53 protein-coding genes, 1 other RNA gene, 2 pseudogenes and 1 riboswitch (2 of these 57 cut by a window edge) are annotated in these 55965 nt (G+C 65.2%); of the genes and pseudogenes, 24 read left to right on the forward strand and 32 right to left on the reverse strand.

Going from position 1 to position 55965, the window contains the following annotated elements; all coding sequences use genetic code 11:
- The 3 genes from glpD to OKW43_RS30335 form a co-directional block, all read left to right on the forward strand.
- On the forward strand, window positions 1-72 hold the end of the coding sequence (glpD, locus tag OKW43_RS30325; RefSeq protein ID WP_429451821.1) for a glycerol-3-phosphate dehydrogenase. It extends 1458 nt beyond the left edge of the window; the window shows 72 of its 1530 coding nt (coding positions 1459-1530); its start codon lies beyond the left edge, outside the window; it ends in the stop codon at window positions 70-72.
- A 160-nt stretch (window positions 73-232) separates the two neighbouring features.
- The gene (gene glpK / locus OKW43_RS30330; RefSeq protein ID WP_429451480.1) at window positions 233-1732 is read left to right on the forward strand and encodes a glycerol kinase GlpK; all 1500 of its coding nucleotides are present in this window, start codon (window positions 233-235) and stop codon (window positions 1730-1732) included.
- 120 nt (window positions 1733-1852) lie between these two features.
- Complete coding sequence (locus OKW43_RS30335; RefSeq protein ID WP_187635898.1) at window positions 1853-2539, forward strand: HAD family hydrolase; 687 nt, start codon at window positions 1853-1855, stop codon at window positions 2537-2539.
- A 93-nt stretch (window positions 2540-2632) separates the two neighbouring features.
- On the opposite strand, the gene ribB is transcribed toward OKW43_RS30335, so the two are convergent.
- Window positions 2633-3352, reverse strand: a complete 720-nt coding sequence (ribB, locus tag OKW43_RS30340; RefSeq protein WP_429451483.1) for a 3,4-dihydroxy-2-butanone-4-phosphate synthase — start codon at window positions 3350-3352, stop codon at window positions 2633-2635.
- 149 nt (window positions 3353-3501) lie between these two features.
- A riboswitch (FMN riboswitch) is annotated at window positions 3502-3685 on the reverse strand.
- Window positions 3686-3823: 138 nt separating this feature from the next.
- Window positions 3824-4537 (reverse strand): helix-turn-helix domain-containing protein, encoded by a 714-nt coding sequence (locus OKW43_RS30345; RefSeq protein WP_429451485.1) that lies wholly within the window; start codon window positions 4535-4537, stop codon window positions 3824-3826.
- Window positions 4538-4767: 230 nt separating this feature from the next.
- On the opposite strand from OKW43_RS30345, the pseudogene OKW43_RS30350 reads away from it, so the two are divergent.
- The 7 genes and pseudogenes from OKW43_RS30350 to lnt form a co-directional block, all read left to right on the forward strand.
- Window positions 4768-5010 (forward strand): annotated as a pseudogene (locus OKW43_RS30350) (LysR substrate-binding domain-containing protein); the annotation flags it as partial.
- A 173-nt stretch (window positions 5011-5183) separates the two neighbouring features.
- Window positions 5184-6569 carry a tRNA (N6-isopentenyl adenosine(37)-C2)-methylthiotransferase MiaB gene (gene miaB / locus OKW43_RS30355; protein WP_429451487.1) on the forward strand — a complete coding sequence of 462 codons (1386 nt, stop codon included), beginning with the start codon at window positions 5184-5186 and terminating at the stop codon, window positions 6567-6569.
- Between the two features lie 43 nt (window positions 6570-6612).
- The gene (locus tag OKW43_RS30360; protein ID WP_187635894.1) at window positions 6613-7698 is read left to right on the forward strand and encodes a PhoH family protein; all 1086 of its coding nucleotides are present in this window, start codon (window positions 6613-6615) and stop codon (window positions 7696-7698) included.
- A gap of 83 nt (window positions 7699-7781) precedes the next feature.
- On the forward strand, window positions 7782-8243 hold the full coding sequence (gene ybeY, locus OKW43_RS30365) for an rRNA maturation RNase YbeY (protein ID WP_187635893.1): 462 nt from the start codon (window positions 7782-7784) through the stop codon (window positions 8241-8243).
- Window positions 8244-8297: 54 nt separating this feature from the next.
- A complete protein-coding gene (locus tag OKW43_RS30370; protein ID WP_187635892.1) occupies window positions 8298-8957 on the forward strand; it encodes a gamma-glutamylcyclotransferase in 660 nt (219 codons plus the stop codon).
- Between the two features lie 219 nt (window positions 8958-9176).
- Window positions 9177-10082: an HlyC/CorC family transporter gene (locus OKW43_RS30375; protein ID WP_429451492.1), complete on the forward strand. Its 906-nt coding sequence runs from the start codon at window positions 9177-9179 to the stop codon at window positions 10080-10082.
- 107 nt (window positions 10083-10189) lie between these two features.
- The gene (lnt, locus tag OKW43_RS30380; protein ID WP_429451494.1) at window positions 10190-11956 is read left to right on the forward strand and encodes an apolipoprotein N-acyltransferase; all 1767 of its coding nucleotides are present in this window, start codon (window positions 10190-10192) and stop codon (window positions 11954-11956) included.
- A gap of 93 nt (window positions 11957-12049) precedes the next feature.
- Here the strand turns inward: lnt and OKW43_RS30385 are convergent, their stop codons facing one another.
- Window positions 12050-12664, reverse strand: a complete 615-nt coding sequence (locus tag OKW43_RS30385; RefSeq protein ID WP_187635889.1) for a glutathione S-transferase C-terminal domain-containing protein — start codon at window positions 12662-12664, stop codon at window positions 12050-12052.
- Between the two features lie 212 nt (window positions 12665-12876).
- On the opposite strand from OKW43_RS30385, the gene OKW43_RS30390 reads away from it, so the two are divergent.
- The 5 genes from OKW43_RS30390 (at window position 12877) to purH (ending at window position 18688) form a co-directional block, all read left to right on the forward strand.
- On the forward strand, window positions 12877-14295 hold the full coding sequence (locus tag OKW43_RS30390) for an aminopeptidase P N-terminal domain-containing protein (protein WP_429451497.1): 1419 nt from the start codon (window positions 12877-12879) through the stop codon (window positions 14293-14295).
- A 6-nt stretch (window positions 14296-14301) separates the two neighbouring features.
- Window positions 14302-15573 (forward strand): UbiH/UbiF/VisC/COQ6 family ubiquinone biosynthesis hydroxylase, encoded by a 1272-nt coding sequence (locus tag OKW43_RS30395; RefSeq protein ID WP_187635887.1) that lies wholly within the window; start codon window positions 14302-14304, stop codon window positions 15571-15573.
- A gap of 187 nt (window positions 15574-15760) precedes the next feature.
- Window positions 15761-16837 (forward strand): tRNA dihydrouridine synthase DusB, encoded by a 1077-nt coding sequence (gene dusB, locus OKW43_RS30400; protein WP_187635886.1) that lies wholly within the window; start codon window positions 15761-15763, stop codon window positions 16835-16837.
- Window positions 16834-17067, forward strand: a complete 234-nt coding sequence (locus OKW43_RS30405; RefSeq protein ID WP_013090496.1) for a Fis family transcriptional regulator — start codon at window positions 16834-16836, stop codon at window positions 17065-17067. The genes dusB and OKW43_RS30405 overlap by 4 nt, the downstream gene beginning before the upstream one ends.
- A 55-nt stretch (window positions 17068-17122) precedes the next feature.
- Window positions 17123-18688, forward strand: coding sequence for a bifunctional phosphoribosylaminoimidazolecarboxamide formyltransferase/IMP cyclohydrolase (purH, locus tag OKW43_RS30410; RefSeq protein WP_429451500.1), 1566 nt, complete (start codon window positions 17123-17125; stop codon window positions 18686-18688).
- Window positions 18689-18761: 73 nt separating this feature from the next.
- Here the strand turns inward: purH and OKW43_RS30415 are convergent, their stop codons facing one another.
- The gene (locus OKW43_RS30415; protein ID WP_429451503.1) at window positions 18762-19001 is read right to left on the reverse strand and encodes a hypothetical protein; all 240 of its coding nucleotides are present in this window, start codon (window positions 18999-19001) and stop codon (window positions 18762-18764) included.
- 129 nt (window positions 19002-19130) lie between these two features.
- On the opposite strand from OKW43_RS30415, the gene ruvC reads away from it, so the two are divergent.
- From ruvC to OKW43_RS30435, 4 genes are all read left to right on the forward strand, one after another.
- Window positions 19131-19673, forward strand: a complete 543-nt coding sequence (ruvC, locus tag OKW43_RS30420; RefSeq protein ID WP_187635883.1) for a crossover junction endodeoxyribonuclease RuvC — start codon at window positions 19131-19133, stop codon at window positions 19671-19673.
- Window positions 19674-19748: 75 nt separating this feature from the next.
- Window positions 19749-20330: a Holliday junction branch migration protein RuvA gene (gene ruvA, locus OKW43_RS30425; RefSeq protein ID WP_187635882.1), complete on the forward strand. Its 582-nt coding sequence runs from the start codon at window positions 19749-19751 to the stop codon at window positions 20328-20330.
- Between the two features lie 30 nt (window positions 20331-20360).
- A complete protein-coding gene (gene ruvB / locus OKW43_RS30430) occupies window positions 20361-21422 on the forward strand; it encodes a Holliday junction branch migration DNA helicase RuvB (protein WP_187635881.1) in 1062 nt (353 codons plus the stop codon).
- A gap of 23 nt (window positions 21423-21445) precedes the next feature.
- The gene (locus tag OKW43_RS30435; RefSeq protein ID WP_187635880.1) at window positions 21446-22420 is read left to right on the forward strand and encodes an oxygenase MpaB family protein; all 975 of its coding nucleotides are present in this window, start codon (window positions 21446-21448) and stop codon (window positions 22418-22420) included.
- A 35-nt stretch (window positions 22421-22455) separates the two neighbouring features.
- Here the strand turns inward: OKW43_RS30435 and OKW43_RS30440 are convergent, their stop codons facing one another.
- From OKW43_RS30440 to tyrS, 3 genes are all read right to left on the reverse strand, one after another.
- Window positions 22456-23148 carry a histidine phosphatase family protein gene (locus tag OKW43_RS30440; protein WP_429451508.1) on the reverse strand — a complete coding sequence of 231 codons (693 nt, stop codon included), beginning with the start codon at window positions 23146-23148 and terminating at the stop codon, window positions 22456-22458.
- 96 nt (window positions 23149-23244) lie between these two features.
- Window positions 23245-23703 carry a D-aminoacyl-tRNA deacylase gene (dtd, locus tag OKW43_RS30445; RefSeq protein WP_187635878.1) on the reverse strand — a complete coding sequence of 153 codons (459 nt, stop codon included), beginning with the start codon at window positions 23701-23703 and terminating at the stop codon, window positions 23245-23247.
- Window positions 23700-24950, reverse strand: a complete 1251-nt coding sequence (tyrS, locus tag OKW43_RS30450; protein ID WP_187635877.1) for a tyrosine--tRNA ligase — start codon at window positions 24948-24950, stop codon at window positions 23700-23702. Before tyrS ends, dtd begins: the two co-directional genes overlap by 4 nt.
- A 247-nt stretch (window positions 24951-25197) precedes the next feature.
- On the opposite strand from tyrS, the gene OKW43_RS30455 reads away from it, so the two are divergent.
- The gene (locus tag OKW43_RS30455; RefSeq protein WP_429451823.1) at window positions 25198-26328 is read left to right on the forward strand and encodes an anhydro-N-acetylmuramic acid kinase; all 1131 of its coding nucleotides are present in this window, start codon (window positions 25198-25200) and stop codon (window positions 26326-26328) included.
- Between the two features lie 121 nt (window positions 26329-26449).
- Here OKW43_RS30455 and erpA read toward each other — a convergent pair whose 3' ends face one another.
- The 3 genes from erpA to rplM form a co-directional block, all read right to left on the reverse strand.
- Entirely contained in the window at window positions 26450-26815 is a 366-nt protein-coding gene (erpA, locus tag OKW43_RS30460; protein ID WP_027198818.1) for an iron-sulfur cluster insertion protein ErpA, read from the reverse strand.
- A 234-nt stretch (window positions 26816-27049) separates the two neighbouring features.
- Window positions 27050-27442, reverse strand: a complete 393-nt coding sequence (gene rpsI / locus OKW43_RS30465) for a 30S ribosomal protein S9 (RefSeq protein WP_011489810.1) — start codon at window positions 27440-27442, stop codon at window positions 27050-27052.
- A gap of 11 nt (window positions 27443-27453) precedes the next feature.
- Complete coding sequence (gene rplM / locus OKW43_RS30470) at window positions 27454-27882, reverse strand: 50S ribosomal protein L13 (RefSeq protein WP_027198819.1); 429 nt, start codon at window positions 27880-27882, stop codon at window positions 27454-27456.
- Between the two features lie 637 nt (window positions 27883-28519).
- Between rplM and OKW43_RS30475 the strand changes: the two genes are divergently transcribed.
- On the forward strand, window positions 28520-28942 hold the full coding sequence (locus OKW43_RS30475) for an OsmC family protein (protein ID WP_187635876.1): 423 nt from the start codon (window positions 28520-28522) through the stop codon (window positions 28940-28942).
- Window positions 28943-29023: 81 nt separating this feature from the next.
- Here the strand turns inward: OKW43_RS30475 and rnpB are convergent.
- From rnpB to pyrC, 3 genes and pseudogenes are all read right to left on the reverse strand, one after another.
- Window positions 29024-29437: RNase P RNA component class A (gene rnpB, locus OKW43_RS30480), an RNA gene on the reverse strand.
- A gap of 35 nt (window positions 29438-29472) precedes the next feature.
- Window positions 29473-30365 (reverse strand): annotated as a pseudogene (locus tag OKW43_RS30485) (DUF3025 domain-containing protein).
- 11 nt (window positions 30366-30376) lie between these two features.
- Window positions 30377-31438 (reverse strand): dihydroorotase, encoded by a 1062-nt coding sequence (gene pyrC, locus OKW43_RS30490; protein WP_429451512.1) that lies wholly within the window; start codon window positions 31436-31438, stop codon window positions 30377-30379.
- A gap of 163 nt (window positions 31439-31601) precedes the next feature.
- Here pyrC and OKW43_RS30495 point away from each other — a divergent pair, with 163 nt between their 5' ends.
- The gene (locus OKW43_RS30495) at window positions 31602-32561 is read left to right on the forward strand and encodes a class II glutamine amidotransferase (protein ID WP_187635873.1); all 960 of its coding nucleotides are present in this window, start codon (window positions 31602-31604) and stop codon (window positions 32559-32561) included.
- 101 nt (window positions 32562-32662) lie between these two features.
- On the opposite strand, the gene OKW43_RS30500 is transcribed toward OKW43_RS30495, so the two are convergent.
- The 6 genes from OKW43_RS30500 to OKW43_RS30525 form a co-directional block, all read right to left on the reverse strand.
- Window positions 32663-33388, reverse strand: coding sequence for an amino acid ABC transporter ATP-binding protein (locus OKW43_RS30500; protein ID WP_187635872.1), 726 nt, complete (start codon window positions 33386-33388; stop codon window positions 32663-32665).
- Window positions 33385-34062, reverse strand: coding sequence for a glutamate/aspartate ABC transporter permease GltK (gene gltK / locus OKW43_RS30505; protein ID WP_187635871.1), 678 nt, complete (start codon window positions 34060-34062; stop codon window positions 33385-33387). Before gltK ends, OKW43_RS30500 begins: the two co-directional genes overlap by 4 nt.
- A complete protein-coding gene (locus OKW43_RS30510) occupies window positions 34062-34802 on the reverse strand; it encodes an amino acid ABC transporter permease (RefSeq protein ID WP_187635870.1) in 741 nt (246 codons plus the stop codon). The genes gltK and OKW43_RS30510 overlap by 1 nt, the downstream gene beginning before the upstream one ends.
- 91 nt (window positions 34803-34893) lie before the next feature.
- Window positions 34894-35787 (reverse strand): glutamate/aspartate ABC transporter substrate-binding protein, encoded by an 894-nt coding sequence (locus OKW43_RS30515; protein WP_187635869.1) that lies wholly within the window; start codon window positions 35785-35787, stop codon window positions 34894-34896.
- A gap of 282 nt (window positions 35788-36069) precedes the next feature.
- A complete protein-coding gene (locus tag OKW43_RS30520; protein ID WP_187635868.1) occupies window positions 36070-37392 on the reverse strand; it encodes a Glu/Leu/Phe/Val family dehydrogenase in 1323 nt (440 codons plus the stop codon).
- Window positions 37393-37554: 162 nt separating this feature from the next.
- On the reverse strand, window positions 37555-38511 hold the full coding sequence (locus tag OKW43_RS30525) for a LysR family transcriptional regulator (RefSeq protein ID WP_187635867.1): 957 nt from the start codon (window positions 38509-38511) through the stop codon (window positions 37555-37557).
- Between the two features lie 163 nt (window positions 38512-38674).
- Between OKW43_RS30525 and purB the strand changes: the two genes are divergently transcribed.
- The gene (gene purB, locus OKW43_RS30530; protein ID WP_187635866.1) at window positions 38675-40063 is read left to right on the forward strand and encodes an adenylosuccinate lyase; all 1389 of its coding nucleotides are present in this window, start codon (window positions 38675-38677) and stop codon (window positions 40061-40063) included.
- Between the two features lie 98 nt (window positions 40064-40161).
- Here the strand turns inward: purB and OKW43_RS30535 are convergent, their stop codons facing one another.
- From OKW43_RS30535 to edd, 4 genes are all read right to left on the reverse strand, one after another.
- Complete coding sequence (locus tag OKW43_RS30535) at window positions 40162-40656, reverse strand: gluconokinase (protein ID WP_187635865.1); 495 nt, start codon at window positions 40654-40656, stop codon at window positions 40162-40164.
- A 10-nt stretch (window positions 40657-40666) separates the two neighbouring features.
- Complete coding sequence (locus tag OKW43_RS30540) at window positions 40667-42070, reverse strand: GntP family permease (protein WP_429451519.1); 1404 nt, start codon at window positions 42068-42070, stop codon at window positions 40667-40669.
- 250 nt (window positions 42071-42320) lie between these two features.
- Entirely contained in the window at window positions 42321-42962 is a 642-nt protein-coding gene (eda, locus tag OKW43_RS30545; RefSeq protein ID WP_429451521.1) for a bifunctional 4-hydroxy-2-oxoglutarate aldolase/2-dehydro-3-deoxy-phosphogluconate aldolase, read from the reverse strand.
- A gap of 2 nt (window positions 42963-42964) precedes the next feature.
- Entirely contained in the window at window positions 42965-44929 is a 1965-nt protein-coding gene (edd, locus tag OKW43_RS30550; protein WP_429451523.1) for a phosphogluconate dehydratase, read from the reverse strand.
- Window positions 44930-45226: 297 nt separating this feature from the next.
- On the opposite strand from edd, the gene OKW43_RS30555 reads away from it, so the two are divergent.
- Window positions 45227-46072, forward strand: coding sequence for a MurR/RpiR family transcriptional regulator (locus OKW43_RS30555; RefSeq protein WP_187635861.1), 846 nt, complete (start codon window positions 45227-45229; stop codon window positions 46070-46072).
- Window positions 46073-46104: 32 nt separating this feature from the next.
- Here the strand turns inward: OKW43_RS30555 and OKW43_RS30560 are convergent, their stop codons facing one another.
- From OKW43_RS30560 to bamE, 9 genes are all read right to left on the reverse strand, one after another.
- Window positions 46105-46521, reverse strand: coding sequence for a CopD family protein (locus OKW43_RS30560; RefSeq protein ID WP_429451525.1), 417 nt, complete (start codon window positions 46519-46521; stop codon window positions 46105-46107).
- A gap of 70 nt (window positions 46522-46591) precedes the next feature.
- Entirely contained in the window at window positions 46592-47863 is a 1272-nt protein-coding gene (locus OKW43_RS30565; protein WP_429451528.1) for a glutamate-5-semialdehyde dehydrogenase, read from the reverse strand.
- Window positions 47864-48127: 264 nt separating this feature from the next.
- The gene (gene holA, locus OKW43_RS30570) at window positions 48128-49255 is read right to left on the reverse strand and encodes a DNA polymerase III subunit delta (RefSeq protein WP_429451530.1); all 1128 of its coding nucleotides are present in this window, start codon (window positions 49253-49255) and stop codon (window positions 48128-48130) included.
- Window positions 49256-49309: 54 nt separating this feature from the next.
- On the reverse strand, window positions 49310-49861 hold the full coding sequence (gene lptE / locus OKW43_RS30575) for an LPS assembly lipoprotein LptE (protein WP_187635858.1): 552 nt from the start codon (window positions 49859-49861) through the stop codon (window positions 49310-49312).
- 88 nt (window positions 49862-49949) lie between these two features.
- Complete coding sequence (gene leuS / locus OKW43_RS30580) at window positions 49950-52541, reverse strand: leucine--tRNA ligase (protein ID WP_187635857.1); 2592 nt, start codon at window positions 52539-52541, stop codon at window positions 49950-49952.
- A gap of 184 nt (window positions 52542-52725) precedes the next feature.
- Window positions 52726-53157, reverse strand: coding sequence for an ExbD/TolR family protein (locus OKW43_RS30585; protein ID WP_429451534.1), 432 nt, complete (start codon window positions 53155-53157; stop codon window positions 52726-52728).
- A gap of 94 nt (window positions 53158-53251) precedes the next feature.
- Complete coding sequence (locus OKW43_RS30590; RefSeq protein ID WP_187635855.1) at window positions 53252-53971, reverse strand: MotA/TolQ/ExbB proton channel family protein; 720 nt, start codon at window positions 53969-53971, stop codon at window positions 53252-53254.
- Between the two features lie 78 nt (window positions 53972-54049).
- Window positions 54050-54847: a 4-hydroxy-tetrahydrodipicolinate reductase gene (gene dapB / locus OKW43_RS30595; protein WP_187635854.1), complete on the reverse strand. Its 798-nt coding sequence runs from the start codon at window positions 54845-54847 to the stop codon at window positions 54050-54052.
- Between the two features lie 349 nt (window positions 54848-55196).
- On the reverse strand, window positions 55197-55965 hold the 3' portion of the coding sequence (gene bamE / locus OKW43_RS30600) for an outer membrane protein assembly factor BamE domain-containing protein (RefSeq protein WP_429451825.1). The gene runs 83 nt beyond the window's last position; only the last 769 of its 852 coding nucleotides appear in the window; its start codon lies off the right edge, out of view; its stop codon occupies window positions 55197-55199.

Genomic DNA, 55965 nt, shown 5'->3' on the forward strand with positions numbered 1-55965 from the left:
GGCACGCTCGAGCAGGTCACGCGCGACATCGACGCGTGGTTCGCGCGCGAACCGGCGCGGCAAAGCGCGTAAGCGGCGCGCGCCGCCCACGACCCGAAGCCAGTCCGCCACAGCAGCTTCGGCTGGACGACGCCGGCACGCGCCCTCACACTATGGCGGCCCGCTCACAACAACACGCCGCTACGATCGCCGGCCTGCAATCCGGCGATCCGTAACATGCATGGAGAAGACAATGCAGGATCAGTACGTCCTCGCGCTTGACCAAGGCACCACCAGCTCGCGCGCGATGCTGTTCGACCGGCGCGGTAACGTCGTGTCCACCGCGCAAAAGGAATTCCAGCAGATCTACCCGCACCCGGGCTGGGTCGAGCACGACCCGCAGGAAATCTGGTCGACGCAGGCCGGCGTCGCCGCCGAGGCGGTCACGCGAGCCGGCATCAACGGCACGTCGATCGCGGCGATCGGCATCACGAACCAGCGCGAAACCACCATCGTGTGGGATCGCGAAACCGGCCACCCGATCTACAACGCGATCGTCTGGCAGGACCGCCGTACCGCCGACTTCTGCGACCAGCTGAAGACGCAGGGGCTCGAAGCGAGCGTGCGCGCGAAGACCGGTCTACCGATCGACTCGTACTTCTCGGCGACCAAAATCCGCTGGATTCTCGACAACGTCGAAGGCGCGCGTGAAAAAGCGCGTCAGGGCCGGCTCGCGTTCGGCACCGTCGACAGCTGGCTCATGTGGAACTTCACGAAGGGCGCGCTGCACGTCACCGACGTGACCAACGCGTCGCGCACGATGCTGTTCAACATCCACACGCTGAAGTGGGACGACGAACTGCTCGCCGCGCTCGACATTCCGCGCAGCATGCTGCCGGAAGTGCGACCGTCCTCGGAGGTGTATGGACCGACGGTGACTACCGTGTTCGCGTCGAAGATTCCGCTTGCGGGCATCGCCGGCGATCAACACGCCGCGCTGTTCGGCCAGATGTGCACCGAGTCCGGCATGGTGAAGAACACCTACGGCACTGGCTGCTTCCTCGTGATGAACACGGGCGACAAACCGATCGAATCGAACAACAATCTGGTTACGACGATCGCCTGGCAGATAGGCGCGCGTATCGACTACGCGCTCGAAGGCAGCATCTTCATCGGCGGCGCGGTCGTACAGTGGCTGCGCGACGGCCTCGGCATCATCAAGAACGCGGCGGAAATCGAAACGCTCGCGCGCGGCGTGCCCCATTGCGACGGCGTATATCTCGTGCCTGCGTTCGCTGGCCTCGGCGCGCCGCACTGGAACGCGCATGCGCGCGGCACGCTGTTCGGCGTCACGCGCGGCACGACGTCCGCGCATATCGCGCGCGCGGCGCTCGATTCGATCGCGTATCAATCGCTCGATGTACTGAAGGCGATGGAGGCCGACTCGGGCATTCGCATCGGCGAGCTACGCGTGGATGGCGGCGCCTGCGCGAACAATCTGCTGATGCAGTTCCAGGCCGACATCCTCGGCGTCGACACGGTGCGCCCCAAGGTGTCGGAGACGACCGCACTCGGCGCCGCCTATCTGGCCGGTCTCGCGGTCGGTTACTGGACGGACATCGACGAGTTGAAAAGCCAGTGGAAGCTTGAGCATCGCTTCACCCCGGCGCTTCCGCACGCGGAGCTCAGGACTTGCCTCGCAGGCTGGCAGCGCGCGATCCGCGCGGCGAAGGCCTGGGCCGATACGCCGTGACGCTGCGGCCGCGCGGAACCCCAGAGGACGGGGTCCGAAAGCACGTATGATGACACTTCTCATCCCGGCGCGGGCCCGCAACCCGCCGCCCGCGCGCTTTGCGCTTATCGTATTTCAGGCATGATCGACCACCTCATCTGTGACTGCGACGGCGTGCTCGTCGACAGTGAAGTCATCGCCGATCGCGTGATGTTCGACACGCTGACGGCCACCTTCCCCAGCCTCGATTTCGCCCCTGTCGTCAAAACCGCGTTCGGCCAGCAAACCTCGCGCTTTCTCGCCGGCCTCGAAAAGCAGTTCGACATCACGCTGCCCGCTAACTTCCTCGACACGATCGAGCACAACGTCGAGCTCGCGCTCGCCGCGTCGCTCGGTCCTATCCACGGCGTGCGCGACGCGCTGCGACGCGTGACGCTGCCGGCCGCGGTCGTGTCGAACAGCCGCATCACGCGCGTCGCCGCATCGGTACGGCGCGCCGGTTTGCAGCAGATTTTCGGCGAGCGCGTGTTCAGCGCCGAGCAGGTCGCGCGGCCGAAGCCGTATCCCGACGTCTATCTGTTTGCGGCCACGACGCTCGGCGTCGAGCCGGCGCGCTGCCTCGTCGTCGAGGACAGCGTCGCGGGTCTGAACGCGGCGCGCGCGGCCGGCATGAAGACGATCGCGTTCGTCGGCGCGAGCCATATTCCGGACGGCTATGCCGACGCGCTGCGCGCGATGGGCATCACGCGAATCATCAAGCACATGGATGAGCTGCCGGCGCTCATCGAGGCGGGCGTGCGCGGCGAGTTTGGCGACGTGCAGTCGTAGCGGTTTTTGCAAGGCCAATCAAAAGCCGGTTCTTCTTCCGCAGAACCGGCTTTTTGCGTAATGGCGTCGCGTGCCGCGCCAGGGGGACGGCCGTCAAGCCTCGACCATCGCGCCCTCGCGCGCCCGCGCGAGCGCCTCGCGAAACTCGACCAGCTCGGCGATGGTCAGCATCGGCAGATCGTGTTGCGCGGCGAAGCGCTCCACGTCCGCGCCGCGCGTCATCGTGCCGTCGGCGTTCATCAGCTCGCACAGCACGCCGGCCGGCCTCAGGCCCGCGAGGATCGCGAGATCGACGGTGCCTTCAGTGTGGCCGCGTCGCGCGAGAACCCCGCCCGGCATCGCGCGCAGCGGGAACACGTGACCGGGGCGCACGATGTCGGCGGGTTTGGCCGTATCGGCGATCGCCGCGCGGATCGTCGTCACGCGATCCTGCGCGGACACGCCGGTGCTAACGCCTTCGCGCGCTTCGATCGACACCGTGAACGCAGTGCCGTGACGGCTTTCGTTGTTGATGGCCATCGGCGGCAGTTCGAGCGCGCGGATCTTGTCGTCGGGCAGACACAGACACACGATGCCGCTGCATTCGCGGATCAGCAGCGCCATCGTTTCGATCGACAGACGCTCGGCCGCAACGATCAGATCGGCTTCGTTCTCGCGGTCGTGGTCGTCCTGCAGCACCACGGCGCGACCGTCGCGCAGCGCCTGCAAGGCAGCGGCGATACGCGGCGGAACGGCTTCGGTGGCGAGCAGCGGGAGATCGGCGAAGGCATCGTCTGCCATCGTCGACGGAGTGGGAAAAGTTGCAAAGGACATGGTGTTGAAACGCTCATCGCAAAGGTTGGGCGAGAAACGTTTCAGGGCATTGCAAATAGACAAGGACGCGCCGCCGGGCACCGCGCGAAAGCGGGCGCTCATCCGCCGCCTCAGTGACAGGCGGCGCCGCGGAACGCAGATGACCATCTGCACATCTTCTTCCATCCGGACTATGACCGTCGGCTCTGGCTTCTGACCAGATCTGCTGACCCCGCCGCTGCCTCCGATATGCCGAAGACCGCTCGATGCGGGCGCTCGCGGGCTTGCCGGCTCACGCTGTCGCGCTGCCGGCCTACCGCCGGTGGGGAATTTCACCCCGCCCTGAAGACGCACTGATTGCCGGTTCGACCGGCCGGCGAAGCATACAACAGCCGCGCCGGAGCTGCAGCGCGGCAAACAAAGACCCTACTCGCGGCGTTGGACCTGCATCAACGCGCTGAGCGGCGCCGGGACCTCGCGCGCCGTCGATCCTCAACCCGGCACGCCTTCGCGCGCGGCTTCATCGCGTGCGGCGCCGGCGGCCGGCACATCCCAGCGCGGCGGCGTCTCCGCTCGCAGCGTCACGCGAAACGCGCGCGCCTCGGTGTCGCCGGGATTGCGCAGGCTGTGCGGCTGGTCGGCGTCGAACACGATCGCGTCGCCGGTCGCGAGCAACTGGCGCTGGTCGTGCACGCTGACTTCGAGCGTGCCGTCGCTGACCACCAGATTCACCGTCGTGCCAGGCGCGCGGCGAATGCCCGCCTCCGTATGCAGCGGCGCGATGCGCAGCTCGTGAAACTCGGCGGCGATCGACTCGTCGTCGGGATACAGCGGCCGCACCGAGTAGCGTCCGTTCGCGCTGACGACGCGTGCCGAGCGCTCGGCCGGCAGATGCTCGAAACCGTTGGTCGCGTGACGCCGCAGAAAAGCCGCCACCGACACCTTCAGCGCCGCCGCCACCTTGCACAGCACCTTGATCGACGGCACGCTGCGCGCCGACTCGATCTGCGCGAGCATCGCGCGCGACACGCCGGACGCACGCGCCAGCGCATCGAGCGAAAGCTGCCGTTCGGCGCGCAGTCGCGCCAGATTCACGCCGACCAGCTGTTCGAGCGCATCGAAGGGTTCGGCGGAGCGCGGCGCCGCATCGGTATCGACATCGGCATCGGCGGAGGGATCGCGGACCAGCGCGAGCGGGGAATGCATATTGGCCTCCAGAGCGCCGCCGGGCGGCGCAAGAGCAGTGAGTGGAAGCAAGATAGCATCGGCTTTGGCCGCGCCCAACGAAGTTATCTTCACACTGTTATCAGCATGGCGGAGGCAAGCAACTGACAACTCGCGCGCGCTGCGCGAGGGCCGACGCCCGCACCCACGGCAAGAGCGCCCGGCGATGTCGACAGAAGATTGCCGGGCGGTATCAGGCTCGGCGGTGACGATTGCACTGGCTCGACGAATTCAACGCGCGATACCCGCAAGTGACGTTCGCGTTGACGCTGACGGATGCGCTGGCGAACCTCGTGCAGGAGGATATCGATCTGGCGATCCGCTTCGGTGTACCGCAAGACAGCTCGCTGGTCGCGCGCCGGCTCGCGCCGAACCGGCGGGTGCGGTGCGCATCGCCGGAATACATCGCGCGTCGCGGCGAGCCGAAGGAGAGCTGGAAAGCTTGCTGGGACTGCCGCCGGACCGACCGATGAGCACCAAAACCCCCGCAGCATGAAGGGCTATAATATGCAGTTCCGCTGCGAAGACATGCGCAAACCGGGCTCCACGCGCCGCGCTGCCCCGCACCGCGGCCTCCTTCACCTTTTTGCGACGCCCCCAGATTAATCACTGCGACCGGCGAAATTCGATGACCAAGAAAGTTTATGTAAAGACCTTTGGCTGCCAGATGAACGAGTACGACTCCGACAAGATGGTCGACGTGCTCGGTGCCGCTGAAGGACTCGTCAAGACCGACACGCCGGAAGACGCCGACGTGATCCTGTTCAACACCTGTTCGGTGCGCGAAAAAGCACAGGAAAAAGTCTTCTCCGACCTCGGCCGCGTGCGCGAGCTGAAGGACGCGAATCCGGATCTGATCATTGGCGTCGGCGGCTGCGTGGCGAGCCAGGAAGGTGCATCGATCGTCGCGCGCGCGCCGTACGTGGATATCGTGTTCGGTCCGCAAACGCTGCACCGCCTGCCCCAAATGATCGACGAGCGCCGCGCGAGCGGCCGCGCGCAAGTGGATATTTCGTTCCCCGAAATCGAGAAGTTCGATCACCTGCCGCCCGCGCGCGTCGAAGGTCCGAGCGCATTCGTGTCGATCATGGAAGGCTGCAGCAAGTACTGCAGCTATTGCGTCGTACCGTACACGCGCGGCGAGGAAGTGTCGCGTCCGCTCGACGACGTGCTGACCGAAATCGCCGGTCTCGCCGACCAGGGCGTGCGCGAAGTCACGCTGCTCGGCCAGAACGTGAACGCTTATCGGGGAAAATTCGGCGGCGCGCCGACACTCGGCTCGACCGAGATCGCCGACTTCGCGACGCTGATCGAATACGTCGCCGACATCCCCGGCATCGAACGGATCCGCTATACGACGTCGCACCCGAAGGAATTCACGCAGCGCCTGATCGACACCTACGCGAAGGTGCCCAAGCTCGTCAGCCACCTTCACCTGCCGGTGCAACACGGCTCCGATCGCATCCTGATGGCGATGAAGCGCGGCTACACCGTGCTCGAATACAAGTCCGTGATCCGCAAGCTGCGCGCGATCCGCCCGGACCTGTCGCTGTCGACGGATATGATCGTCGGCTTCCCCGGCGAGACCGAGGAAGACTTCGCGAAGTTGATGGCGCTCGTGGATGAGATGAAGTACGACACGAGCTTCTCGTTCGTCTACAGCCCGCGTCCCGGCACGCCGGCCGCGAACCTGCACGACGACACGCCGCGCGAGGTGAAGCTGAAGCGTCTGCAGCATCTGCAGGCCACGATCGAAGAGAACGTGCGGCGCATCAGCGACGCGATGGTCGGCAAGGTCGAGCGCATTCTGGTCGAGCGCCCGGCGCGCAAAGATCCGAACGAGCTCGCCGGCCGCACCGAAAACAACCGCGTCGTCAATTTCCCGGTGCCGGTCGCGTCGCATGCACGGCTGATCGGCCAGATGGTCGACGTGAAGATCGTGCGCGCGTATCCGCACTCGCTGCGTGGCGAACTCGTGATGATTCACGACGACAGCGCCGCCACGACGCACTGAACGACATTCCGAGTACCGCAACCGACAGGATCGACTCACCGCCTTGAAGACCGCTCAGCAGCATCTGGAATTCACCGCACCGCGCGAAGACAACGCGCGGCTCGCCAACCTCTGCGGACCGCTCGATGAAAATCTGCGGCAGATCGAGCAGGCGCTCGACGTGATCCTGCAGCGTCGCGGCCATCGCATCACGATCCGCGGGCGCGGCGCGAAACTCGCGCTCACCGCGCTCGAAAACTTCTACAACAGCGCGCGCGAGCCTTTGTCGGTCGACGACATCCAGCTCGCGCTCGTCGAAGTGCGCCATCCGGCGCGCCATCGGCCGAACGGCAACGGCAACGCCAGTGGCGACGACGCCGTCGAGCCGCGCTTGAACGGCAACCCCGATCATCCGTTCGACCAGCCCGCCGATACCAACGCGAGCGAAGACGACTTCGAGGAATACGGCCCGAAGCTGTACACGCGGCGCGCGGATCTGCGCGGCCGCACGCCGGCGCAGCGCGAGTACCTGAAGCAGATCGTGTCGTACGACGTCACGTTCGGCGTCGGCCCGGCCGGCACCGGCAAGACCTACCTCGCGGTGGCCTGCGCGGTCGACGCGCTCGAGCGCGACCAGGTCAAGCGCATCGTGCTGACGCGCCCGGCCGTCGAAGCGGGCGAGCGGCTCGGCTTTTTGCCGGGCGATCTCGCGCAGAAGGTCGATCCGTATCTGCGCCCGCTCTACGACGCGCTGTACGACCTGCTCGGTTTCGACAAGACCGCGAAGATGTTCGAGCGGCAGATGATCGAAATCGCGCCGCTCGCGTACATGCGCGGCCGCACGCTGAATCACGCGTTCATCATCCTCGACGAGGCGCAGAACACCACGCCCGAACAGATGAAGATGTTCCTGACCCGGATCGGCTTCGGCTCGAAGGCGGTTGTCACCGGCGACACGACCCAGGTCGATCTGCCGCGCGGCCAGAAGAGCGGGCTGATCGAAGCGCAGCAGGTGCTCGCGAACGTGCGCGGCATCGCGCTCACGCGTTTCACGAGCGCGGACGTGGTGCGCCATCCGCTGGTCGCGCGAATTGTGGAGGCGTACGATGCGCATTCGCAGAAGACGGCGACTCCGGGCGATCCGCGCTAGAGCGATGCGCTTCGCCACGCGAGGCGCAATCCGGTACGCCGCAAAAGAGCGCTTAAGCCACGACCGCCACGCACAGACACCGCATGAGCCGCACCCCGAAACTGACGTTGACCCTGCAATTCCCCGCCGCCAAAACCTGGCCGGAACACAAGACGCTGCTACCACGCGCGACGGTGGCCGGCTGGATCAAGGGGGCACTCTTCGCGGACGGCGAACTGACCGTGCGTTTCGTCGACGCGGAAGAAGGCCGCACGTTGAACCGCACCTATCGCGGCAAGGACTACGCGACCAACGTGCTGACCTTCGCCTATGCCGAATCGGAAGATGAACCGGTCACCGGCGATCTGATCCTGTGCTGCCCGGTGGTCGAGAAGGAAGCCGCCGAGCAGGGCAAGCCGCTGGCCGCGCATTACGCGCATCTGCTCGTGCACGGCACGCTGCACGCGCAGGGCTACGACCACGACGTCGAACAAGAAGCCGAGGAAATGGAAGCGCTCGAAACCGAAATCCTCGGCAAGCTCGGCTTTCCGGACCCTTATCGATAGGCGTCCTGCGTCGCGGCCTCACCCCTCCTCCACGCCAGCCCGATCGAACCCACCGTGAGCACTCCGTCCCCCGAAGCCGATACCCCCGTGCGCTGTCCGGACTACCCGCCGGTGCTCGGCGAATCGCGGCTTCTGACGGACGACGAACTGCGCGCGTCGCTTGAATCCACACTGCGCGGCTGGGACCGCAATAGCGATCTGTGGCTGTTCGGCTATGGCTCGCTGATCTGGAATCCGGGACTGTCCACCGTCGAGTCGATGCGCTCGAAGGTGCACGGCTATCACCGTGGCCTCTATCTGTGGTCGCGCGTGAATCGCGGCACGCCCGAGCAGCCCGGCCTCGTGCTTGCGCTCGATCGCGGCGGCTCGTGCACCGGCATGGCGTTCCGGCTCGCAGCCGCCGGCTCGATGCCGCATCTGGAAGCACTGTGGCGCCGTGAAATGCCGATGGGTTCGTACCGTCCCGCGTGGCTGCCGTGCGTGCTCGCCGATGGCCGGCGCGTCGACGCGCTCGCATTCGTGATGCGCCGCGACGTGCCGAGCTACACCGGCAAGCTGCGCGACGACATCATCCAGACCGTGCTGGGCTGCGCGAGCGGCCGCTACGGCACGACGTTCGATTACGTGAGCCGCACCGTGCATGCGCTGCGCGAAAGCGGCATGCCGGACCGCGCGCTCGAAGCGCTGCTCGCGCGCTGCAAGCCGGCGGCGTGACCGCGGCGGCTCCGCAAAAACCCCACCCGCGACTTTTTTGCCCGCGAGCGCTTTTGCCCGCGTAATCGGTTAGGATGGTTCCACGCTTCGCCGTCGCGGCGCGGCCGATTCACCCTGGCTTCGCTCATCGCCCGGCCCGGCGGGACACGGTTCCGCCATGTGCCTGGTGTATCCTTAATGCTCTGCAACAGCGCGCCCAGTCTCGCCGGGCGCACTACCATGAACGACACGTATCCCAGTCGACGCCATACCGGACGCCAACCCGACAAACCGCAGGAAAAGCGCTCGCTGCTCGAGCGCCTGACCGACTTCATCTCGCCCGAGCCCGACTCGCGCGCCGAACTTCTGGAAATTCTTCAGGACGCGCACGAACGCAACCTGATCGACGCCGACTCGTTGTCGATGATCGAAGGCGTGTTCCAGGTGTCGGAACTGAGCGCACGCGACATCATGGTGCCGCGCGCGCAAATGGACGCGATCAACATCGCGGACAATCCCGCTGAATTCATCCCCTACGTGCTGGAGAAGGCGCATTCGCGCTATCCGGTCTTCGAGGGCAATCGCGACAACATCATCGGCGTGCTGCTCGCGAAAGATTTGCTGCGCTATTACGCCGAAGAAGAGTTCGACGTGCGCGGCATGCTGCGCCCGGCTGTGTTCATCCCCGAGTCGAAGCGGCTGAACGTGCTGCTGCACGACTTCCGCGTGAACCGCAACCACCTCGCGGTGGTCGTCGACGAATACGGCGGCGTTGCGGGCCTGATCACGATCGAGGACGTGCTGGAGCAGATCGTCGGCGACATCGAGGACGAATACGATTTCGACGAGGAAAGCGGCAACATCATCGCGTCGCCGGACGGACGCTTCCGCGTGCGCGCGCTGACCGAGATCGAGCAGTTCAACGACAGCTTCGGCACGCATTACTCGGACGACGAAGTCGACACGATCGGCGGGCTGGTCACGCATCACTTCGGCAGGGTGCCGCATCGCGGCGAGAAGGTCCGCCTCGACGACCTGATCTTCGAGATCCTGCGCGGCGACGCCCGCCAGGTTCACATGCTGCTGGTGCGCCGCGACCCGCTCGCGGGTCAGCGCGAGCGGGAAACGCAGCACGAGCAGACCTGAGCCGGTGGCTCGGGCCGAGGCACGGCCTGCGCGCCCGCGCACTTTCTTGCGTGCGCAGCTGCTTACTGATTTGACCTTTTCAACTTCCGACCGCCGACCGCGCAACAATGGCCGACCCGATCACTTCCCATTCGCAACGCGGCGTGAGCACCCCCGCTGCCGCCCCCACCGACAACGGCACGCGCAGCCGCGCGCTGCCGCGCTGGCACTACCTCGTCGCACTGGCCGCGGGCGCGGCCAATACGCTGTCGTTCGCGCCGACGCCGCACGGCGGCTGGCTGCAACTCGCGATCTTCGTGTTCTTCTTCGCGTGGCTCACGCGCAGTACCGGCTGGAAAAGCGCCGCGCTGACAGGCGGCGCGTTCGGCTTCGGCAACTTCGTGAGCGGCGTCTGGTGGCTGTATGTGAGCATGCACTACTACGGCGGCATGCCGGCGCCGCTCGCCGGCACGGCGCTGGTGCTGTTCTCGCTCTACCTCGCCGTTTATCCGGCGCTCGCCGCGGGGGTATGGTCGTTCTGCGCGGGCCATGCGCAGAACAGCGCGGCCGACGAGCGCGCGCCGCTCTCACCCTTCGCGCCGACCTGGCACGGCGCGCTGGCCTTTGCCAGCGCGTGGGCGATCGGCGAATGGTTGCGCGGCACGATATTCACCGGCTTTCCGTGGCTCGCCACCGGTTATGCGCAGGTCGACGGCCCGTTCGCGGGGTTTGCGCCAGTGGTCGGCGTGTACGGCGTCGGCTGGATGGTCGCGCTGACGGCCGCGTTGATCGTGCAGGCGTTGCTGGCGCTGCTGCCGTCGTGGCGCTCCCGGCGTGCAAACGAATCGCGCGATCCGAGCGCCAGCGCCGATCATGACGCCGGCGGCCGCGCCGCGCGAGGCCGCGCCCCGCGCGTCGCCCCGCTCGCCGTACCTGCCGGCGTCGCGCTCGCGCTGATCGTGATCGGCCTGCTGCTGCCGCTGGTGCAATGGACCACGCCCGCCAACGCGGCGCTGTCGGTGCGTCTGCTGCAAGGCAACGTGAAGCAGGAGATGAAGTTCGAGGAAGCCGGCATGCGCGCGGCGATCGACGAGTATCAGCAGATGATTACGTCGAAGCCGGCCGATCTGATCGTCACACCGGAAACCGCAATCCCCGTGCTCGCGCAGCAACTGCCGCCGAACTTCGCGGCGGCGATCCGCCGGTTCACCGATTCGACCGGCAGCGCGCTGCTGTTCGGCGCGATCGGCGGCACGATCACGCCGGACGGACGGGTGGTCGATTACACCAACAGCCTGTTCGGCGTCACGCCCGGCTCGCACGAGATCTATCGCTACGACAAGCACCATCTGGTGCCGTTCGGCGAATTCGTGCCGTGGGGCTTCCGCTGGTTCGTGAACCTGATGAATATTCCGCTCGGCGACTTCTTCCGCGGGCCGCCGGTGCAAAAGCCGTTCATGGTGCATAACCAGCCGGTCGCGGTGAACATCTGCTACGAGGACATCTTCGGCGAGGAGATCGCGCGCACGCTGCGCGAGAACGCGACGCCCGCCGGCGTGCTGATCAATGCGACCAATCTCGCATGGTTCGGCGACACGATCGCGCTCGACCAGCATCTGCAGATTGCGCGCATGCGCTCGCTCGAAACCGGCCGGCCGATGCTGCGCGCGACCAACACCGGCATGACCGCCGCGATCGACGCGAACGGCCGCGTGATCGGGCGCCTGACGCCGTACACGGTCGGCTCGCTCGACGTAACGGTGCAAGGCACCTCGGGCAACACGCCCTACGTGACGAGCGGCAACAACACGGTGCTCGCGGTGTCGGCGCTGCTGCTCGCGTTCGGTTTCGCGTTCGGACCGGGAATCGCGCGGCGACGCAACGGCAAGCGGTAACGCCAACGCCAACGCCAACGCCAAACGAACGACACCCGCAAAAAAATGCGCCTGACATGCAGGCGCATTTTTTTTATGCTCATCCGAGCTTCATCAATCCTTCGGCACTGTATCGATGAACGACTGCCGCAGCGACAGCTTCTGGAAGTGCTTGTCCAGGTTCGGATGCGCTTCGCGCCAGTTCAGCTGCGGCATACGGAAGTCCAGATAACCGAGCGCGCAGCCCACCGCAATGTCGGCCAGCGTGTAGTGATTGCTCGCGCACCACGGCTTGCTGCCGAGCCCCTGCGACATCGCGATCAGCGCTTCGTCGATCTTGCGCTGCTGTCGCGCGACCCATGCGTCCACGCGCTGCTCGGGCGCGCGCTGCGTGCCTTCAAGACGGATCAGCACGGCCGCGTCGAGCACGCCGTCGGCGAGCGCTTCCCAGCAGCGGACCTCGACGCGCTCGCGCCCCGACGGCGGAATCAGCTTGCCGACCGGCGACAGCGTATCGACGTATTCGCAGATCACCCGCGAATCGAACACGGCCTCGCCGTCTTCCATCACGAGGCACGGCACCTTGCCGAGCGGATTGAAGGTGTGAATCCGGGTATCCGGCGCCCAGACGTTCTCGGGCACCAGTTCGTAGTCGATCTTCTTGTCGGCGAGCACGATACGCGCTTTGCGCACGTACGGGCTGCCGAACGAACCGATGAGTTTCATCATGACCTTCTGCCTTTTTCTGAATCCGGCGAAAGTATAAGTGGTCCAAGGCGTTCACGAACGTGCCGTCAACGTCTTCCCGAACTGCCCGCCGACCCGCTGTGGACGGATTGCAACATGATGGCGGCCGCCACGCCGTCGGGATCCGCACAAAGCGAGTCGAATGTAGCGCGCGGAGAATAGGGCCTGCAGAATCGCGGCGCTACAATCGCACGATGAACCAGCCGACCGAACCCACCATCGCCATCGACGTCTACCGCACGCGCCGCGAGCGCGTTCTCGCCGCGCTGCGCGCCGCGGGTGGCGGCGTCGCCCTCGTCCCGACCGCGCCGGAAGCGCTGCGCAACCGCGACGCCGACTACCCGTACCGCCACGACAGCTACTTCTATTATCTGACCGGCTTCACCGAGCCCGAAGCGCTGCTCGTGCTCGACGCCAGCGCCGCGCCCGGCGCGCCCGCGTCGATCCTGTTCTGCCGCGACAAGAACGTCGAGCGCGAGACATGGGAAGGCTTCCGCTTCGGCCCCAACGGCGCGCGCGAAGCGTTCGGGCTCGACGCCGCGTTCCCGATCGGCGAGCTCGACACGCAGTTGCCGCGCATCATCGCGGACCAGCCGGCGCTGCACTACGCGCTCGGTACGTCGGCACATTTCGATGAACAGGTGCGCGGCTGGCTCGACGCGGTGCGTGCGCAAAGCCGGAGCGGCACCGTCGCGCCCACGTCCGCGCGCGACCTGCTGCCATTGCTCGACGAGATGCGGCTCGTCAAGGACGACCACGAACTCGCGATCATGCGCCGCGCGGGGCAGATTTCAGCGGCCGCGCATCGTCGCGCGATGGCGGCGTGCCGGCCCGGCATCCGCGAATACGAGCTCGAGGCCGAACTGCTCTACACGTTCCGCAAGTTCGGCGCGCAGGCGCCGGCCTATACGTCGATCGTCGCGGCGGGCGCGAACGCGTGCGTGCTGCACTACCCGGCCGGCAACGCGATCACGCGCGACGGCGACCTGATCCTGATCGACGCGGCCTGCGAACTCGACGGCTACGCGTCCGACATCACGCGCACCTTTCCGGCGAGCGGCCGTTTCACGCCAGCGCAGCGCGAGCTCTACGACATCGTGCTGGCCGCGCAGCAGGCCGCCGTCGATGCGACGCGCGCCGGCGCGAGCTTCGACGATCCGCACCAGGCCGCGCTGCGCGTGCTGTCGCAGGGGCTCCTCGACACCGGCATCGTGCCGCGCGCGAAGTTCGCATCAGTCGACGACGTGATCGCCGAGCGCGGCTATGCGCCGTACTACATGCACCGCACCGGCCACTGGCTCGGCATGGACGTGCACGACTGCGGCGACTACCGCGAGCGCGGCGCGCCGCGCGACGAGGCGGGCGCGCTGCCTTGGCGCACGCTGCGCGCGTCGATGACGCTGACGATCGAGCCGGGCCTGTACGTCCGCCCGACCGAGGGTGTGCCCGAGCGCTACTGGAACATCGGCATTCGCATCGAGGACGACGCGATCGTCACGCCGACCGGCTGCGAGCTGATCACGCGCGACGTGCCGGTCGCCGCCGACGAGATCGAGGCGCTAATGCAGGAAGCGCGCACGGCCCATCAAGCGTCTCACCAGGCGAGGACCTGAGTCACGATGAACGAAGCCTCTCCATCGGCGGTGATCCTGAGGCCCGCCTCCCACCAGCACGGGTTCGATTTCGACGTGACGATCGTCGGCGCCGGGCCGGTCGGCCTTGCGCTCGCCGGCTGGCTCGCGCGCCGCAGCGTGACGCGCGAGCTGAAGATCGCGCTCGTCGACGCGCGCGAGCCGGAAGACTCGATCGCCGATCCGCGCGCGATCGCGGTCTCGCACGGCAGCCGGATGATCCTCGAGCCGCTGCGCTGGCCCGCCGACGCCACCGCGATCGAGCGCATCCACGTGTCACAGCGCGGTCATTTCGGCCGTACGCTGATCGATCATCGCGAGCACGGGCTGCCCGCGCTCGGCTACGTGCTGCGCTACGGCTCGATCGTGCACGGCCTCGCCGACGCCGTGCATGCGACGCCGGTCCACTGGTTCCGCTCGACGTCGGCCGGCGCGCCGGTTCAGGAACTCGACGGCGTCACGCTGCCGATCGCCACCGCGGGCGTCGCGCGCCGGTTGCGCACGCGGATTCTGGTGAACGCCGAGGGCGGGCTGTTCGGCGATCAGAAGCACGCGAAAAACGTCAGCCGCGCCACGGACGAAGACGCCGGCGCACGCAACATCGCCAAACACAACGCCGGCTCGCGCGACTACGGCCAGACCGCGCTGGTCGGCACGGTCACCGTGTCCGCGCCGCAGCCGCACGTCGCATGGGAGCGCTTCACGTCGCAAGGTCCGATCGCGCTGCTGCCGATGGGCGGCGTGCGCGGCGCCGACTACGCGCTCGTCTGGTGCTGCGCGCCCGACGAAGCCGCGCGTCGCGCCCAGCTCTCCGACCAGGCGTTCCTGCGCGAGCTCGACGCCGCGTTCGGCGATCGCATGGGCCGCTTTACGCACATCAAGGGACGCGCATCGTTCCCGCTCGGTCTGAACACGGTCGACACGCTCGTGAATGGCCACATCGTCGCGATCGGCAATGCGGCGCAGACGTTGCATCCGGTCGCCGGCCAGGGCCTCAATCTGGGCTTGCGCGACGCGCACGCGCTCGTCGATGCGCTGTCGGCCGAAGGCCCGACCCCGCTCGCGCTCGCGACCTTCGCGCAACGCCGGGCGCTCGACCGGCGCCTGACGATCGGCTCGACCGATACGCTCGCGCGCCTGTTCACCATCGACTTCGCGCCGCTCGCGGTACTGCGCGGCCTCGCGCTGACCGCACTCGAATTCGTCCCGCCGGTGAAAGCCGCGCTCGCCCGGCAGATGATGTTCGGCCAGCGCCGCTAGGCGAGCAAAGCGCGGCGCGGCTCTATGAGCTGCGCGACTTTCATAGAAGATTTAACGGGTTACGAGCTTCAGTTGGCGAGTCCCGATAAGCCGTTAACGCTAAAATACCCGTTTTCCCTCGCATTTCGCGCTGCGCCGGCTGTCACGATTGTCAAATCCTGACCTGTCGCCGGCGCGCGCTCACGCCATGCCTACTCTCGGCTCCCATCATCTGCGTAACAACCTGTTCGTCGCCCCAATGGCCGGCGTGACCGACCGGCCGTTCCGCCAGCTGTGCAAACGGCTCGGCGCGGGCTACGCGGTCTCGGAAATGGTCGCGTCGAACGCGCAGTTGTGGAAGAGCGAAAAGACCATGCGCCGCGCCAATCACGAAGGCGAGGTCGAGCCGATCGCGGTGCAGATCGCCGGCGCGGACCCGGACATGATGGCCGAGGCCGCCCGCTACAACGTCGCGAACGGCGCACAGATCATCGACATCAACATGGGCTGCCCGGCCAAGAAGGTCTGCAACGTCGCGGCCGGCTCGGCGCTGCTGCAGAACGAACCGCTGGTGCAGCGTATCGTCGAGGCGGTCGTCAACGCGGTCGGCGTCGGGCCCGACGCGGTGCCCGTCACGCTGAAAATCCGCACCGGCTGGAATCGCGAGAACAAGAACGCGCTGAACGTCGCGCGTCTCGCGCAAGCGGCGGGCATTTCGATGCTGACCGTGCACGGCCGCACGCGCGCCGACCTGTACCACGGCGACGCCGAGTACGAAACCATCGCAGCGGTAAAGGCGGCGGTGCGCATTCCGGTGGTCGCGAACGGCGACATCACATCACCGCAAAAGGCGCGCGAGGTGCTCGCCGCGACCGGCGCGGACGCGATCATGATCGGGCGTGCCGCGCAGGGCCGTCCGTGGCTGTTCCGCGAGATCGAGCATTTCCTGCAAACGGGCGAGCTGCTGCCGCCGCCGCGCATCGACGAAATCCAGCAGGTCATGAACGAACATCTCGAAGATCACTACGCCTTTTACGGGGAATTTACCGGTGTTCGCACTGCGCGCAAGCACATCGGCTGGTACACTCGCGGCCTTTCCGGCGCCAACCTGTTCCGGCATCGCATGAATACGCTGGACACCACGCGCGAACAGCTCCTCGCCGTCAACGAGTTCTTTGACGCGCAAAAGGCGATCTCAGACCGCCTCGTCTACGTCGACGAAGCGCCCGGCAACCCCGGGCTCGACAGCGAGAGCGAGGACAACACCGACCGACTAGCAGCATGAGCAAGAACAATATCGAACAATCTGTCCGCGACAGCCTGGACGTGTATTTCCAGGATCTCGACGGCTCCAATCCGCACGACGTCTACGACATGGTTATTTCGTGCGTGGAAAAACCCTTGCTCGAAGTGGTGCTCGAGCAGGCCAACGGTAACCAGTCGCTGGCCGCCGAGTATCTCGGCATCAACCGCAATACGCTGCGCAAGAAGCTGCAACAACACGGTTTGCTGTAGCGCGATGTAGTTTCTGCGCCCTGCCACGTTTCCCCTTCGGCTTTTCGTCTTCATCATGATCAAGCAAGCGCTCATCTCCGTTTCCGACAAGTCCGGCATCGTCGACTTCGCCAAATCGCTGTCGGACCTCGGCATCAAGATTCTGTCGACCGGCGGCACCGCGAAACTGCTCGCGGACGCGGGCCTGTCCGTCACCGAAGTCGCCGACTACACAGGCTTCCCGGAAATGCTCGACGGGCGCGTGAAAACATTGCATCCGAAGGTGCACGGCGGCATCCTCGCGCGCCGCGATCTGCCCGAGCACATGGCCGCGCTTGAGAAGCACGACATTCCGACCATCGACCTGCTGGTGGTGAACCTGTACCCGTTCGTGCAGACCGTGTCGAAGGAAGAGTGCTCGCTCGGGGACGCAATCGAGAACATCGACATCGGCGGCCCGACGATGCTGCGCTCGGCCGCGAAGAATCACCGCGACGTGACGGTGGTGGTCGATCCGGCCGACTACGCGGTCGTGCTCGACGAAATGCGCGCGAACGGCAACACGGTGTCGTACAAGACGAACTTCCGCCTCGCGACCAAGGTGTACGCGCACACCGCGCAGTACGACGGCGCGATCACGAACTACCTGACGAGCCTGACCGACGAATTGAAGCACTCGTCGCGCAACCAATACCCGGCTACCTTCAACATGGCGTTCGAAAAGGTCCAGGACCTGCGCTACGGCGAAAACCCGCACCAGAGCGCGGCGTTCTACCGCGACCTGACGGTGCCGGCCGGCGCGCTCGCCAACTTCAACCAGTTGCAGGGCAAGGAACTGTCGTACAACAACATCGCCGACTCCGACGCGGCGTGGGAATGCGTGAAGACCTTCGACGTGTCGGCCTGCGTGATCGTCAAGCATGCGAATCCGTGCGGCGTCGCGATCGGCGCGAACGCGCACGAAGCGTATTCGAAGGCGTTCCAGACCGATCCGACCTCGGCCTTCGGCGGCATCATCGCGTTCAACCGGGAAGTCGACGAAACGGCCGCGCAAGCGGTCGCGAAGCAGTTCGTCGAAGTGCTGATCGCACCATCGTTCAGCGCGGAAGCGCGTCAGGTGTTCGCGGTGAAGCAGAACGTGCGTCTGCTCGAAATCGCGCTGGGCGAAGGCCATAACACGTTCGATCTGAAACGCGTCGGCGGCGGCCTGCTGGTGCAGTCGCTCGACTCGAAGAACGTTCAGCCGCGCGAACTGCGCGTCGTCACGAAGCGTCATCCGACGCCGAAGGAAATGGACGACCTGCTGTTCGCATGGCGCGTCGCGAAGTACGTGAAGTCGAACGCGATCGTGTTCTGCGGGAACGGCATGACGCTCGGCGTCGGCGCGGGCCAGATGAGCCGCGTGGACTCGGCGCGGATCGCGAGCATCAAGGCGCAGAACGCGGGTCTTACGCTGAACGGTTCGGCGGTCGCATCGGACGCGTTCTTCCCGTTCCGCGACGGTCTCGACGTGGTCGTCGCGGCAGGCGCGACCTGCGTGATCCAGCCGGGCGGCTCGGTGCGTGACGACGAAGTGGTCGGCGCCGCCGACGAGCACAACATCGCGATGCTGCTGACGGGCGTGCGTCACTTCCGTCATTGATTGGCCGAGCTTCGGTAGCGGCAAGAAAGGCCCGGCGGGTTATCCCGCCGGGCCTTCTGTTTTGGGACGACGCTCAATCGTCCGGCTCTTTGCGCGCGTAACCGTCCCGCACTTGCGCATGCTGGCTAATGTACGTGCCCAAACCCTGTCCGCGCCGCGCGAGTCGCTTTAGCACCGCGACATGTCCGGCGCCGAGACTCGCCTCTGTGTACCAATACACGACGCCCGGCCGAAAGCGCACCTTGATGAAATCGTCGCCAATTTCGTAGGCGTCGACGCCCGAGTCGCCGCTGAGGTTGCGGTAGCGCTCCATTCTCGATCGCCTCCTTGCGCAAAGCCCTGGCCGCTTTTATTCCGCCAGGCATGCGGCGAGCGGTCCGCCGCGCGCCGCGTTCGTTGTAGTATCGCAGGCACCTGGTTTTTATCGCTTGTGCGGCACCTCATGAGAATTCTCGGCATCGACCCCGGCCTGCGCGTAACCGGCTTCGGCGTGATCGAACAACACGGCCACACACTGCGCTATGTCGCGAGCGGCGTGATCCGCACCGCCGACGCCGATCTGCCGTCGCGGCTCGGCACCATCTTCGCGGGCATCTCGACGCTGATCCGCGAGCACGCGCCGGATCAGGCGGCGATCGAAAAAGTCTTCGTCAACGTCAATCCGCAGTCGACGCTGCTGCTCGGCCAGGCGCGCGGCGCCGCGATCTGCGGGCTCGTCGCGGGCGGCGTGCCGGTCGCCGAATACACCGCCCTGCAGCTGAAACAGTCGGTGGTCGGCTATGGCCGCGCGACCAAAGAGCAGATGCAGCAGATGGTCGTGCGCCTGCTGAGCCTGTCAGGCGTGCCCGGCACCGACGCCGCCGACGCGCTCGGCATGGCCATCTGCCACGCGCACGGCGGCTCGATACTGAGCACGCTCGGCGGCATCGCGCCGGCGCTCGCAAAGAAGGGGTTGCGGGTGCGGCGCGGGCGCCTGGTCGGCTAGCGCAACTATGCCCGCGCCGCCGATCCGCTGCGCTACACTCGCGCTTTCCCATCCGACTCTGAAAACTAATCCACCATGATCGGTCGCATCGCCGGCGTTCTGCTGGAAAAAAACCCGCCGCATCTGCTCGTCGACTGCAACGGCATCGGCTATGAAGTGGACGTGCCGATGAGCACGTTCTACAACCTGCCGTCGACCGGCGAGCGCATCGTGCTGCTCACGCAGATGATCGTGCGCGAGGACGCGCATCTGCTGTATGGCTTCGGCACCGCGCAGGAACGTGCGACGTTCCGCGAGTTGCTGAAGATTTCCGGCATCGGCGCGCGCATGGCGCTCGCGGTGCTGTCGGGCATGAGCGTCGCCGAGCTCGCGCAGACCGTTACGATGCAGGACGCCGCGCGCCTGACTCGCGTGCCGGGCATCGGCAAGAAGACCGCCGAGCGACTGCTGCTCGAACTGAAGGGCAAGCTCGGCGCCGACCTCGGCGCGATGGCGGGCGCCGCGTCGCCATCCGGCCACGCGTCCGACATCCTCAACGCGCTGCTCGCGCTCGGCTACTCGGAAAAAGAAGCGCTCGCGGCGATCAAGAACGTGCCGGCCGGGACGGGCGTGTCGGAGGGCATCAAGCTCGCGTTGAAGGCGCTGTCGAAGGGCTAAGCTACAAGCCGCGCGCGGTACAATGGCCGCATGATCGAAACCGACAAACTCGCCGCCGAGCGCATCATCGCGGCCACGCCCGTGTCGCCGAACGAAGAAGCGTTCGAGCGCGCGCTGCGTCCGCGCCAGCTCGAAGAATATGTCGGGCAGGAGAAAGTGCGCGGCCAGCTCGAAATCTTCATCGAGGCCGCGAAGCGCCGTTCCGAATCGCTCGACCACGTGTTGCTGTTCGGACCGCCGGGCCTCGGCAAGACCACGCTCGCGCACATCATCGCGCGCGAGATGGGCGTCAGTATGCGGCAAACGTCGGGGCCGGTGCTCGAACGCGCCGGCGACCTCGCCGCGCTGCTCACCAATCTCGAAGCCAACGACGTTCTTTTCATCGACGAAATCCACCGGCTCTCGCCGGTCGTCGAGGAAATCCTGTATCCGGCGCTCGAGGATTATCAGATCGACATCATGATCGGCGAAGGGCCGGCCGCGCGCAGCGTGAAGCTCGATCTGCAGCCGTTCACACTGGTCGGCGCGACCACGCGCGCGGGTATGCTGACCAATCCGCTGCGCGACCGCTTTGGCATCGTCGCGCGGCTCGAGTTCTATAACGCGGAGGAGCTCGCGCGCATCGTCACGCGTTCGGCCGCGCTGCTCGGCGCGCAGATCCATCCGGACGGCGCGGTCGAAATCGCCCGTCGCGCGCGCGGCACGCCGCGTATCGCGAACCGCCTGCTGCGGCGCGTACGCGACTTCGCCGAAGTGAAGGCCGACGGCAACATCACCGCGCAGGTGGCCGACGCCGCGCTCAGGATGCTCGACGTCGACGCGGTCGGCTTCGACCTGATGGACCGCAAGCTGCTCGAAGCGATCCTGTACAAGTTCGACGGCGGCCCGGTCGGTGTCGACAACCTCGCCGCGGCGATCGGCGAGGAGCGCGACACGATCGAAGACGTGCTCGAACCGTATCTGATCCAGCAGGGCTTCCTGCAGCGCACGCCGCGCGGCCGCGTCGCCACGCTGCTCACGTACCGGCATTTCGGGCTGGCCGCGCCGGATTCGTCGAGCGCGCTGCCGGGTCTGTGGGATTCCACGAACTGAGTCACGCAACGAGGCCGACCAGGATGTCCGACCAGACCGAGCAACCAGGCCCATCCGATCGTTCACCCGTCAATCCCGCCGGCGACCCATCCGGCAATTTCACGCAGCGCCTCACCCACCGCCTGCGCTCGAAGCTCGCCGCCGGCGTCACGCATCTGACGACCGGCAGCGGCCCGGTGCTCGACTACTCGTCACCGCCGGGCGACCCGGGCCTGTTCGGGCCCGACTCCGTGTGCTGGAAAGTCCACGCCGACTTCACGTCGATGATGACGGGCGGCATCAGCGCGCTGCTGCTGCAGGCGCTGCATCCGCTCGCGCTCGCGGGCGTCTGGGATCACTCGAGCTTTCGCACCGACATCCTGGGCCGGCTGCGTCGCACGGCGACGTTCATCGCCGGCACGACATACGGCAGCAAGAACGATGCGCTCGCGCTGATCGAGCGCGTGAAGCGCATCCATCTCGACGTGACCGGCGTCGCGCCGGACGGCCAGGCGTATCGCGCGAGCGAGCCCGCGCTGCTGACGTGGGTGCACGTCGCCGAAGTGTCGAGCTTCATGACCGCGCATCTGCGCTATGTGAACCCGGTGCTGTCCGTCGCCGCGCAGGATCAATACTTTGCGGAAACCGCGCGCATCGCGGAAATGCTCGGCGCCGTCGAGATTCCGCGCTCGCGCGCCGAAATCGAGGCGTACCTGCTCGCGATGCGGCCCGCGCTCGTCGCCAGCGAGCGCACGCGCGAAGTCGTCACGATCCTGATGAACGCGCCGGCACCGAGCTTCGCGATGCGGCCCGCCGGCATGCTGATGCTCAACGCCGGGATCGATCTGTTGCCCGACTGGGCGCAGACGATGCTCGGCCTGAGTCGCCACGCGGCGCTGCGTCGAACGTTCATGCGGCCTGGCGTGCGGGTCGTCGCGCCGATGATTCGCTGGGCGCTGGTCAATGGGGTATCGAAGCGGGCGCGGCGGCGCGCGGCGGCGGCGCGACAGCAGGACTGAACACGGCGCGCGGGTAGGGCCATCGCCTGCTCTGGTTAGCGGTTCGACTCCGGTCCCTTACTGAAACCATCGTCGTCGGTGAAACCATCGTCGTCGGCGCTGCCCGCGTCGAGATGCGATACGTCCGCCCACGACACGATCGTCGCGCGACCGTTCACGTAATCGACGATGTTCAGGCTGGTGTTCAGTAACGGGTAATCGCGCGGTGCGTTGAGCGGCATACTGGTTGCAAAGCGGCGCACGCAGTCGAGCACGCCGCCATGCGTGACACACGCGATGCGCCCGCCCGGATGCGCGGCGACGAGCGGCTCGATCGCATGCACGATGCGGTGGTAGAACACGCGTTGCGACTCGCCCTCGGGCGGCGCGAAGCCGGGATCGCGGGTTTGCCACTGTGCGTATTCGCCGGGAAAACGCAGCGCGATCTCGTCGCTGTCATGGCCCTGGAACGCGCCGTACGAGCGTTCGCGCAAATTCTCGCGCGATTGCAGCGGCAGGCCGAGCGCCTCGCCGATCGGCTGCGCGGTCTGCTGCGCGCGCTGCAGGTCGCTCGAATAGATCGCGTCGAGCCGCGCGCCCTGCTTCGCCTCATCGGCGAGGCGCTGCGCGAGACGTTTCGCTTGCGCGACGCCCGTCGTCGCGAGCGGTATGTCGATGTGGCCTTGAATGCGCTTGATGCGGTTCCAGTCGGTTTCGCCGTGCCGGATGAACAGGATCTGCGTCGTCATGAGAGAGGGTTGCCGTTCGCGGGTGTGTCGAGCGGCTATTGTCGCAAAATGCAGCGGCGCGCCTCGCGTGCGGCGGCGGCGCGCGTTATCGCCCGATCACGCGTTGGTCTGCAACCAGAAGGTGACCGGCCCGTCGTTGACGAGCGACACCTGCATATCCGCGCCGAACTCGCCCGTCTCGACGATCGGATGCTTCGCGCGCGCGGCCGCGACGAAGTAGTCGAACAGGCGCTTGCCCTCGTCGGGCGGCGCGGCCGGCGTGAAGCTCGGACGCAGGCCGCTATTGGTATCGGCCGCGAGCGTGAACTGCGACACGAGCAGCAGTCCGCCCGCGCGCCCGGCGCCGTCGAGGTTCTGCACCGACAGGTTCATCTTGCCGGCCGCGTCGCTGAACACCCGGTAGCCGAGCACTTTGGCGAGCAGCCTGTCGGCCGCCGCTTCGGTGTCGCCGCGCTCCGCGCAGACGAGCGCGAGCAGGCCTGCGTCGATCGCGCCGGTCACACGATCGGCGACGCGCACTTCGGCGCGCCGCACGCGTTGGATCAGCGCGATCACGCCGTCAGCGTCACGCGCGCGAAGCGGCGCTTGCCGACCTGCACGACGTACTCGCCCGCTTCGACCTTCAACCCCTTGTCGGACACCGCCGTACCGTCGATCTTCACGCCGCCCTGTTCGATGTTGCGCAGCGCCTCGCTCGTCGACGGCACGAGGTTCGCCTGCTTCAGCAGCTGGCCGATCGCAAGCGGTGCGCCCGCGAGCGCCACCGCCGGGATATCGTCGGGCACGCCGCCCTTCGCGCGATGATTGAAGTCCTCGAGCGCGCGCTCGGCGTCCGCCTGCGAGTGGAAACGCGCGACGATTTCCTGGCCGAGCATCACCTTGAAATCGCGCGGGTTACGGCCGGCGTCAGCTTCGCGCCTGAAGCCGGCGATCTCGTCCAGCGGGCGGAACGACAGCAGTTCGAAGTAACGCCACATCAGCGTGTCCGAGATGCTCATCAGCTTGCCGAACATGTCGGTCGGCTTTTCGCTGATACCGATGTAGTTGTTCTTCGACTTCGACATCTTCTCGACGCCGTCGAGCCCTTCGAGCAGCGGCATCGTCAGGATGCACTGCTGCTCCTGGCCGTACTGCTTCTGCAGTTCGCGACCGACCAGCAGATTGAACTTCTGGTCCGTGCCGCCGAGTTCCAGGTCCGCGTTCAACGCGACCGAGTCGTAGCCCTGCATCAGCGGGTACAGGAATTCGTGAATCGAGATCGGCACGCCGCCCTGGAAGCGCTTCGTGAAGTCCTCGCGCTCGAGAATGCGCGCGACCGTGTAGCGCGACGCGAGCTTGATCATGCCATCGGCGCCGAGCGGCATCGACCATTCGCTGTTGTAGCGGATCTCGGTCTTGTCGCGATCCAGCACGAGCGCGGCCTGCTCGAAATAGGTCTTCGCGTTCGATTCGATCTGCTCGCGCGTCAGCGGCGGGCGGGTCGCGTTACGCCCGGACGGATCGCCGATCAGCGACGTGAAATCGCCGATCAGGAAAATCACCGTGTGGCCGAGGTCCTGCAGTTGGCGCATCTTGTTCAGCACGACCGTGTGGCCGATGTGGATGTCGGGCGCGGTTGGATCGAGCCCGAGCTTGATACGCAGCGGTTTGGCCGTAGCCGCACTGCGCGCGAGTTTTTGCGCGAATTCGTCCTCGATCAGCAGTTCGTCGACGCCGCGCCTGGTCACGGCGAGCGCGTGACGGACTTCGTCGGTGATCGGGAAGGCGGAGGCGGGATTGGGCTGGGTGGACTCGGTGCTCATGCTGGAAACTTGAAGTCGCGAAAAAACAGGATTGTCCCATAGATGCGCGCCGCCGCGCCCCCTGACGCGCCCGCCCGGCCTCGCGACGAGCGGTGTTGTGGCCGCCCGCGCCACCTTCGCCGGCAGCGCCGCGGCGGCGAGCCGGTGCTGACGCACGCGCGACAGCCGCGACGCGCTTATCTTCGGCCGCGCTTGCGCCGATAATCTGCTACAACGAATCGCAATGAACATCGACAGGAGCAGCGACGTGGCGCAAGACCCCGCAGACGGCATCTATTTCGGACTGATGTCGGGAACCAGCATGGACGGTGTGGACGGCGTGGCTGTCCGGTTTGCCAAAGGGAAGCCGCCCGAGGTGCTGGCCGAGGCGTTTGTCGGCTTTTCGGCCGGCATCCGCGAGGCGCTATTCGCGCTGCAGCAGCCGGGCGACAACGAGATCGAGCGCGAGGCGCTCGCCGCCAACGCGCTCGCGACGCGCTACACGGTGTGCTGCCACGATTTGCTGCGCGACAGCCGCGTATCGGCCGATAACGTCCGCGCGATCGGCGTGCACGGGCAGACCGTGCGGCATCGGCCGGAAAAAGGCTATACGCGGCAGATCAACAACCCGGCCCTGCTCGCGGAAATGTTGCATATCGACGTGATCGCCGATTTCCGCAGCCGCGACGTCGCGGCCGGCGGCCAGGGCGCGCCGCTCGTGCCTGCTTTTCACGCGACGATCTTCGGTGCGAAGAACGAAACGCGCGTCGTCTGCAATCTTGGCGGCATCAGCAACATCACGATCCTGAACGCGACCGGCGGCGTGCGCGGCTTCGACTGCGGCCCGGCGAACGCGCTGCTCGACGCGTGGGCCGAGCGCCATCTCGGCAAGCCATTCGACGAAAACGGTCATTTCGCGGCGAGCGGCCAGATCGATCGCAAGCTGCTGAACGCGTTGCTCGACGAACCATTCTTCGCCGAGCAGCCGCCCAAGAGCACCGGGCGCGATCTGTTCAACACCGCATGGCTCGATGAGAAGCTCACGCCCTTCGCTGCGCTCGCGCCCGCCGATGTACAGGCGACGCTGGTCGCGCTGACCGCGGTGACGGTCGCGCGCGAGATCGAGCGGCATGCATCCGACGCGCGCGCCGTGTACGTGTGCGGCGGCGGCGCGCGCAATCCGGAAATCATGAAGGCGTTGCAGCAGGCGCTCCAGGATAGCGGCGTAGGCGGCGTGCCCGTGATGACGACCGACGCGCTCGGCGTGCCGCCGAGCCAGGTCGAACCGCTCGCGTTCGCGTGGCTCGCGATGCGCTGCATCGCGCGTCTGCCGGGCAGTCTGCCAAGCGTGACCGGGGCATCGGCGGAGCGGGTGTTGGGGGCTATTTATCCGCGCTAAGAAAAGGCCGATGCGAACAAACCCACGCCTTTTGACGTCGCGGGTTGCCTCTGCAGCGCGAAAACAATAAAAAAACGGCGCCGAGGCGCCGTTTTCACTGTGGCACGAAGACCCTGTCCGCTCAGACCGAGAACGACGAACCGCAGCCGCAGGTCGTACTCGCGTTCGGGTTTTTGATGACGAACTGCGCGCCGTTGATGTCGTCCTTGTAGTCGATCTCTGCGCCGACCAGGTACTGGTAGCTCATGGAGTCGATCAGCAGCTGGACGCCGCTCTTGTTCATCACGGTGTCGTCTTCGTTGATCGCTTCGTCAAACGTGAAGCCGTACTGGAAGCCCGAGCAGCCGCCGCCCTGCACGAACACGCGCAGCTTGAGCTCCGGGTTGCCTTCCTCATCGATCAGTTGCTTGACCTTGTCAGCCGCTGCGTCGGTAAAGACGAAGGGGGCCGGCATCTCGGTCACGGGGGTGTCGGTGACTGCGTTCATTCGAACTCTCCAAATAGCTTTAACCGATATTGTAGGGCTGTTCCGGATATCGTGCTGAAGCCCACAAAATCAATGGGCTCTTGCTGCAAGGTCGATGCAAGGCGAGACGATGCCGCTTGAGCGAACGAGACCGGCCTACGAACCCGGCAAGCCACAAAAAAAAGCCGCCTTCGCGCACGGCGTTGGCGGCTTTTGCTACAAACCGGCGTGAAGGCCGGTTCGCGCCCGAAACGATTATCGCTTCGAGAACTGCTTGCGGCGACGTGCCTTGTGGAAGCCGACCTTCTTGCGTTCGACTTCACGAGCGTCACGCGTGACGAAGCCAGCCTTCGACAGTTCCGGCTTCAGCGTCGCGTCATAGTCCATCAGCGCGCGGGTGATGCCGTGGCGAACCGCACCGGCTTGCCCCGTTTCACCGCCGCCCGTCACGTTGACCTTGATGTCGAACGTGACACCGTGGTTCGTGAGTTCCAGCGGTTGACGCACGATCATCAGCGACGTTTCGCGCGAGAAGTAGTCGGCGATGGGCTTGCCGTTCACAACGATATCGCCCTTGCCTGCCTTGATGAACACACGTGCGACGGCGCTTTTGCGGCGGCCCGTGCCGTAATTCCAGTTACCGATCATGTGGGCTCCCCTTAGATCTCAAGCGCCTTCGGCTGTTGCGCCGAATGCGGATGCGTTGCTTCAGCGTAGACCTTCAGCTTCTTGATCATCGCGTAGCCGAGCGGGCCCTTCGGCAGCATGCCCTTGACCGCCTTCTCGAGCGCGCGGCCCGGGAAGCGTTCCTGCATCTTGCCGAACGTCGTTTCATAGATACCGCCCGGGTAACCCGAGTGACGGTAGTACTTCTTGTCGGTAACCTTGTTGCCCGTGACCTTCAGCTTGCCGGCGTTGATAACGATGATGAAATCACCAGTGTCGACGTGGGGAGTGAATTCAGGCTTGTGCTTGCCGCGAAGACGGTGTGCCACTTCGCTGGCGACACGCCCGAGAACCTTATCCGTCGCGTCAATCACGTACCATTCGCGCGTCACCTCATGGGCTTTTGCGGAAAACGTCTTCATGATCGATCCAAAAAAATTGCTGCGCCCAATGTGTTCTTTCCTGCTTGTAATGTGCGCATCGAGGCGCGTGCAGGCTCTCCCTGGTTCTTCCTCCGCGGGCGCGGATGCGGAAAAGCCCTGAATTATAAAGGAATTTGTGCTCGCAAGTCAAAATGTGCGATGCGCTTGCCGCGAGCGGTCTGAAAACGGGGCGAAACGCCGGGCAACCGCGGGCGAAAAAAAACCCGAACAAGCGGTGCGGGTTTAATCCACCAAAGGAGGAGGTGGGAGGAGACAGCGGAGGTTGCAAAACTGCTGCAACGATGAGATGAATTATAAGTGCCGTCCTTGTGCGACGCAAGAACATCCGCATTACGAAATGTGTTTTCATAATGTGGCAGAGAAGGTGCGCAGACTACGTTTAGCGAAACTTCTTTTGTATCAATTACTAACGATTGAAGCATCCAAGTCGCGTCAGACTTCCCCCTAGAGTAAAACCCTGGCGGACGCAGGGAATTCGCCAACCGCCCGCCCATTTTGCACTGCAGCAAGAAGGCACCCACGCAGCATAAACTCGGATGCGCTCAGCGTGCGCTAATTGTTGGACACCGGGCTACAATGCCGTCTCGACGAAGCGATGCGCGGTGGGAGTGACAGCATGGAATGCAAAGTAAGCTGGATAGGGCAAGACGGGATGGCGTTCGCGGCCGAGACGGGCAGCGGTCATCTGGTCGCGATGGACGGCGCACCCGAAGGTGGTGGGCGCAACCTCGCACCGCGTCCGATGGAAATGGTGCTGCTCGGCACCGGAGGCTGCACCGCCTACGATGTCGTGATGATCCTGAAGAAGAGCCGCCAGGAGATCGCCGGCTGCTCGGTGACGCTGAAGGCCGAACGCGCGAGCGAAGATCCGAAGGTGTTCACGAAGATCCACTTCCACTTCACGGTGACGGGCAAGAATTTGAATCCGGCGACCGTCGAGCGCGCGATCAATCTGTCGCACGACAAGTACTGCTCGGCGTCGATCATGATCGCGAAGACCGCCGAGCTCACGCATTCGTTCGACATCGTCGCGCTCTGAGCGCGATAGCGGCCTCGGCCACCATCCGCGCCCCAAATGAAAAAGCCGGCGTCCCAACGGACGCCGGCTTTTCTAATTCACCGGCAAAGCAGGCCGATAAGCCGGATTCTGTGCACGCGCCGGGTCCGAAGACGCGACGCGCGTGGCAGCCATTCCTCTAGGCGCGCCATTACTGACGCGCTCAAGCTTCCTACCCGCAGACGAGACGGGGGCCCCGTCCTGCATCGCGAAGATGCGCGCCTGCCTACTTGGAATTGCTCCGGGTGGAGGTTACCGTGCCGGTCTGCCTTGCGACAGCCGCGGTGCGCTCTTACCGCACCGTTTCACCCTTACCTGATCCCGGCTTGCGCCGGGCCATCGGCGGTTTGCTTTCTGTTGCCCTGTTCCGCGTGTCGCCACGGATGGCCGTTAGCCATCACCCTGCCCTGTGGAGTCCGGACTTTCCTCGCCCTCGTTGGCCGAAGCCGTCGAGGCCGCGACTGCCTAGCCTGCTTTGCTGGAGCGGATTTTAACACCGAACGGGGATGCACCTAGCGTTTGCGCCGCCCCGCTCGGAACACGGACGTGTCGTCGTAGAAGGTCGGTGATTCATTTTCGGGCCACCAGCCCGGAATGCCGAGCACGGGCAGCGGCGCGAACATGCGGCTGGTCAAGGCGTCGGTGCCGAGCAGCGCCGCGCTGACCGCCTCGTCGAGCCACGCGTTGCGCGCGGGTCCCATTCGAAATAGTTGGGCGGCACCTCGACGATCCACGCATGTCCGGTGCAGCCCTTGAACGGCGCGATCAGCTTTTCCAGCAGCGCATGGCCAAAACAACGCACTTCGCAGCCGCGTCCCCACGCGTCGCGCCGCGCGACGAACAGCGTCTGCCAGTCGAAGCCGTGTAGCGCGGCGCACAGCGAAGGATCGGCGCAAGCGAACAGCAGCGCGTTTTCGTCGAAGAGGGTCAGCATATCGCGCACGCCGCCACGCGTCGGGCCAACACCCAGCACGTCGAGTTCCGCAGACTGGCGCGCGTTCAGCGCCGCCTTGATGCGCGGAAACGCGAACCACATCGAACCGTTGAAGAAGTCGTGCAGATTGTGGCGCGTCGGCACGCAACCGGTCGACGCGATATGTCCCTCGTACGCGGCGCCCGGTGGCAGATCGCCCTGCGCGATGAACGCGAGACGCTGGCCGCGGCCGGTGGTCGGTTGAATCCGAGCGGCGTCGGCGTTCATCGCGGCGAGCAGGTCCGCGTAGCCGGCCAGAGCGGCTTGCTGCCAGCGCTGACCGCGCGCGGCGAATTGCGCGAACCAAGGCTTCGACCAGTCGATTGCGGCGAAGCCTGGTGGCAGAGGCTTGGGTGCCATGCCGCGCGCAGCCTTCACTGTCGCCGCCACGTCGTCATCCGCAGCGCGCGGCCCCGCCTCACGCTCGCGCATCTACCGCGTCCTTAAACGAGACGCCAACCGATCGACTCGCCGCCTCGCAGCGGTACGACCGGCGTATCGCCGGCCGGCAGCTCGGCCGGCAGCGTCCATTCCTCGCGACGCAGCGTGACCTTCCCCGTATTGCGCGGCAGACGATAGAAGTCCGGACCGTGGAAGCTCGCGAAGCCTTCGAGCTTGTCGAGCGCGCCGGCCTTGTCGAACGCTTCGGTGTAGAGCTCGAGCGCGTGCAGCGCCGTGTAGCAGCCGGCGCAGCCGCACGCGTGCTCCTTCAGCCCCTTCGGATGCGGCGCGCTGTCGGTGCCGAGGAAGAAGCGCGGATTGCTCGAGGTCGCTGCCTCGACCAGCGCGACGCGATGCGTCTCGCGTTTGAGCACCGGCAGGCAGTAGTAATGCGGACGGATGCCGCCCTGGAAAATCGCGTTGCGGTTGTACAGCAGATGGTGCGCAGTGATGGTAGCGCCAAGCAGTTCCGGCGTGACGCCCGCTTCGCGGACGTAGTCGGCCGCGTCTTTCGTCGTGATGTGCTCGAAGACGACCTTTAACGCCGGAAACGCACGGCGCAGCGGCATCATCACGCGGTCGATAAAGACCTTCTCGCGATCGAACAGATCGATGTCCGAATCCGTCACCTCGCCATGCACGAGCAGCGGCATGCCGACTTCCTGCATCACTTCCAACGTCTTCGCGCACTTCATCAAATCGGTGACGCCGGCGTCGGAGTTCGTCGTCGCGCCCGCCGGGTATAGCTTCACGCCGTGCACGAAGCCGCTTTCGCGCGCGCGGCGGATTTCGTCGGGCGGCGTGTTGTCGGTCAGGTACAGCGTCATCAGCGGCTCGAATATCGCGCCCTCGGGAATCGCGGCGATGATGCGCTCGCGGTACGCGCTGGCCATCCCGGTCGTGGTGACCGGCGGTCTCAGGTTCGGCATGATGATTGCGCGCCCGAACTGGCGCGCGGTGTCAGGCAGCACGGCCGCGAGCATCGCGCCGTCGCGCACGTGCAGGTGCCAGTCGTCCGGGCGGACCAGCGTGACGGAATCGGGGGAAACGTTGGAAGCAGTCATGGCAGGAATACGAGACTTCGCGCGCCTCGCTGATCGACCGGTCAAACCGCGTTGTAGCGGCCCAAACACAGGTCAATTTCGCTATTTGGCGTGTTCGGCTCGGTGATATGCTTGAAAAATCATCATTGTAACGGCTCGCTCCGTTCACAGGCTCACCTGCAACATGTGCCAACTTCTCGGAATGAACTGCGCCGCGCCGACGGACGTCACGTTTTCCTTCACCGGCTTTGCGGCGCGCGGCGGCGTCACCGATCACCATGCCGACGGCTGGGGAATCGCTTTCTTTGAAGACAAAGCCTGCCGGTTGTTCATCGATCATCAATCGTCGGCCACGTCGCCGATCGCGGAGATGGTCAAGCGCTACCCGATCAAATCGAAAAACACGATCGCGCACATCCGCAAGGCGACGCAAGGGCATATCCTGCTCGAAAACTGCCACCCGTTCATGCGCGAACTGTGGGGACGTCACTGGATCTTCGCGCATAACGGCGATCTGCAGGCCTACGCGCCGGAGCTGAACGGCGTGTATCAGCCGGTCGGCACGACCGACAGCGAACTCTCGTTCTGCGCGCTGCTGGAAGGTTTGCGTAAGGCTTTTCCGGGCGCGCAGCAGCCGCCGCTTGATGAACTGTTTGCCGCGCTCGAGACGCTCGCGCGTGAAATCACGCAGTACGGTGTGTTCAATTTCCTGATGTCGAATGGCCAGGCGCTGTTCGCGCATTGCTCGACGCATCTGCATTACCTCGTGCGTCGCTGGCCGTTTTCGACCGCGCATCTGGTCGACGCGGACGTGTCGATCGATTTCGCCAAATACACGACGCCCGAAGACCGCGTCGCGGTGATCGCGACCAAGCCGCTGACCGACAACGAAGTGTGGACCGCGTTCAAGCCCGGCGATCTGCTGATGTTCCAGCATGGCGACGTGATCGGCCGCGCCAATATCCCGGTGCCGCAGTCGGTGCTCGAAAAGTTGCGCAATCCGGCGCTCGACGCATCGGCGTCGGCCACGACGATCGCGGCGTCGAACGGCGCGCACGCGGTGGGCACGAGCGGAACCACGCTTTCCCCCGACAGCGAACCCGATCTCGAAGCCGCCGATGACGCGGCAGCGTTCGAGTCGTAAGCCGCAGCCTTCACCCTACGCCTGCGCAACAAAAAGCCGCTCCACGGAGCGGCTTTTTTTCGTCCCGCGCGAGCCCCGAAACGAGGCCTGCGCGCCAACCCTCAGTGCAGAATCTTCGCGAGAAAATCCTTCGCGCGATCCGACTTCGGATTCGCGAAGAAGTCTTCCTTGCGGTCGTCTTCGACGATCAAGCCCTGGTCCATGAAGATCACGCGATGCGCGACCTTCTTCGCGAAGCCCATTTCGTGCGTCACGCACATCATCGTCATGCCTTCCTGCGCGAGTTCGACCATCACGTCGAGCACTTCGTTGATCATCTCCGGATCGAGCGCCGAGGTCGGCTCGTCGAACAGCATCGCGATCGGGTCCATGGAGAGTGCACGCGCAATCGCCACGCGCTGCTGCTGGCCACCGGACAACTGCCCCGGATACTTGTCTGCATGCGCGCGCAGACCGACGCGATCGAGCAGCTTCAGGCCCTTCGTGGTCGCCTCGTCGTTCGAGCGGCCGAGCACCTTGACCTGCGCGAGCGTCAGGTTCTGCACGATCGACAGATGCGGGAACAGCTCGAAGTGCTGGAACACCATGCCGACCTTCGAGCGCAGCTTCGACAGATTGGTTTTCTTGTCGGTCAGCGACTGGCCGTTGATGACGATCTCACCGTTCTGGAACGGCTCGAGTCCGTTGACGGTCTTGATCAGCGTGGACTTGCCCGAACCGGACGGCCCGCACACCACGACCACTTCGCCCTTTTTGACTTCCGTCGTGCAGTCGGTCAGCACCTGGAACTGGCCGTACCATTTCGAAACATTCTTGATAGAGATCATCTTGCGACCTTTTTCTGAAGACCTTTGACGAGGCTCGACGCGATCACGCAGATCACGAAATAACACGCGCCCGCGAACAGTACCATTTCGACGTTCGTGCCGTCACGATCGCCAATATTCGTGGCCGTGCGGAAGAAGTCGGCGAGGCTGATCACGTAGACGAGCGAGGTGTCCTGAAACAGCACGATACCTTGCGTGAGCAGCAGCGGCACCATCGCGCGGAACGCCTGCGGCAGCACGATCAGGCGCATCGCCTGCCCATAGGTCATGCCGAGCGCGAACGACGCGTTGACCTGGCCGCGCGGCACCGACTGAATGCCGGCGCGGATGATCTCGGAATAATACGCGGCCTCGAACAGCGAGAACGCGACCATCGCCGAGGCGAGCCGGATGTCGATGTCGGCCGACAGACCGAGCACGCTTTGCAGCACCTGCGGCACGATCAGGAAGAACCACAGCAGCACCATTACGAGCGGGATCGAACGAAAAAGCGTCACGTAACCCTGCGCGAACCATCCGAGCGGCTTGATCGACGACAGCCGAAACATCGCGAGAATGGTGCCCCAGATGATGCCGAACACGATCGCGATCAGCGTGATCTTGAGCGTGATGATCGCGCCGGTCCATAGCGTAGGCAGCGCGCCCGGAATACCGCTCCAGTCGAAATGATGCATCACTTGCCTCCGATATAGCCGGGCAGCCGGGCCTTCAATTCGACCCAGCGCATCAGTTGCATCACGATCAGATTGATCAGCATGTATGCGACCGTGACCGCGATGAACGACTCGTAAGTTTGCGACGTATAGTCGACGAGTTGGCGCGCCTGCGCAGACAGATCGAGCAGACCGATCGTCGAGGCGACCGCGGAGTTCTTGAAGATGTTCAGAAACTCGGAGGTGAGCGGCGGCACGATGATGCGGTACGCGACCGGCAGCAGCACGTAGCGATACGTCTGCCATTGCGTAAAGCCCACCGCGAGACCGGCCGCGCGCTGGCCGCGCGGCAACGCGTTGATGCCCGAGCGCACCTGCTCGCACACGCGCGCGGCGGTGAAGAGCCCGAGACACACGATCGACGACGAAAAGAACTGCGCGCCCGGCGGTAATTGCTTGAACGAGTTGCCGATCGACACAGGCAGCAACTCGGGTATCACCAGATACCAGATGAAGAACTGCACGATCAGCGGAATGTTGCGGAAAATCGCGACGTAGACGGTGCCGACGCCCGACGCCCATTTGTTCGGCACCGTGCGCAGCACACCGAAGAACGAGCCGACGACGAGCGCGATCACCCATGCCGACAACGACACGGTGACCGTCACCCACAGCCCCGACAACAGCCAGCCCAGATAGGTGGTCGGCTCGCCCGTGGAGACCGGACTCAGCAGAATGCCCCAGTTCCAGTGATATGACATGACCAAGACTCCGGCAAAAAGAAACGGAAGAAGCGCGTGGCCCCTTCCGTTCCGTTCAGCGTTTCGAAAGTGTCGAAAAGACAGCTAGGGTTTAGTCGATTGCCTTGTCGTTCGGATTCTTGAACAGCGCACGCATGTCGTCGCTCATCGGGAAGTTCAGGTTCAGGCCCTTCGGCGGGATCGGCGACTCGAACCAGCGCTTATAGATCTGTTCGCCTTCGCCCGACGTCTGCACCTTCGCGATCGCGTCGTCGGCGACCTTCTTGAAGTCGGGGTCGTTCTTGCGCAGCATGCAGCCGTACGCCTCACGCGATTGCGGCGTGCCGACGATCACGAAATCGCCCGGATTGTTCGACTTCGCGCGCTCGCCGGCGAGCAGCGCGTCGTCCATCATAAACGCGGCGGCGCGGCCCGTCGACAGCGTCAGGAACGACTCGCCGTGATCCTTCGCGCTGATGATGTTCATGCCCATGCTCTTGTCCTGATTCATCTTGCGAAGCAGGCGCTCGGACGTGGTGCCGGCGGTCGTCACGACGGTCTTGCCCTTGAGGTCCGGGAAATCCTTGATGCCGGAATCTTTCTTGGTCATCAGGCGCGTGCCGATCACGAAAATCGTGTTGGTGAATGCGGCCTGTTGCTGGCGCTCGAGATTGTTCGTGGTGGAGCCGCACTCGATGTCGACCGTGCCGTTCTGCACGAGCGGAATGCGGTTCTGCGACGTGACCGGCACGAGCTTCACCTTCAGATTCGGCATGTTCAGCTTCTGCTTGACGGCCTCGACCACTTTCAGCGCGTAATCCTGCGAGTAGCCGATCACGTTCTGCTTCTCATCGTAATAGGAGAACGGAATCGACGATTCGCGATGACCCAGCGAAATGACGCCCGTGTCCTTGATTTTTTTCAACGTGCCCGAGTCTTGCGCGTGCGCGCCAACCGTAAATAGTCCGAGAGTCGCGAGCAGCAGCGCAGCTTTTTTAATCTTCATCCTGATCTCCTTGGCAAGAACCGGCGCCAGTGTAACAAAGTAATTTTTCTGAAAGTATGGCTATTAACCATTCTGTTGCGCGCACGCCGCGACGGGTACGCGGCGCCGTCGCACAGCCGTTTCGCGCATATGAGAAGGCGGGCGGCATCGATAGGATGCCGCCCGCCGGTCAAACACGCCGTCTTGTGGACCGCGCTGATGCACAAATTGCGGCGGTTGCGCCTCCCGGCCCGGAAACCGGGCCGCGCAACCGCCATTTCAAACAAGATAGGACAGAGTCGATCAGGGATACAAGCCACGCATTTCGCGCGCTTGCAAAATCCGCTTGCACGCGACGATGAACGCCGCCGTGCGCACCGACACGTTCTGCTCGCTCGACACCTGCCACACCGCCGCGAACGCTTCGCGCATCACGCGCTCGAGGCGCTCGTTGATCTCGTCCTCGGTCCAGAAGAAGCTCGAGAAGTCCTGCACCCATTCGAAATATGACACTGTCACACCGCCTGCATTCGCGACCACGTCCGGAATCACGAGGATGCCGCGATCGTGCAGGATGTCGTCGGCTGCCGTGGTGGTCGGGCCGTTCGCGCCTTCGACGATGATCTTCGTGTTGATCTTGCCGGCGTTCTTTTCGGTGATCTGATTTTCCAGCGCCGCCGGAATCAGGATGTCCGATTCGACCGTCCAGAACTCTTCGCTGGTGATCGCGTCAGCTTCGGCAAAGCCGCCGACGCCGCCCGTCTTCGCGACGTGAGCGAGCAAAGCGACCGCGTCGATGCCGGTGGACTTGTATACCGAGCCGGTATGGTCCTGCACCGCGACCACCTTCGCGCCCGCTTCCTGGAACAGACGCGCGGCGATGCCGCCGACGTTGCCGAAGCCCTGCACCGCAATACGCGCGCCTTCGATGTCGAAACCGATGCGGCGAGCCGCTTCACAGCCCACCACGAACACGCCGCGGCCGGTCGCCTCGCGACGGCCGAGCGAGCCGCCGAGCGTGATCGGCTTGCCTGTCACGACGCCAGTGGCCGTCTGGCCCTGATTCATCGAGTACGTATCCATCATCCACGCCATGATCTGCTCGTTCGTGTTCACGTCCGGCGCGGGAATGTCGGTATTCGGTCCGATGATGATGCCGATCTCGCTCGTATAGCGGCGCGTCACGCGCTCGAGCTCGCCACGCGACAGCGTGCGCGGATCGACACGGATGCCGCCTTTCGCGCCGCCGTACGGCACGTTCACCGCCGCGTTCTTCACCGACATCCACGCGGAAAGCGCCATCACTTCGGAGAGCGTAACGTCCTGGTGATAGCGCACGCCGCCCTTGCCCGGACCGCGCGACACGTTGTGCTGCACGCGATAGCCCTCGAAGTGGGCGACCGTGCCGTTATCGAGTTCGATGGGCACATCCACGATCAGAATGCGCTTCGGGCGCTTCAGGGTTTCAAGCCAGCGGGACAGCGAACCGAGATACGGCGCGACGCGGTCGACCTGACGCAGATAGTTGCCCCAGGGGCCGAGGTCTTCGCGATTGAGGTAGGACGGAATGGACTGCAACGTTGAGGCGGCCTGGATCGATTGTGCGGCTTCTTGCTGGGATGACATGAACGCTCCGGCGTTTGATCGAATACGGGCATTGTGGAAAATCGCCGTATTGAAATCCAATGCCGTTTCCTTATCTCATTATGTTTTTCTTGCATAACGTTCTGAAACGCGCAAATTCGCGTCGTCGCCACGCAGGTCCGAGCCTGAGTGTTGTGCCGCGTTTCAGGCGGCGCTCTGCCTGAGTGCCTCCGACACCACGTCCCATAACTGCCGCACGAGTAGCTGGCGGGCGTCGTCGCTTTTCGCGGCGAGCTTGTCGCGATACAGGCGAATCTCCATGCTGAGCGTTAGCTGCCCTTCGGGCGTGCCCCGCGTCGCGCGATCGAGGCGGATCAGCCGGCCTTCAGTCACCGCATCTTCGACCGCGCTATGCGGCAGGAACGCGACGCCGTGACCGGCGAGCGCCATCGCCTTGAGTCCCTCGGCCATGTCGGTTTCGTAGAGCCGGTCCAGGTACAGGCGCTGCGGCGCGTTCGCGAGAATCACCTCTGTCATGCGCCCGAGGTACGCGTTCGGCGTGTACGACAGATACGGCGCGGGCGCATCGGCCGAGCCCGGCAGCGTATGACGCGGCCGGCCCGCGCGGGCCGGCGCCGAGAACGGGCTGATCGGCTCGTGGCCAAGCGTCAGCATGTCGTAGCGTGCCGGGTCGAGCGCGACGGGGTGGCTCGGATGGTGATAGCCCATCATCAGATCGCAGCCGCCTTCCACCAGCGAGAGCGCCGCGTCATGCACGTTCAGCGCGCGCAGCCGCGTGTGGATCGGGCCCATCTGCGCCTCGATGCGCTGCAGCCAGCGCGGGAAGTACGTCAGCGACAGCGTGTGCGGGACCGCGAATTCGATCGTCGCCTGCGGCGTCGCCGTGTGGCCGCGCAGCAGCGCGCGCGCCTCGTGGAACTGCGACAGCATCGCGAGCGCCTGCTCGTTGAACACCTGGCCGGCCGCCGTGAGCCGCGTCGGATAAACAGAACGATCGATCAGTTCGGTGCCGAGCCACGCTTCGAGCGCCTGGATGCGGCGCGAGAAAGCGGGCTGCGTGACGTGGCGCAATTCGGCCGAGCGGCTGAAGCTACGCGTTTCCGCGAGCGAAATGAAGTCTTCGAGCCATTTCAGTTCCATGCGATTGCGCTTGCCGGCGAGAGGGAAGAAGTCTGCATTCTAGCGGCGCGAGCTGCGGCCGGCGTATCCGGGCGGCCGCATCGGATCGCAGTGGTAAAATCCACGGTTCCCTCCGTTTCCGATCCGCTCGCCGAGCGCTCAACGCCTCAACCCGGTCCTCATCATGTCCGACACCCGCCCCGACACCCTGTTCGCGCTGAACGCGCTCTCCCCGCTCGACGGCCGCTATGCCGCCAAAACCGAAGCCTTGCGCGACTGGCTCTCGGAAGCCGCCTTCATGCGCAATCGCGTGACGGTCGAAATCCACTGGCTGATCGCGCTGTCGCGCGCCGGTTTCGCCGAAGTGCCGCGCTTCTCCGACGCGTCCGAGCAGTTCCTGCTGCAACTGGCCGAGCGCTTCACCGCGCACGATGCCGCGCGCATCAAGGAAATCGAGCGTGTGACGAACCACGACGTGAAGGCCGTCGAATACTGGCTGAAGGAATCGGTGAAGGGTCAGCAAGAACTGGAGCGCGCGAGCGAGTTCATCCACTTCGCGTGCACGTCGGAAGACATCAACAACACCTCGCACGGCCTGATGCTCGCCGGCGCGCGCGAACACGTGATCCTGCCGGCGCTGCGCTCGGTGCATCAACGCCTCGTCGCGCTCGCGCACGCGCAGGCCGCCCAGCCGATGCTGTCGCGCACGCACGGCCAGCCGGCCAGCCCGACCACGCTCGGAAAGGAAATCGCCAACGTCGCCGCGCGTCTCGCGCGGGCGATCGAGCGTATCGCGAAGGTCGAGCTGCTCGGCAAGATGAACGGCGCGGTCGGCAACTTCAACGCGCACCTGTCCGCGTATCCGGAGTTCGACTGGGAAGCGTTCTCGAAGGACGTCGTCGAGAACCGTCTGAAGCTCACGTTCAATCCGTACACGATCCAGATCGAGCCGCACGACTACATGGCCGAGCTGTTCGACGCGATCTCGCGCGCGAACACGATCCTGCTGGATCTGGACCGCGACGTGTGGGGCTACATCTCGCTCGGCTATTTCAAGCAGCGCACCAAGGCCGGCGAAATCGGCTCGTCGACGATGCCGCACAAGGTCAACCCGATCGACTTCGAAAACTCCGAAGGCAACCTCGGCCTCGCGAACGCGACGCTGCGCCATCTCGCCGACAAGCTGCCGGTGTCGCGCTGGCAGCGTGACCTGACCGATTCGACGGTGTTGCGCAACATCGGCGTCGCGTTCGGCTACTCGCTGCTCGCGTACGACTCGCTGATCCGCGGCATCGACAAGCTCGAAGTGAACGCGCAGCGTCTGAACGACGACCTCGACAACTGCTGGGAAGTGCTGGCCGAGCCGGTGCAGACCGTGATGCGCCGTTACGGCATCGAGAATCCGTATGAGCAGCTGAAGGAGCTGACGCGCGGCAAGGGCATCACGCGCGAGGCACTGCAGAGCTTCATCGGCGGCCTGGCGATTCCGCAGGACGCGAAGGACCGTCTGCTCGCGATGACACCCGGCTCGTACATCGGCAAAGCCGCCGAGCTGGCGAAGCGGATCGGCTGATCCGCGGGCCCAGCTTCAGCGCGCAAAAAAGCCGCTCCGAGGAGCGGCTTTTTTTCGTCCCGCGTTCGAAGCTGGAACGCGGATCAATCAAAGAAGACTCAGCGCGCTTCGACCTGCTTGAGCACCTGGTCGACGATCTGCTCCGGCGTCAGCTCGATGCTGACCGTGACCGCCTCATCGTCACCGGGCTCCTCGAGCGTATCGAGCTGGCTTTGCAGCAGCGACGGATCGAAGAAATGCCCGGTGCGATGCCCGAGACGCTCCGCGAGCACCTCGCGCGAACCCTTCAGGTAGACGAAGCACACGTCCTTGTCGCCGTCGCGCAGTACATCGCGATACGAGCGCTTCAGCGACGAGCACGTGAACACCGCCGTCTCGCCCGCCTTCTGCTTTTCCTCGATCGCCGCGCGGATCGTCTTCAGCCACGGCCAGCGGTCTTCATCGGTGAGCGGGATGCCGTGGTGCATCTTCTCCTTGTTCGCCGCGCTATGGAACGCGTCGCCGTCGGTGAACGTGCAATGCAGGCGCTCAGCCAGCATTTCGCCAATCCTCGTCTTGCCGGCGCCCGACACGCCCATTGCGATCAGAATCATTTGAAACTCCTTACAGGACCGCCGCGAGTGCGAAGGTCAGGCCCAGCCCCATCAGCGAGATGATGGTTTCGAGGAGCGACCACGTCTTGAAGGTCTGCCCCACCGTCATACCGAAATATTCCTTGATCAGCCAGAAGCCGCCGTCGTTCACGTGCGAGAAGATCAGCGAGCCCGAGCCGGTCGCGAGCACCATCAGTTCCGGCTTCACCTGCACCGCGCCCGCCGCTGCGATCGGCGCGACGATGCCGCAGGCGGTCGTCATCGCGACGGTGGCCGAACCGGTCGCGAGACGGATCATCGCCGCGACGAGCCAGCCGAACAGCAGCGGCGACAGATGCACCGCGGTCGCCACGTTGGTGATTTCCTTCGAAATGCCGCTATCCATCAGCACGCGGCCAAAACCGCCGCCCGCACCGACGATCAGTGTAATACCGGCGATCGGCGCCAGACATTCGCCGCAGAACTTCTGGATCTGCTCGCGCGTAAAGCCGCGGCTCGCGCCGAAGGTCCAGAAGCTGACCAGCACGGCCGTCAGCAGCGCGACGTCGGTGTTGCCGAAGAAGCGCAGCAGATCGTTCGGCAGAGTCTTCGGCGCGAACACCAGGTCGGCCCAACTGCCGACCAGCATCAGCACCACCGGCAACAGGATCGTCACCAGCGTGATGCCGAAGCCCGGCAGTTCACGCTTCGGTGCGGCGGCCTTCGCGGCGTTACCACTTTGCACGCCGTTGGCGTCCTTCACGTCGCTACCCAGAAACTGCGCGGCAAGCGGATTTTCCTTCGGCAACTGGATATGGCGGCTCACCAGCAGCGCGAACAGCGGACCGGCGACGATCGCGCACGGCACGCCGACGATCAGACCGTAGGCGATCGTCTTGCCGATGTCCGCGTGATACGCCTGCACGGCCAGCAGCGCGGCCGGGTGCGGCGGAATCAGCCCGTGCACGACGGACAGACCCGCGACCATCGGCAGCCCGACCAGCAGCAGCGACTTGTTGGTGCGCCTGGCGACGTTGAACGCGATCGGAATCAGCAGCACGAAGCCGACTTCGAAGAACACCGGCAAGCCGACGATGATCGCGACGACCATCATCGCCCAGTGAATGTGCTTCTCACCAAACCAGTTGATCAGCGTGGTCGCGACGCGTTCGGCGCCGCCCGATTCGGCCATCATCTTGCCGAGCATCGTGCCGAGACCGACCACGACGGCAATGTGCCCCAGCGTGTTGCCGTTACCCGTTTCGAACGATTTGACGATGGTCTGCATCGGCATGCCGGCCACGAGGCCCAGCAGCAATGAGACGATGATCAGGACGAGAAACGGATAGACCTTTAAGCGCGTGATCATGAAGATCAGCAACGCGATCGCGATTAACGCGTAGACCAGCAGCATGCTGCCGTGGACAGCTTCCATGAAGCTCCTCCTTTAAATTATTGATTTCTGAGTGCGGACGCGGCCGCGACTTCGCCTCACGGCAACCTGCGCGATGCCTGACAATCCGGCTAGCCGCGCGGACGCTGAATTTTACTGTCTGTTTCCCGAAAGCGCGCGCAAATCCACCACGCATATCAAGTAAAAAGGAGCCTCGGCGCGACAGCCTGATGCGGCTGTATCGACGAGACTCCTTTTGTTCGGTTCAATTGACCGATGCGCTGTCGCGGGTTTAGTGCGCGGGCGCCGCCAGTTGGCTCGCGGCGCGCGCGAGGCGCGTGACCTCATCCCAGTTCTGCGCGGCGAGCGCGGACTTCGGCGTGAGCCACGAACCGCCGACGCAGACCACGTTCGGTAGCGCCAGGAAATGCGGCGCGCTTTCCGCCGTAATGCCACCGGTCGGGCAGAACTTCAGCGCCGGGAACGGCCCGTGGAACGCCTGCAACATCGGCACGCCGCCCGCCTGCTGAGCCGGGAAGAACTTGACGATTTCGTAGCCGAGCTCGAGCGCGAGGATGATGTCCGACGGCGTCATCACGCCGGGCAACAGCGGCAGACCCGCGTCCTGCGCGGCCTGGTGCATGTCCTTGGTCAGACCCGGCGACACGCCGAATTGCGCGCCCACTTTCTTCGCCTGCGCGCAATGCTCGGGCTTCGTGATCGTGCCGACACCGACCACGATGTCGTCAGCGAGCTCGCACGCACGCTCGATCGCGCCAAGGCCCGCCGGCGTGCGCAGCGTGATTTCGAGCACCTTCACGCCGCCCGCGTGCAACGCGCGCGACACGTGTTCGCCCTGTTCGACCGTTTCGAACGCGAGCACCGGAATCACCGGGCCGAGGCGCACGATATCGCTTACTGTTTTCGACGTCATAGTCAGACTCCTTGTTTCTGCAGCGCCGCGCCGGTTTGCGCGGTGCTCGTGTGATGGTCGCTGCGTTGATGGCCGGGCTTGTCACCGTGCTGGTGGTGGCTGCCGTGGCCGTGCTGGCCGTCAGCCGCGCCGCCTTCGCCGACCAGCTTGCCGAACACCGACGCGCCCTGCTCCGCCGGCGCCGCCGCCGCGCGGAACACGCCGAACAGCTCGCGGCCGAAGCCGACTTCGTTGTCCGCTTGATGCAGCGGTTCGGCATGAGGACGCGCCGCCCATTCGGCCTCGTCGATCTCGACGTCGAGCACGCCGGCTTCGGCGTCGATCACCAGCATGTCACCGGTGCGGATCTTGCCGATCGGGCCTTGCAGCAACGCCTCCGGCGACAGATGAATCACCGCCGGCACCTTGCCCGACGCGCCCGACATGCGGCCGTCGGTCACCAGCGCGACATGGAAACCCTGATCCTGCAACACGCCGAGCAGCGGCGTCAAACGATGCAGCTCGGGCATGCCGTTTGCACGGGCGCCCTGGAAGCGCACCACCGCGATGAAGTCGCGCTTGAGTTCGCCCTTGTCGAACGCTTCCTGCACCGCTTCCTGTGAATCGAACACGATTGCCGGCGCCTGTACCTTGCGATGCTGCGCCGCGACCGCCGAAATCTTGATCACGCCGCGGCCGAGCTTGCCCTGCATCAGGCGCAGGCCGCCGTCCGGCTGGAACGGTACCTTGATGCCGCGCAGCACCGCGGTGTCCGCGCTCGCCTCGACGCCCGCCACCCATTGCAGCTTGCCGTCGAGCAGCTTCGGCTCCTCGGTGTAGCGCTTCAGGCCCTTGCCCGCGACCGTATTGACGTCTTCATGCAGCAGACCGCCTTCGAGCAGATTGCGCACGAGAAACGCTACGCCGCCCGCCGCGTGGAAGTGGTTCACGTCGGCCTTGCCGTTCGGATAGATCTTCGCGAGCAGCGGCACTGCCTGCGACAGCGCATCGAAGTCGTCCCAGTCGATCACGATGCCGGCCGCGCGCGCGATCGCGACGAGGTGCAGCGTGTGATTGGTCGAGCCGCCGGTTGCCAGCAGCGCGACGATGCCGTTGACGATCGCCCTCTCGTCGACCACATGGCCGATCGGCATGTAGTGGCCGCGCTCGACCGTCAGATCGAGCACGCGGCGCGCGGCCTGCGCGGTCAGCGCGTCGCGCAGCGGCGTGTGCGGATGCACGAAGGCCGAGCCCGGCAGATGCAGGCCCATCACTTCCATTAGCATCTGGTTGCTGTTCGCGGTGCCGTAGAACGTGCAGGTGCCGTGGCTGTGATAGGCGGCCGCTTCCGCTTCGAGCAGCGCGTCGCGGCCGCACTGGCCGGTCGCGAACTGTTGCCGCGTCTTGGCCTTGTCGTCGTTCGACAGGCCGCTCGCCATCGGACCGGCCGGCACGAAGATGGTCGGCAGGTGGCCGAACTGCAGCGCGCCGATCAGCAGGCCCGGCACGATCTTGTCGCAGATGCCGAGGCACAGCGCCGCGTCGAACATGTTGTGCGTGAGCGCGACGGCAGTGCTCATCGCAATCACTTCGCGCGAGAACAGCGACAGCTCCATGCCCGCGTTGCCCTGCGTGATGCCGTCGCACATCGCCGGCACGCCGCCCGCGAATTGCGCGACGCCACCGTTCTCGCGTGCGGCCTGCTTGATGATGTCCGGGTAGTTTTTGTACGGCGCGTGCGCCGACAGCATCTCGTTGTATGACGACACGATGCCGATGTTCGGCTCGCGGATCTGCTTGATCACGAGCTTGTCGTTGCCTTCGAGGCCGGCGAAACCGTGAGCGAGATTCGCGCAGGACAACGCGCCACGTGCCGGGAAGCGCCCTTGCGCATGTTGGATACGGGCCAGATACGCTTCACGCGTGGGCTTGCTGCGCTCGATCACGCGTTGCGTGACCTTCAACAATTGCGAATGCGGGGAAACCATCGGAGCTCCTTCGTCGCTGGGGGCGGCGCACGCATGACGCCAGGCGGTTTTGCGGGTTGGGTTATCGAACGACGACCATCTTAGTAGAAAAACTACACGCCAGCAACGATGAGTTCTGCTGCGGCGCCGCATCGCATGAAGCGCCGAATCGCCCTATCGACGGTGCTTCAACGCTTTGCATCGAAAACTTAGGGAATACACCTACTCATCGATATGTAGTTTTTGTACCTAGCTTTTGTGCGCCAACGACCAATCGGATATAGTCCACACGTTCTTCAGCATAGTGCGAGTTTTCCGATGATGCTGTCTCAAGTGGAAGAGATGCGCGACCAGTTGCGCCCGTCCGAGCGCAAGCTGGCCGATTACGTGATCGAGGCGCCGCGCGAGGTGCTTGATCTGTCGATGACCGAAGTGGCCGCGCGCGCGGGCGTGAGTCAGCCGACCATCGCGCGCTTCTGTCATGCGCTCGGTTTTTCCGGCTTTCGTGAATTCAAGATCCGCCTCGCGCAGGGCATCGCCAGCGAAGTGCCCGCCGTCTATCGCGACGTGCGGCCCGACGAGCCGACGCCGGGCGTCGCCGCGAAAGTGCTCGACCGGACGATCGGCGCGCTGATTCAGGTGCGCAACAATCTGTCGTCGGATAGCGTCGCGGCGGCGATCGACATACTCGCGCAGGCCAAGCGCATCGAGTTCTACGGCGCGGGTGGCTCGGGCATCGCCGCGCTCGACGTGCAGCACAAGTTCTTTCGCCTCGGCATGCCGAGTGTCGCGTATTCGGACCCGCATACGTTTCTGATGTCGGCCGCGCTGCTCGGGCCCGGGGATGTAGTCGTTGCGATCTCCAACACGGGCCGCACGCGCGACATCATCGATGCCGCGAAGGCCGCGCTGAACGCGGGCGCAAAGGTGATCGCGATCACGCACGGCAACTCGCCGCTTGCGCGGCTCGCGACCGTGGGCCTCTTTGCGAACGTCGACGAAGACACCGACATTTTTTCGCCGATGACCTCGCGGGTGTCGCATCTGGCGATCGGCGACATTCTGGCGGTCGGCGTCGCGCTGAGCCGCGGGCCCGAACTCGTGGAGAAGCTCGCGCAGACCAAGGAAGTGATTCACCGGCGGCGGGTGGATTCGCAGCGGTGACATGCTGCGCCGCGCTGAACGCCGTCAGCCGCTCAGAACGGCTTGATCACCACCAGCGCGACCGCGGCGAGCATACCGAGCACCGGTAGCTCGTTGAACATCCGATACCACTTGTCCGACCGGCGATTCTCGCCGCGCTCGAAGCTGCGCAGCAGCACGCCGCAATACGCGTGATAGATGACGAGCAGCACGACCACGCCGACCTTCGCGTGAATCCAGCCCTGCCCGCTGCCGATGCCGATCACGAGCCACAACCACAGGCCGCACGCGATCGCGGGAACAGCGATGAAGCTCATGAAGCGGAACAGCTTGCGTGCCATCAGCAGAAGACGCGCCGTCGCGGCGGGTTCCGTTTCCATCGCCAGATTGACGAAGATGCGCGGCAGATAGAACAGGCCGGCAAACCAGGAAGCAATCAACACGATGTGAAACGTCTTTACCCAGAGCATCGGCGGGTCCTTGTGGTCCTTGTTGTCCTTGTTGTTATGGCGCTGCCTGTTGCGGCGCTTCGGTTCGTGCTTATTGACGGCCTTCGCCGTGACCGAGCACGACGTACTTCAGCGACGTCAGCCCTTCGAGGCCGACCGGGCCGCGCGCGTGCAGCTTGTCGTTCGAAATGCCGATCTCGGCGCCGAGGCCGAACTCGAAGCCGTCCGCGAAACGCGTCGACGCGTTGACCATCACGCTTGCCGAATCGACTTCGCGCAGGAAGCGCATCGCGCGGTCGTGGTCTTCGGTGACGATCGCGTCGGTATGCTGCGAGCTGTACATGTTGATGTGCTCGATCGCCGCATCGATGCCGTCGACCACCTTGATCGCGAGCACCGGCGCGAGATATTCGGTGCGCCAGTCTTCCTCGGTCGCATCGACGAGCGGACCGACGCCCGCATCGGCCAGCACCGCGCGCGCCGCCGCATCGACGCGCAGCTCGACGTCCTTCCCGCGATACAGCTTGCCCAGCGGCGCCAGCACTTCGGCCGCAATACCGCGCGCGACCAGCAACGTCTCCATCGTGTTGCAGGTGCCGTAGCGGTGCGTTTTCGCGTTGTCGCAGACGTTCAGCGCCTTGGCCAGGTCCGCGCGATCGTCGACATAGACATGGCAGATGCCGTCGAGGTGCTTGATCATCGGCACGCGCGCTTCGTTCATCAGACGCTCGATCAGACTCTTGCCGCCGCGCGGCACGATCACATCGACGTACTCGGTCATCGTGATCAGCTTGCCAACCGCCGCGCGGTCCGACGTCGCGACCACCAGCACCGCGTCCTGCGGCAGACCGGCCGCTTCGAGGCCCTCGCCGATCAGCTTCGCGAGCGCGGTATTGCATTCGAGCGCTTCGGAGCCGCCGCGCAAAATCGTCGCGTTGCCGGACTTCAGGCACAGCGCGGCCGCGTCGATCGTCACGTTCGGGCGCGATTCGTAGATGATGCCGATCACGCCGAGCGGCACGCGCATCTGGCCGACCTGGATGCCGCTCGGCCGATACTTCAGATTGCTGATTTCGCCGATCGGATCGGCCAGCGCGGCGACCTGGCGCAGGCCTTCGACCATCGTTTTCAGCGCCTTGTCGGACAGCGTCAAACGGTCGATGAACGCGGCATCGTGGCCCTTGCCGCGGGCGCGTTCGAGGTCGCGCGCATTGGCCGCTTTCAGCAGATCGGCATCGCGCTCGATAGCCTCGGCGACGGCCGCAAGCGCCGCATTCTTCGCGGCGGTCGACGCCCGCGCCATCGCGCGCGAAGCCTGGCGGGCGCGCTGGCCGAGGTCGGTCATGTACTGGTCGATATCCATGGTCATTCTCGTGATGCCCCGCACGTTGGCGTGCGGTGGTCGGGCAAGATTAGCGAAAGATCAAACGATTGTAAGTCGGGTACCGGGGCTTTGCTCGCACGCGGGCGGCGGGTGCGCAGTGCTGTCACGGGTTCGCCGATGCGTTTGGTTCGGCGCGTGGCACGCGAAACACGCTGGTCTGTATGTGTGGAACGACTGGCAGTTGGTACACGATTGCTCGCGTCAACCACTGCTTCGACGCTCGCGCGAATCAGCCGTGCCGCTTCAGACTGGCCGCCGCGCTGGCGCCGCCGTTGGCGCCCGAGGTCGCGGCGGCGGCACTGGCGACGCTGCCGACGGTTTCGGCGCGGCCACCGTCATGGCGAGTTCGAACAGGCCGTCCCACGGATCGGGCGGCGGATCATTGCGATGATTGCCCGGTGTGCCGCCCGACAACCCCTTCACCTGCCGGTCGAGCCGCGCCGCCAGCGCGAGCGCCTTCTCGAGCGCCGCTTCGCTGACACGCGACAGCGCCGGCCCGATCAGCCGCTCACGCGGACCCCACACGCGGTTCTCGCGCGTGAGCATCGCGAGCGGCTTGCCGGCCGCGACGCCGCGCTTGATCCGCAGTAGCGTGCGTACTTCCTCGACGACGGCCCACAGCACCAGCACCGCGGCCTCGCCTTCGCCGTGCAGCCCGTCGAGCATGCGCGCGAGACGGCCGACATCGCCCGCGAGCATCGCCTCGTTGAGCTTGAAAACGTCGTAACGCGCGACGTTGAGCACCGCGTCCTGCACCTGATCGAAGCTCAGCGAGCCGGCCGGATACAGCAGCCCGAGCTTCTGGATTTCCTGATGCGCGGCGAGCAGATTGCCCTCGACGCGCTCGGCGATGAAGGCGAGCGCACGCCGCCCTTCCTCGCCCGCGGCGACCCGCTGACCCTGGGCCGCGAGCCGCTGCCCGACCCAGTTCGGCAGCTGCGCGCGCTCGACCGGATCGATTTTGAGCGCGGCGCCCGCGTCGGCGAGCGCGGTGAACCATGCCGACTTCTGCGTGGCCGCATCGAGGCGCGGCAGCGTGATCATCGTCAGCACGTCGTCGTTGACGGTCGATGCGAGCGCCTTCAGCGCATCGGCGCCTTCCTTGCCCGGCTTACCCGACGGAATGCGCAACTCGACCAGCTGACGGTCACCGAACAGCGACATCGACTGGCTCGCGCCGAGCAGCGAGCTCCAGTCGAAACCGCGCTCGACCGTGAACACCGAGCGGTCGGTGAAACCGGCCGCGCGCGCCGCCGCGCGGATGCGGTCGCACGCTTCCTGCGCGAGCAGGTGCTCGTCGCCGTACACGACGTACAGCCCGGCGAGGCCTTTGGCAAGATGCGCTTCGAGCGCGTCAGGTCGCAGTTGCATGGCTGGCGGTTGACCGGGTGGATGAGATTCGACGCATCACGAACGGCGCGATGCTCACAGCGGCGGCGGCGGCAACGGCGCGCGCGGCGCGATGGCCGGCACGGCCTCGGCCGGCGTCGGATGCAGCGAGCGCACCACGCCGAGACGGCGGATCAGCTGATCGACCGCGTCGTTTTCCATGTCGGCGAACAGGATGTCGGACTCGGCGGCCTTCGCCTGCGAGAACTGGTCGCTATAGGTCATCGCGCGGTTCAGCGCGATCACGCTGCCCGGAATCAGCACAGTGCCGTCCTTGCCGGTCAGCGTGTAGGTCATCTGCAGGTTCAGCTGATACTCGGCGACGACGCCCAGCGAATTCAGCGTCAACGTGCTGACGTTGCGGTTCTGCGTGATCTGCAGGAGCGCGTCGGCGTTGGCTGGCGAGCTGACCACCACGGTGTCGCTGCCGCCCTGCACCATGCGCGTGAAGCGCGCGACGGCCGCGGGCGAGCCGCCCGCCACGTAGAGGCGCTTGAACGCGTAGTCCTGCTGGCCGCGCAACTGGAAGCCACAGGCCGACAACATCATTACGCTGCAAGCGAGCGTCAAAAACGATCTGCGAGTCACATTCGCTCCTGGTTCGCAGTGGATTCGCGGTGCCGAGGAACGCCGCCGGGCGGGCGGCGCTCCATCTGCCGGATGAAGGCTTGGAACGTCAAACGACCACGTTCACGAGACGGCCCGGCACCACGATGATCTTCTTCGCCGCCTTGCCTTCGCTGAACTTCGCGACCATTTCGTGCGCGGCCGCTTGCTGCTCGATCGCTTCGCGAGACGCGTCCTTCGCGACCGTGATCGCGCCGCGCACCTTGCCGTTCACCTGCAGCACGAGTTCGATCTCGGCCTGTTCGAGCGCCTTCTCGTCGACCTTCGGCCACGGCGCGTCGAGCAGCGGGCCGAATTCCTCCGCGTAGCCGAGCTCCTGCCACAGCTGGAAAGTGAGGTGCGGCACGACCGGGTACAGCACGCGCAGCATCACGCCGTAGGTTTCGCGCAGCACGGCGCTCTGCGCACCCTTCGCGCCGTCGAGCGCGTTGAGCATCTTCATCGCGGCCGACACCACCGTGTTGTACTGCAAACGCTGATAGTCGAAGTCGGCCTGCTTCAGCACGCTGTAGATCTCGCGACGCAGCGTCTTGTCGGCGTCGTTGAGCTGAGCAGCGTCGAACCGCCCGCCCGCGCGCAGCGCGGCTTCGTTCGTGTAGCCGAAGTTCCACACGCGACGCAGGAAGCGGCTCGCGCCTTCGACGCCGGAACCCGACCACTCGAGCTGCTGCTCGGGCGGTGCCGCGAACATCACGAACAGACGCGCGGTGTCCGCGCCATGCTGATCGATCAGCATTTGCGGATCGACACCGTTGTTCTTCGACTTCGACATCTTTTCGACGCCGCCCAGCACGACCGGCTGGCTGTCCGCGTTCAGCACCCCGCCGACCGGACGGCCCTTGTCGTCGAACGACACGGTGACGTCAGCCGGGTTGTACCAGGTCTTCTTGCCCGCTTCGTTTTCGCGGTAGTAGGTTTCGTTGAGCACCATGCCCTGCGTGAGCAGGTTTTTGGCCGGCTCGCCGAACTTCACGAGACCGAGGTCGCGCATCACCTTCGCCCAGAAGCGCGAGTACAGCAGGTGCAGGATCGCGTGCTCGATGCCGCCGATGTACTGATCCATCGGCGCCCAGTAGTCGGTGCGCTCGTCGACCATCGTCTTCGCATCTGGCGACGCGTAGCGGTAGAAGTACCACGACGAATCGACGAAGGTGTCCATCGTGTCGGTTTCGCGCTTCGCCGCGCCGCCGCAGTTCGGGCACGTGCAGTTCAGGAACGCCCCGGACTTCGCGAGCGGATTGCCCGTGCCGTCCGGCACGAGGTCTTCCGGCAACACGACCGGCAGATCCTTTTCCGGCACCGGCACGTCGCCGCACTTCGGGCAGTGGATGATCGGAATCGGCGTGCCCCAATAACGCTGGCGCGACACGCCCCAGTCACGCAGGCGCCACGTGATCTGCTTGTCGCCGAGGCCCAGTTCCTTGAGATCGGCGGCGATGCAGTCTACTGCTTCGTCGTACGCGAGGCCGTCGTACTTGCCGCTGTTCACCAGCGTGCCGGCCTTCTCGCCGTACCACTCCGCCCAGGCCTGCGTCGAAAATTCCTTGCCTTCGACCGCCACCACCTGCTTGACCGGCAGACCGTACTTCTTCACGAACGCGAAATCGCGTTCGTCGTGCGCCGGCACGCCCATCACCGCGCCTTCGCCGTAACTCATCAGCACGTAGTTGCCGATCCACACCTCGACCTTCTCTCGCGTCAACGGATGCGTGACGTAGAAGCCGGTGGCCATGCCTTTCTTTTCCATCGTCGCGACGTCGGCTTCGGCGACGCCGCCGCGCTTGCATTCGTCGATGAACGCCTGCAGTTCCGGCTTGTCTTGCACGAGACGCGTGGCGAGCGGATGCTCGGCGGCGATCGCGCAGAACGTGACGCCCATGATCGTGTCGGCGCGCGTCGTGAACACGCGCAGCAGCTTCTGTTCGCCGTCGATTTCGTACGGGAAGCCGAAGTTCACGCCGAAGCTCTTGCCGATCCAGTTCTGCTGCATGATCTTCACGCGCTCGGGCCAGCCGAGACCTTCGAGATCGTTCAACAGTTCATCCGCGTACTGGGTGATGCGCATGTAGTACATCGGGATTTCGCGCTTTTCGACGAGCGCGCCGGAGCGCCAGCCGCGCCCGTCGATCACCTGCTCGTTCGCGAGCACGGTCTGGTCGACCGGGTCCCAGTTCACGGTGCCGGTTTTCTTGTACGCGATGCCTTTTTCGAGCATCTTCAGAAACAGCCACTGGTTCCACTTGTAGTAGTCGGGACTGCACGTCGCGACTTCGCGCGACCAGTCGATCGCGAGGCCCATCGACTGCATCTGCTTCTTCATGTAAGCGATGTTGTCGTAGGTCCACTTCGCGGGCGGCACGTTGTTGGCCATCGCGGCATTTTCCGCCGGCATGCCGAAGGCGTCCCAACCCATCGGCATCAACACGTTGTAGCCGTTCATCCGCAGATAGCGGTACATCACGTCGTTGATCGTGTAGTTGCGCACGTGCCCCATGTGCAGCTTGCCCGACGGATACGGCAGCATCGAAACGCAGTAGAACTTGGGTTTTTCGGTGGTTTCCGTCGTCTGATAGGCGTCGATGGCGCGCCATTGCCCTTGCGCGGCGGCTTCGACGTCGGAGGGAACGTATTTTTCGTGCATGGTGTGATGGGATCGCTAGGTTCGGTGCTTTCGCACCGGCCTGGTGCTCTGCAGAATGTCGTTGCATCGTTTCCCCTTCGGCGGGGAAAGGGCTGATTATACCGTTCGCGGACGGGTGCGCCGCGCGGCGTAGTGCGGCGCTGGGTAGGCCAGATTCGTGAGCGCGGTGCACGCCCGGCGGCGCTCAGTGCTGCGCGGCGGGCGGCGGCGGGTCCGTCACGAAGCCGATCCGCTCGAGCCCCGCCTGCTGCGCGGCGCCCATCACCTGCGCGATCACTTCGTAGCGCGTCGAGCGCTCCGCGCGCAGCTGGATGTCGGGCTGGTCCGCCTGCTTGCCGGCTTCGGCGAATTGCGCGCGCATCTGCGCGAGCGTGATCGGCTTGCCGTTCCAGTAGAGCCGGCCGGCGCCGTCGATGGAAAGCGAGATGGTTTGCGGGGTCTGGCGCGAGGGCGCCGCCGCGACCTTCGGCAGATCGAGCCGAATCGCGTGCGAGAACAGCGGCGCGGTAATGATGAAGATCACCAGCAGCACCAGCATCACGTCGATCAGCGGCGTCATGTTGATTTCGGCCATCGGCGCGGCCGTCTGCTTCTTCTCGAGTCCGCCGAATGCCATGTCCCGTCCTTACGTCTGAGCTTGCCTGTGCGATGAGCGGTGTGCCGTGTGTCGGGGTGTGTCGCGATGCGCCGAGCCTGCTGTGCGTGACACGTCAGCGGTGCGCCTCGTGCGCCGCCTGCTGCGCGCGCGGCGCCGTCGGCGCGTGTTCGGCCGGGGCGCAGACGTACGCATGCAGATCGTGCGCGAAGCCGTCCAGTTCCTCGGACAATTGCCGCACGAGGCGGCCCAGTACGTTGTACGCGAGCACCGCTGGAATCGCGACCACCAGACCGAATGCCGTCATGATCAGCGCCTCGCCGACCGGTCCCGCGACGTTCTCGATCTGCGCCTGCCCGCTCGCCGCGATGCTGCCGAGCGCGTGATAGATACCCCACACGGTGCCGAGCAGACCGACGAACGGCGCGGTGCTGCCAACCGACGCAAGCAGCACCTGACCGAACTCGAGCCGCCGCTGCGACGCGTTGAGCGCCTGACGCAGCGCGCGCAGCACCCGTTCACTGCGCTCGACGCGCGCGAGCAGCGCGCCTGGAATGTCGACCTCGGCCGCATTGAGCGCCGCTTCGGCGAGCGGCGCGAACACGCGCTCGCGGTCGATACGGCGCAGTACGGCGACGCCTTCGGCGAGCGTCGGCGCCTGCCAGAAGCGCGCGATCGCCCGCGTGGACTGGCGCTTCGCGCGCGTCAGAATCCAGCTTTTGACGATCAGAAAGCACCAGCTCGCAATCGACATGGCCAGCAGCACATAGGCGACGCCATGCGTGATCGCGTCACTCGTTTGCAGGTAATGGATGATTCCGCTGCTGCCTGCCATCTGACCTCGCCGTGGGAAAGTGACTTCGGGAGGGCGCGCTCAGGATGCGCCGCCCCGCCTATGCGCAACGGGCCTTGCTCAACGCAGTCCGAGCACGTCCTGCATGTCGAAGAAGCCGTTGTCGTGGCCTTCGAGGAAGCGTACAGCACGAAGCGCACCTTGTGCATATGACAGCCGGCTCGCCGATTTGTGCGTGATCTCGATGCGCTCGCCGATGCCCGCGAACAGCACCGTATGATCGCCGACGATGTCGCCGCCGCGAATCGCCGAAAAGCCGATCGTCGACGGATCGCGCTCTCCGGTCACGCCTTCGCGGCCGTAGACCGCGCAGTCGTCGAGATTACGGCCGAGCGCGTTGGCGATCACTTCGCCCATCGTCAGCGCGGTGCCGGACGGCGCGTCGACCTTGTGACGATGATGCGCCTCGATGATCTCGATGTCGTAGCCGGTCGAAAAGTGCCGCGCCGCGTATTCGAGCAGCTTCAGCGTGACGTTCACGCCGACGCTCATGTTCGACGCGAACACGATGCCGATCTTCTGCGCCGCCGCGCGCATCTGCGATTTTTGCGCGTTGTCGAAGCCGGTCGTGCCGATCACCATTTTCACGTCGTGGCGCTGCGCAGCCTCGAGATGCGCGAGCGTCGCGTCGGGGCGCGTGAAGTCGATCAGGTAGTCGGATTCGGCGAACACACGCTCGATGTCGTCGGACAGCGGCACGCCGGTCTGTTTGCCGAGGAATGCGCCGGCGTCCTGACCGAGCTGCGCCGCACCCGTGCGGCACAGCGCGCCGGACAGCGTCGCGTCGGCATCGTTGAGGACGGTTTCGATCAGCATGGGGCCCATACGGCCCGATGCGCCTGCAATGGCAATTTTCATGACGATGAGGATTCGAAAAGAGTCGACCGGGATGGAGCCCGGCAAACGCGGCCCGGCGAATGCACCGACCAGTGTGCCGGGGAATGCGTCCCGTCGATATAGGGACAAGCGGCGGCGGGCGGCAAAATCCGGCGGCAAAACCAGCCGGCTCGCTCCCGGAGCCGATGTGGGCGGCCGCCCGTGATGGCTCGCTCAGGTGTGCGACTGAAGCGCTGCGGCGGCCCACTGCGGCAACACATCAAGCGGCCCAGGCAGCGCATTTCCGGCCTCACCTGGCGCCGGACAAACCCACAACCTGCGGGCGCCGCACACGTGGCGCGCAGCCGGCCTCACAGCCCCGACATGCAGATCAGTTGCTCGTTCCCGACGTCGACGGCGAGCCGTTCGGCGTCGCGTTGCCGCTGCTTTGCGAGCCCGTCGGTCCGACCGGGTTGCTCTCGTTGTCCGGAGCCGGCGGCGGAGGACGCTTGAACTGGAACTGCGGCTGGCCACCGGACGTCGGACCTTGAGTCGGAATTCCGCCGGCGTTCGCTCTCGGCACGCCCGAACGCACGGACGGCGCGCCCTTCGAGGTCGACACCGCGCTCGTCGCGCGATTGGCGGCCTGGGCGGCTTCCGCGTTGGCGTCCATGGACGGCGTCGCGGCCTGCTGCGCGCCTTCGACCGACGGCGAGCGCGTCGTATCCACCGTGGCCGGGGCCGCGGCGGCAGCGGCTGCGCTGGCGGCGGCTGCGTCGCTGGCGGCCACGGCGTGGGCGGCCTCGGCCGCGCTCGCCGCGCGCGGCGGCGTCGCGTTCGGGCGGCGGCCACTACGGTCGCCGTCGATTTCAGCCAGCAATTCGAGATTGGTCGGCAGATCCTCGCCGCCCGTCCAGTGGGTCACGATGTCACCCGAGAAGAACACGACGAAGTCGCGCTGCTGAACGATCGACGTGTTGCCGCGCTTGAAATAGAACACGTAATCCCAGCGATCCGCGTGGAACATGTCAGTCAACAGCGGCGTGCCGAGCACCTGGCGCACCTGCGGGCGCGACATGCCGACCTTCATCTGGTCGGCCATTTCCTGCGACACGAAGTTACCTTGCACGACCGTAATCCGATACGGCGTAATGCGTTGG

The organism is Paraburkholderia sp. WC7.3g, assembly GCF_050436345.1.
Classification (GTDB): domain Bacteria; phylum Pseudomonadota; class Gammaproteobacteria; order Burkholderiales; family Burkholderiaceae; genus Paraburkholderia; species Paraburkholderia podalyriae.

Excerpts from the sequence above, each read along its gene's own strand:
- ribB (WP_429451483.1), bottom strand. The coding sequence starts at position 3,352 with ATGTCCTTTGCAACTTTTCCCACTCCGTCGACGATGGCAGACGATGCC.
- OKW43_RS30565 (WP_429451528.1), bottom strand. The coding sequence starts at position 47,863 with ATGGATATCGACCAGTACATGACCGACCTCGGCCAGCGCGCCCGCCAG.
- eda (WP_429451521.1), bottom strand. The coding sequence starts at position 42,962 with ATGACGTCGAAAACAGTAAGCGATATCGTGCGCCTCGGCCCGGTGATT.
- ruvA (WP_187635882.1), top strand. The coding sequence starts at position 19,749 with ATGATCGGTCGCATCGCCGGCGTTCTGCTGGAAAAAAACCCGCCGCAT.
- purH (WP_429451500.1), top strand. The coding sequence starts at position 17,123 with ATGATCAAGCAAGCGCTCATCTCCGTTTCCGACAAGTCCGGCATCGTC.
- OKW43_RS30585 (WP_429451534.1), bottom strand. The coding sequence starts at position 53,157 with ATGGCATTCGGCGGACTCGAGAAGAAGCAGACGGCCGCGCCGATGGCC.
- OKW43_RS30540 (WP_429451519.1), bottom strand. The coding sequence starts at position 42,070 with ATGGAAGCTGTCCACGGCAGCATGCTGCTGGTCTACGCGTTAATCGCG.
- gltK (WP_187635871.1), bottom strand. The coding sequence starts at position 34,062 with ATGCATCATTTCGACTGGAGCGGTATTCCGGGCGCGCTGCCTACGCTA.
- OKW43_RS30535 (WP_187635865.1), bottom strand. The coding sequence starts at position 40,656 with ATGATTCTGATCGCAATGGGCGTGTCGGGCGCCGGCAAGACGAGGATT.
- OKW43_RS30415 (WP_429451503.1), bottom strand. The coding sequence starts at position 19,001 with ATGGAGCGCTACCGCAACCTCAGCGGCGACTCGGGCGTCGACGCCTAC.
- OKW43_RS30475 (WP_187635876.1), top strand. The coding sequence starts at position 28,520 with ATGGAATGCAAAGTAAGCTGGATAGGGCAAGACGGGATGGCGTTCGCG.
- miaB (WP_429451487.1), top strand. The coding sequence starts at position 5,184 with ATGACCAAGAAAGTTTATGTAAAGACCTTTGGCTGCCAGATGAACGAG.
- OKW43_RS30515 (WP_187635869.1), bottom strand. The coding sequence starts at position 35,787 with ATGAAGATTAAAAAAGCTGCGCTGCTGCTCGCGACTCTCGGACTATTT.
- OKW43_RS30590 (WP_187635855.1), bottom strand. The coding sequence starts at position 53,971 with ATGGCAGGCAGCAGCGGAATCATCCATTACCTGCAAACGAGTGACGCG.
- OKW43_RS30520 (WP_187635868.1), bottom strand. The coding sequence starts at position 37,392 with ATGTCATCCCAGCAAGAAGCCGCACAATCGATCCAGGCCGCCTCAACG.
- OKW43_RS30435 (WP_187635880.1), top strand. The coding sequence starts at position 21,446 with ATGTCCGACCAGACCGAGCAACCAGGCCCATCCGATCGTTCACCCGTC.
- OKW43_RS30405 (WP_013090496.1), top strand. The coding sequence starts at position 16,834 with ATGAGCAAGAACAATATCGAACAATCTGTCCGCGACAGCCTGGACGTG.
- OKW43_RS30555 (WP_187635861.1), top strand. The coding sequence starts at position 45,227 with ATGATGCTGTCTCAAGTGGAAGAGATGCGCGACCAGTTGCGCCCGTCC.
- holA (WP_429451530.1), bottom strand. The coding sequence starts at position 49,255 with ATGCAACTGCGACCTGACGCGCTCGAAGCGCATCTTGCCAAAGGCCTC.
- purB (WP_187635866.1), top strand. The coding sequence starts at position 38,675 with ATGTCCGACACCCGCCCCGACACCCTGTTCGCGCTGAACGCGCTCTCC.
- OKW43_RS30495 (WP_187635873.1), top strand. The coding sequence starts at position 31,602 with ATGTGCCAACTTCTCGGAATGAACTGCGCCGCGCCGACGGACGTCACG.
- tyrS (WP_187635877.1), bottom strand. The coding sequence starts at position 24,950 with ATGAGCACCGAGTCCACCCAGCCCAATCCCGCCTCCGCCTTCCCGATC.
- OKW43_RS30390 (WP_429451497.1), top strand. The coding sequence starts at position 12,877 with ATGAACCAGCCGACCGAACCCACCATCGCCATCGACGTCTACCGCACG.
- OKW43_RS30395 (WP_187635887.1), top strand. The coding sequence starts at position 14,302 with ATGAACGAAGCCTCTCCATCGGCGGTGATCCTGAGGCCCGCCTCCCAC.
- OKW43_RS30525 (WP_187635867.1), bottom strand. The coding sequence starts at position 38,511 with ATGGAACTGAAATGGCTCGAAGACTTCATTTCGCTCGCGGAAACGCGT.
- ruvB (WP_187635881.1), top strand. The coding sequence starts at position 20,361 with ATGATCGAAACCGACAAACTCGCCGCCGAGCGCATCATCGCGGCCACG.
- leuS (WP_187635857.1), bottom strand. The coding sequence starts at position 52,541 with ATGCACGAAAAATACGTTCCCTCCGACGTCGAAGCCGCCGCGCAAGGG.
- OKW43_RS30375 (WP_429451492.1), top strand. The coding sequence starts at position 9,177 with ATGAACGACACGTATCCCAGTCGACGCCATACCGGACGCCAACCCGAC.
- OKW43_RS30560 (WP_429451525.1), bottom strand. The coding sequence starts at position 46,521 with ATGCTCTGGGTAAAGACGTTTCACATCGTGTTGATTGCTTCCTGGTTT.
- dapB (WP_187635854.1), bottom strand. The coding sequence starts at position 54,847 with ATGAAAATTGCCATTGCAGGCGCATCGGGCCGTATGGGCCCCATGCTG.
- lnt (WP_429451494.1), top strand. The coding sequence starts at position 10,190 with ATGGCCGACCCGATCACTTCCCATTCGCAACGCGGCGTGAGCACCCCC.
- erpA (WP_027198818.1), bottom strand. The coding sequence starts at position 26,815 with ATGAACGCAGTCACCGACACCCCCGTGACCGAGATGCCGGCCCCCTTC.
- OKW43_RS30510 (WP_187635870.1), bottom strand. The coding sequence starts at position 34,802 with ATGTCATATCACTGGAACTGGGGCATTCTGCTGAGTCCGGTCTCCACG.
- ruvC (WP_187635883.1), top strand. The coding sequence starts at position 19,131 with ATGAGAATTCTCGGCATCGACCCCGGCCTGCGCGTAACCGGCTTCGGC.
- OKW43_RS30500 (WP_187635872.1), bottom strand. The coding sequence starts at position 33,388 with ATGATCTCTATCAAGAATGTTTCGAAATGGTACGGCCAGTTCCAGGTG.
- glpK (WP_429451480.1), top strand. The coding sequence starts at position 233 with ATGCAGGATCAGTACGTCCTCGCGCTTGACCAAGGCACCACCAGCTCG.
- rpsI (WP_011489810.1), bottom strand. The coding sequence starts at position 27,442 with ATGATCGGTAACTGGAATTACGGCACGGGCCGCCGCAAAAGCGCCGTC.
- rplM (WP_027198819.1), bottom strand. The coding sequence starts at position 27,882 with ATGAAGACGTTTTCCGCAAAAGCCCATGAGGTGACGCGCGAATGGTAC.
- OKW43_RS30440 (WP_429451508.1), bottom strand. The coding sequence starts at position 23,148 with ATGACGACGCAGATCCTGTTCATCCGGCACGGCGAAACCGACTGGAAC.
- OKW43_RS30345 (WP_429451485.1), bottom strand. The coding sequence starts at position 4,537 with ATGCATTCCCCGCTCGCGCTGGTCCGCGATCCCTCCGCCGATGCCGAT.
- OKW43_RS30385 (WP_187635889.1), bottom strand. The coding sequence starts at position 12,664 with ATGATGAAACTCATCGGTTCGTTCGGCAGCCCGTACGTGCGCAAAGCG.
- edd (WP_429451523.1), bottom strand. The coding sequence starts at position 44,929 with ATGGTTTCCCCGCATTCGCAATTGTTGAAGGTCACGCAACGCGTGATC.
- OKW43_RS30335 (WP_187635898.1), top strand. The coding sequence starts at position 1,853 with ATGATCGACCACCTCATCTGTGACTGCGACGGCGTGCTCGTCGACAGT.
- dusB (WP_187635886.1), top strand. The coding sequence starts at position 15,761 with ATGCCTACTCTCGGCTCCCATCATCTGCGTAACAACCTGTTCGTCGCC.
- pyrC (WP_429451512.1), bottom strand. The coding sequence starts at position 31,438 with ATGACTGCTTCCAACGTTTCCCCCGATTCCGTCACGCTGGTCCGCCCG.
- ybeY (WP_187635893.1), top strand. The coding sequence starts at position 7,782 with ATGAGCCGCACCCCGAAACTGACGTTGACCCTGCAATTCCCCGCCGCC.